The following is a 55,932-nucleotide window of genomic DNA, read 5'->3' on the forward strand; positions in this document are numbered from 1 at the left end:
CGTGGTCATGGGGAAAGCTCCTTCGGGGGTAAGGACACCCGCCTGAGGGCAACGGATGTGAGCACCTCGTCCGGCGCTACAAAAAACGGGGGAAAGTCTTCGGGGGGTGACGCCTATGGTTACTCGGCGTCTTCCGGCGGCCTGCGAGCGGAGGGCTCGGCGCCGGGGTGCGGCGACCGCCGAGCACGGGGCTCGTGGCGCCGGGTCCCTGTGTAACGACCCCGGGGGCCGGGGTCATTCCGCCGGCGGCCCATCCATCGGCACCGCCGCGGCGTGGTCGTTCGTGGGGACTGCAACGACCGGGCCCCGGCCCGCATTCCAGCCCCGGGGGGCGGGACGGTACGGCGGTGGTGCTGCGATCGTCAGGGGATGTAACGACCCCGGCCCGGCCACGATTCCGGGCCACGGGTGCACCGGGTCACAACCCACAGCGCCCATCAGCGGACAGACCGCCCACATGGCGCCCGACCTGCGGCGTCAACCCGCCCCGCACCGGGATGATCGACTCGGGTTTCCGGAGGTCGGGGCATCTGGGACGCCCCGATACCGCGACCTCAGGGAACCCGAGTCGGTCAGGTGCGGACTCGGGCAAAACGGACGAACGTCGGGGGGCGACGACCAGGCCGCCGCGTGGTGCGCAGCGCGTTGGGATCGACCTGAGCGACACCGGCTCGGGCGGGCGTTACCCTGACACCATGCAGGCCGTCTCCCCCACCGCGACCGGCGTGGCTTTTCTGGCCCGCCCGGGTCGCCCCGCTGTGGTGGCGCGGACGCTCGCCGAGCTGGCCGGCCCTACCCGAGGTGTGGTGGAGCTACCGGTACGGCTGATGTGGAACGCCGAGCGCACCTTCGACCTCGGCGACCCTGATCAACTGCTCTGGATGTACGAGAACGTGCTCCGCGAGACCACCCGGGCCGACGATCTGCGGGCGCTGATCAACGGGCGGACACTGCGTCGGGTGTGGCGGCTGCTCAACCTGCCCCGGGGCGTACGCCAGGCGTGGGAGAGCCGGCACCGCGGCCTGCGCGCGGCGTGATCGCACCCCACCTGCACGACTTCTACCGGGAGGTGGCCCGGGTGGCGCTTGCCGCCGCCGGGCCGTACCGGTTCGTGCTGGGTGGTGGGGTGGCCTGGGCGGCACACGGGCTGGTCGCCCGACCGACTGAGGACGTCGACCTCTTCGCGGACGTGGAGGGTGCCGCGGCGGCGGCGTCCGCAGGGGTGCGCGGGGCGCTGGAGCGGGCCGGGTTCACCGTCACCGACGCCGACCCGGACAGCGAGCTCGCCGATCTGTTCGACGGGTACGGCCAGGACATGAAGGACTTCGTGGTGAGCCGCGACGGACGGGAGATCCGGCTCAGCCTGGCCCGGTTGGACCGCCAGCAGAGCCCGGTCGTGATGGACCTCGGCCCGGTGATGGACGTGCGCGACCTGGTAGCCAACAAGATCGCGGCGTTGGTCAACCGGCGGGAGGTCCGCGACTTCATCGACGTGGCCGCGGCCCTCGACCACTACGACGTGACCGAACTGTTGGTGCTGGCACGGCAGGTCGACCCCGCGCTCGACCCCGACGACGTGCGCGCCGCCGGCCGTTACCTGGACCGGCTCTCCGACAGGCGCTTCGGCCGGTACGGTCTGGGCGCCGCCGACGTCGCCGCGATCCGGCAACGCTTCGCCGCCTGGCCCCGCTGACCACAGGCCCGCGCGACAGGCACCGTGAGCCGCGCGAGTACGGGCCGCGCCTACCACTGACCCGGAACAGGCGGCGCCGGGTGGGCAGCACGGCGGGCGCCCACCCGGCGACTGCTCACTTGGTCGGTCGACCGCCGGTGACCCCCAGGATCTCGCCCGTCACGTAGCTGGACTCCTGCGAGGCGAAGAAGACGTACGCCGGAGCCAGCTCCGCCGGCTGGCCGGGCCGGCCCTCCGGGGTGTCGGTGCCGAACTGCTTCACCTTCTCCTGGGGCATGGTGGCCGGGATCAGTGGCGTCCACACCGGGCCGGGGGCCACCGCGTTGACCCGGATGCCCTGCTCGGCGAGGTCGGCGGCAAGAGCCTTGGTGAAGTTGGCGATCCCCGCCTTGGTGGTGGCGTAGTCAAGCAACTGCGGCGACGGGTCGAACGCCTGGATCGACGCCGTGTTGATGATCGCCGCCCCCTCGGCCAGGTGCGGGATGGCGGCCTTGCAGAGCCAGAACATCGCGTACAGGTTGGTCTTGAGCACCCGGTCGAACTGCTCGGTGCTGATCCCGAGGATCCCCTTGTCCTGCGACATCTGGTACGCCGCGTTGTTCACCAGGATGTCGATGCCACCCAGGTCGCGGACCGCCCGATCGACCAACTCCTGGCAGTGCGCCTCGTCGGTGATGTCGCCACGGACGGCTATGCCGCGCCGGCCGGCGTCCTCGACCAGCCGGATGGTCTCCCGGGCGTCGGCGTCCTCCTCCTCACTCAGGTAGGAGATGAGCACGTCGGCGCCCTCCCGCGCGTAGGCGATGGCGATGGCCCGGCCGATCCCCGAGTCACCACCGGTGATCAGCGCCCGCTTGCCGGTCAGCCTGCCGCTGCCCCGGTACGACTCCTCGCCGTGGTCCGGCTTCGGCGTCATCTGACCGGTCGAGCCGGGCGCTGACTGCTGCTGGGCGGGCTGACCGGACTGCTGGCCGTACTGGCTGGTCGGGTCCTGCTGGGTGTGCTGGTCCTCGCTCACTGAGACTCCTCGCTGCGCGCGGGAAGCGGGCCGCTCCCGCGAATGCCGTCCCTGACCGCCCTACCCCGCACCGGCCTGCGGAAACCGCTGCTCTGCTCGGGGCTGGCGTGGCGGGAGTGACAGCTGCTGGTTATGGTGCGCAAGGCGCTCACGAGGCGCGTCCATCCCCATGGAAAGGCACGTCATGACCTCTCCCTCCGGCCCGTCGCGCCGCCAGGTGCTCGTCGCCGCCGCAGCGGCGGCGACCGCCCCGCTGATCGCCGCCGCGCCCGCGCAGGCGGCCGGCAAGGCACGCCCGCGCACCTGGGACCTCACCCTCCTGGGCACGTCGGACACCCACGGCAACGTCTACAACTGGGACTACTACCGCGACGCCGAGTACGACGACAGCAAGCAGAACGACATCGGCGTGGCGAAGCTGGCCACCCTGATCAACCAGATCCGTCGGGAACGGCGCGGGAAGGCGACGCTGGTGCTCGACGCCGGCGACACGATCCAGGGCACGCCGCTGGCCACGTACTACGCCAAGCAGGAGCCGATCACCGCCACCGGGGAGAAGCACCCGATGGCGCGGGCGATGAACGTCATCGACTACGACGCGGTGACGCTCGGCAACCACGAGTTCAACTACGGTCTGCCGCTGCTGGACCTGTGGATCCGCCAGCTCGGCTTCCCGGCGCTCGCCGCGAACGCGATAAACGCCAAGACCGGCAAGCCGGCCTTCCTGCCGTACGTCATCAAGAAGGTCTCCCTCGGTCTCGGCGCGCCGACCCTGCGGGTCGGCATCCTGGGGCTCACCAACCCCGGCGTGGCCATCTGGGACAAGGGCAACGTCGAGGGCAAGCTGCGCTTCGACGACATGGTCGCGACCGCCGCGAAGTGGGTGCCGATCATGCGGGCCCGCGGCGCGGACCTGGTGCTGATCTCCGCGCACGGCGGTGACAGCGGCACCTCCAGCTACGGCCCGGAGCTGCCGAACGAGAACCCGGTGGCGCTGCTCGCCCAGCAGGTGCCGGGGATCGACGCGATCCTCTTCGGTCACGCGCACAACGAGGTGGCCGAGCGGTTCGTCACCAACGAGCAGACCGGGACGCAGGTGCTGCTCTCCGAGCCGTCGAAGTGGGGCCAGCGGCTCACCCGGATGGACTTCACCCTCACCCGGGAGCGTGGCCGCTGGGCGATCACCAAGAAGGCCGCCAGCATGCTGAACACCAACACTGTGGTCGAGGACCCGAAGGTGCTCGCCGCGGTGCGGGCCCAGCACCAGAAGACCATCGCGTACGTGAACCAGGTGGTGGCCCAGGCCACCGTCGAGATGTCCACTGTCGAGTCCCGGTACAAGGACACTCCCATCCTGGACTTCATCAACCACGTCCAGGCCGAGACCGTCACGAAGGCGCTGGCCGGCACGCAGTACGCCGACCTGCCGGTGCTGTCGCAGGCCTCGCCGTTCAGCCGTACCGCGGTCTTCCCCGCCGGGGACGTCAAGATCCGTGACGTGGCCGGGTTGTACGTGTTCGACAACACCCTCGAAGCGGTGGTGCTCAGCGGCGCCGAGGTGCGCGCGTACCTGGAGTACTCGGCGAAGTACTTCCGGGCCCTCGCCCCGGGAGCCCCGGTCGACCCGGAGCAGATCAGCGACCCGTCGGTGCCGGACTACAACTACGACGCGCTCTCCGGCCTGGACTACGACATCGACATCGCCAAGCCGGTGGGCCAGCGGATCACCCGGCTGGTGCTGCCCGGCACCGACACCCCCGTCGCGGACGACGCGCAGTTCGTGGTGGCGGTGAACAACTACCGGCGCAGCGGTGGCGGCAACTTCCCCGGCATCGTGAAGACCCAGGTCTACAACGCGCAGCAGGAGATCCGTCAGCTGCTCATCGACTGGGCGCAGGCCAAGGGGACGATCGACCCGGCCGACTTCTTCCAGCCCAACTGGCGACTGGTACGCGAGGGCGTGCCGGTCTTCTGATCGCCGAAAGCGGGCGGGCCGTGGGTGCTGACACCCGCGGCCCGCCCGCGCGTCTCAGCCCTGCACGTTCCAGCGGACCGGGTCTTCGGCCTTTTCCGGCCGGTCCCGCCCCGGATCGGTCTCGGTCAGCTCGACCCGATCCTCCGGGCGGACCGCAGGCGGCAACTCCCCGAAGCGCGCGTGCCGCAGGAACGCGTACTCGTCGTCGGTGAACGGCTGCTCGGTCATCGGCACCTCCTGGTACTCCCCCGTCATTGTCTGGCGCGAGAGGTGCTGTGTGCCAGAGGGACGTCACACCGCGTAGAGCATCCTAGGATCCTGGGTGAGCAGTGGTGGGCTGTTGACGCCGATCGGGTAGCCGGTCGAGCACCGCGAGGGCCGCCCGGATCGGCCGCCGTCGCAGCATCTCGGCGAAGCTCGCCCGGCCCTGACAGAACTGGACGAACATCCGCCAACCCAGCGGGGTCGCCAACAGCGCGTGGAACACCTCCGGACGCCGGGTGAACACGTCGAGCAGCCGGAACCCCGCCCGCATCTCCGGCACCAGGCGCTCGGCGACCGCCCGTTCGTACCCGGCCAGCTCTCCACTGGCGACCGCCGCACCGGCCAGCTCACCCGAGCGCAACGCGAAGCTGATGCCCTCCCGGCTCCACGGCTCCAACAGCCCCGCCGCGTCCCCCACGACAAGTACCCGGCCGTTACGCAACGGCGAATCCTCCGCGCGGCACCGGGTCAGGTGCCCGGAGTCGTGCTCCGCCGGCAACCCGGTAAGCCCCAGCCGGTCGACGAACTGCCGCAGGTACTGCCGGGTGCCCTCCCCCGCGCCCCTTGCGGCGATCACCCCGACGGTCAATCTGTCGTTTTTGGGAAAGACCCAGGCGTACGAGCCCGGCATCGCGCCCCAGTCCAGCAGCAGCCGCCCCCGCCACCGCTCCTGCTCCGCCGGCGGTACCGCGATCTCCAACTCCAGACCCAGGTCCACCTGCCGGTACCGCACCCCCACCTGCCGGGCGGTCACCCCCGACGAGCCATCCGCCCCGATCACCGTCCGGGCCGCGATCGTCGTACCGTCGGCCAGCCGCAGGCGTACCCCCTCGGGGTCCTGCTCGATCGCGCGGACCGCGACCCGCTCGCGCAGCTGCGCGCCGGCGGCGACCGCCGCCGCGCGCAACCGGTCGTCGAACTCCTCGCGGCGCACCATCGTCACCACGGCGCTGTCGTTGCGGCGGGTGAACTCCCGACGGCCGTCCCGGGTGAACGTGACCCGGTCCACCCGGTCCTGCGCGGGCACCTCGATGCGACTGTGCACTGCCGCCAGCGAGGTGCCGATCAGGCCACCACCGCAGGTCTTGTACCGCGGGTGCGCGGCCCGCTCGACAACCAGGGTGGAGACACCCGCGCGGGCAGCGGCGTAGGCCGCCGACAACCCGGCGGGGCCGGCGCCGACGACAACGAGATCCCAAACGATCACGAAAGCAGCCTAGGGGATGGCCACGGCCCCGCCGAGCCGCGCAACGCGCACCGTCGCGGTGCCTGCGCACCGCCCGATCGGGTGCGCATCTTCGGTCGGCCAGGGGGTAACCGGCGCACGGCCGCCGCCGGACGACGGCGGACGAACGAAGGAGGAACCATGCAGCAGGTGCAACTGTCGGAGGCCGAGCAACGGGTGTACCAGGCGGTAACCACTCTCGAGGCGCGTGGACAGGTCCCGTATCCGGATCTGATCGCCCAGGAGTCCGGGCTCACCGAGGAGCAGGTGGGCACCCCACTGCACCTGCTCACCGAGAAGGGTCTGCTGCACCGCGAGGACTCGCCGATGGCGGGTCTCGACTTCGGCCCCCGGTTCTGCGCCCGTCAGATGGCGTGACCCGCGGCACGCGCCGGGACGCTTCGCCCCCCGGTGACCGGGGTAGGGGTCAGCGATGGGCGATCACCTGTCCACGGGGGGCACCATGAGTGCGGCGCAACCGCCGCAGCCGGTGGACGCCGCCGCGAACCGGAGACGCTGGCAGGCCGTCGGCGTCGGGCTGGTCGCCGCGTTCATGACGTTGCTCGACGTCAGCATCGTCAACGTCGCGGTGCCGTCCATCGACCGGGCGCTGCACGCCTCGTCGAGTGACCTCCAGTGGATCCTCTCCGGGTACGCGCTCACCTTCGGCCTGGCGCTGGTGCCCGCGGGTCGCTTCGGTGACGCCCGTGGCCGCCGCAACGCGTTCGTCTTCGGCATCGCACTGTTCACACTGACCAGTGCGCTTGCCGGCCTCGCCACCTCGCCGACCTGGTTGGTGATCGCCCGCCTGCTCCAGGGCGCCGCCGCCGGCGTCGTCAACCCGCAGGTCATCGGCCTGATCCAGCAGCTCTTCCGAGGACCCGAACGGGCCCGCCCGTTCGGGTTGCTCGGCGCCACGATCGGTATCTCCACAGCGGTCGGGCCGCTGCTCGGCGGGCTGCTCATCGCCGTCGGCGGCGAGGAGCACGGGTGGCGGTGGGTCTTCTTCGTCAACGTGCCGGTGGGTGTGCTCGCGGTGATCCTCGGCTGGCGTCTGCTGCCCGGCCGCCCCGCCGGTCAACCCGGTTGGCGACAGCTCGACCCCTTCGGTGTCCTGCTGCTCGGCGTCGGCGTGGTCCTCGTGCTGCTTCCGCTCGTGCAGGAGCAGCAGTGGCGGACCCCCTGGAAGTGGGCGCTCATTCCGGCCGGGCTCGCGGTGCTCGTCGCCTTCGGGCTCTGGGAGCGGCGATACGCCCGCCACCACCAACCGCTGTTCGACCTTCGCCTGTTCAACCTCCAGTCGTACACCCTGGGGTCGCTCATCGCGCTCGTCTACTTCGGCGGCTTCACCGCGATCTTCTTCATCTTCACGCTGTTCCTCCAGATGGGGCTCGGCTACAGCGCGCTCGTCGCGGGCCTGGCCATCACCCCGTTCGCCCTGGGTTCGGCCGCCGCCGCCGTGCTCGGTGGCCGCATCGTCAACCGCGTCGGTCGGCCACTTGTCGCCATCGGTCTGCTCACCGTCGTGGTCGGGTTGGTCGCGACTGTTGTCGCGTTGCACCTGGCCCCGCACGCCCCGGCCCCCTGGGTGACGGCCGGCCCGTTGCTCGTCGCCGGCATCGGCAGCGGGCTGGTGATCGCACCCAACCAGACGATCACCCTCGGCGACGTCCCGGTGGCGCTGTCGGGCAGTGGCGCGGGCATGCTCCAGACCGGTCAGCGGATCGGGGCGGCCGCCGGCATCGCCGCCGTCGGTTCGATGTTCTTCTCGTCGCTGGCGGCCAGCCACGGCAACTGGACCACGTCCTTCGAACGGTCGCTCCTGCTGGCCACCGGCATCATCGCGCTCGCGCTGGTCTGCGCACTTGTCGACATCCTCCGCACGCGCCAGCACAAGACCTGACCACACCAGGGGTACGCCGCTGGCCGGCACCCCGTGTTGTGGGGTGCCGGCCAGCGGTCGGGTTGTGCGGTGGGGGTCAGCTGTTCCAGTGCTGGCCGACCAGGTCGGTGGCCTGCTGCTCCCACTGGGCGTACGCGTCCGGGTACGCCGAGACCTGCACGGTCTGCGCGGCGTCGGTCAGCGGCATGTCCTGCCACCGGTCAACCTGCTTCAGACCCTTGAGGAACGCGGTCGTCGAGTACTCGGGGTCGGTGATCTGCTCCGGCGTACCCCAACCCGAACTCGGGCGCTGCTGGAACAGGCCCAACGAGTCGTGGTCGTTCCTGTCACCCAGGTGACCGAGGTTCTCCAGCTTCGACTCCTGCAGGCTCGTCGCGATCGAGATCACCGCGGCCCGCTCCGGCAGACCCGCCTTCTTCGTCGCGGCGATGATCGCCTTGACGTTCGCGGTCTGCTCACCGTTGAGGGAGATGTGGGACTGGTCGCCCTGCGGCTTCGGCGCGCTGGTCTGCACCGCCACAGCGGCGGGCTTGGCGTCGACCGGGTTCGCGTGGGCGGCGATCGGACCGGCGAACACACCACCGGCGAACGCCAGACCAGCAACAGACAACACGCTCTTACGGAAGATCGTGGTCATGGGGAAAGCTCCTTCGGGGGTAAGGACACCCGCCTGAGGGCAACGGATGTGAGCACCTCGTCCGGCGCTGCAAAAAAGGGGGAAAGTCATCGGGGTCGGCGGCCCGCGAGCGGGGGGCTCGCGGCGCCAGGTCCCTGTGTAACGACCGGGGGGCCGGGGTCATTCCGGGGGCGGCCCATCCATCGGCACCGCCGCGGCGTGGTCGTTCGTGGGGACTGTAACGACCGGGCCTCGGCCCGCATTCCAGCCCCGGGGGCGGGGCGGTGGTGCTGCGATCGTCAGGGTGTGTAACGACCCCGGCCCGGCCACGATTCCGGGCCACGGGTGCGACAGGTCACCGGCCAAACGCCTCGAACCCGACAAACGGCCCCGGCCGGCCGGGGCGGCGACGCCGCAGGGCCGCCCCGCCTCTCACCCGGTCAGCCGGGAGCGGACCTTCGCCGCGCAGGCGTCCAGGACGGTCTGGGCATCCAACCCGAGGCTCTCGATGGCCACCAACGCCGTGAAGGCGACATCCGCCAACTCCGCCGCGACGTCCGCCCGGGTGTGGGTGACACCTTTGCGAGGATTCTGCCCGAGCAGACCGATCCAAGCCGCCGACGCCTCCCCCGCCTCCTCGGTCAGCTTCAGGATGCGGCAGGTCAGTTCGGTCTGCCCGGTCCCATTCGCCGTGTCCAACCAGTTACGCGACGCCCGGGCCGCCTCCCAGATCAACTCGTCCACGCCGACAAGTCAACCCGACCGACCCGGTCGCGCTGGCAACCGGGTACGCCCACCCGGAGTCGGTTGACCGGCCGGTCAGCGCAGCCATTGACACCCGTCGACGGCGGCCCTAGGTTCAGGGCGCTACCGGCCGGTAGGCAACCGTCCCGCCTGGTCGCCCCCGGGGGCGACATCCGTCCGATGGGGAGCATCGATGCTGTCCGCACCCGTTCGTACCCTCCGCCGGCTGCTCGCCGCCAGCGTGACGCTTACCCTGGCGGTCGGGCTGGCCGGTGCCGCGCCGGCCGGCGCCACCGGTCGCGACCCGAGCGGCGGCCAACCGCTGCCCGGGTACACCATCGAGAACCCGCCGTTGGCCCCACTGGTCGTGGGCGGCCGGCAGACGACGGTACGGCAGGGCGTGTACCGCCACGCCGGCTACATCATGGAGGTCCCCGCCCGGTGGAACGGGGACCTGGTGCTGTGGGCGCACGGCTACCGGGGCCAGGGCACGGTCCTCACACCGGAGCAACCGGCCTTCGGGCTGCGCGAACGTCTCCTGACACAGGGGTACGCCTGGGCATCGTCGTCGTACGACCGCAACGGCTTCGACATCCGCTCCGGGGTGCTGAGCACCAAGGACCTCGCCGACCACTTCGGGCGGACCGTCCGCCGGCCGCACCACACCTACCTGGCCGGGGTGTCGATGGGCGGGTACGTCATCGGTCGCTCGCTCGAGCAGTACCCCGGCTACTACGACGGGACGCTGCCGATGTGCGGGGTGCTCGGTGACCAGACGCTGCTCGACTTCTACCTGGACTACAACCTGGTCGCGCAGGCGCTCGCCGAGGTGCCGGCCTATCCCACCCCGGCCGACTACCTGACAAACGCCGTACCCCGCATCCAGGTGGCGCTCGGCCTGGCGGGGCTGACCCCCACCGGACCGGACACCACCACCGAGCGGGGCCGGCAACTGCGGGCGATCACCGTGAACCGCTCGGGCGGGCCCCGTCCGGGTGCCGACGCCGCGTTCGCGGTGTGGAAGGACTTCCTCTTCTCGATCACTGTGACAAGTGGTGGCGACTCCCCCGCCGAACGGCCCGGACAGCTTTCCACGAACCTGCTGACCCGCTACACCCCGAACAGCCCGGTCGACGTCAACGCCACGGTACGGCGGGTCGCCCCGGAGAACGTCGTACAGCGGCTGCTGCCGACGTTGACCGAGGTGCCGCGGATCGCCGGTCGGCCCACCGCCCCGGTGCTCAGCCTGCACGGCCTCGGTGACCTGTTCGTTCCGTTCAGCATGGAGCAGGCGTACGCCACCGACGTGGCGCGCAACGGTCGCGGCAGGCTGGTGGTCCAGCGGGCCATCCGGGCCACGCAGCACTGCGAGTTCACCCCGGCCGAGGCCGGTGCCGGCTGGGACGACCTGATGTCCTGGGTACGCACCGGCAGGCGCCCGGCCGGCGACACCGTGACGGACCCGGCAGTGGTGGCGCGGCCCGACTACGGCTGCCGGTTCAGTGACCGCGACGCGTACGCCGCCGGGGTCGGCACCCGCCGGCTCTACCCGGCCTGCTGATCCGGGCGACGAACGCGAACCGGCCGGCCCCCGTGGAACGGGAGCCGGCCGGCTGGCTGTGCGGATGTCACCACAACTGCTGGACGATGTCCGCCGCCTGCTCCTCCCACTGCGCGTACGCGTAGGGGAAGGCGGAGACCTGGACGGTCTGCGCGGCGGCGGTCAGCGGCAGGTCCTGCCAGCCGCCAACGTTGCGCAGCGCGGTGAAGAACGCCGTGGCGGCGTACTCCGGGTCGGTGATCTGGTCGGGCGTGCCCCAACCGGACGACGGGCGCTGCTGGAACAGCCCCTGCGAGTCGTGGTCGTTGTACACGCCGAGGTGGCCGAGGTTGTAGAGCTTCGACTCCTGCAGCGAGGTGGCGACGCCGATCACCGCACCCCGGTCACCGACGCCGGTCTTCTTGGCGGCGTCGACGATCGCCCGCGCGTTCGCCAGCTGCGCGTCATCGAGCGGGATACGCGACTGCGCGCCTTCGATGCCGTGCGGGATCAGCTGGTCGCGGCTGGGCTTGCCGGCCGGCGGCTTGCCGGTGGCGGAGCCGGTGGTCAGCCCCGACTCGATCGGCTGGTCCTGCTGACGCGCCGGGCTGGCGGTCTTGGCCTTGCCGGTGGCCAGGTCGATGGCGGCCACGGCACCCTGGTGGGGGCCGGAGGTGACCGGGGCGGCCGCCGCTGTCGGCGCGAGTGCCAGACCGCCGAGGGCGGCCACACCCACAACGCTCAGCGCGGTCTTGCGGTACGAGTCCTTCGCGATGGCGGGGAGCCATCGAGTGAAGGCGACCTTCACGATGGTTGCCCTCTCGATCGTGCGGAGCGCTCCGGGGTGAACGCTCCTCGGGAGATGACCGCGGGAAGGGGTTTCGACTCCGGCGGTATGGGGGACACAACCGGGTTCACCTGTCGGGCATTCCGGAATGCCCGTACGCCGGCCAGCTGCGGTCCCGGTCACCTCCGAAAATCGGACACCGGGCGCGGTATTGGCGACAGTGGCACAGACCGGTGCGGCGTGCCGTGGCGGACCAGCACGTGCCAGAGCTGCTTGAGGTGCTGGAGGGTGTCCGCGATCGGGCCGCGGTCCGCCCACCGCTGCGGCTCGATCACCACCGACGCGGCCGCCCGGCCGACAAGCGCCGCGTCCACCGGATCACCAGCCTGGGCGAACTCCCGGTGCACGCGGGCTGCCAGCACCGGGATCGCCGGGCCCCGGAACTCCGCGTCGACTTGATCGACGGCCAGCACGAAGCCGGGGTGCCAGCGCACCGGGAAACCGTGGCGCTCGGCGATCGACACAAGCGTGGCACCGGTCGGGGTGCCGGCGAAGGACGGGTCCAGCACCAACTCCTCGACGTCGTGCGCGAGGTCGAGCGAGCCGTGGACCTGGGCCTCCACATAGTCGTCGAGCGCCCGACCGACCGGGCCCGGGGTGGTCGGCGGGTGCCCCAACGCTCGCACCAGCGTGGCCACGTCCGTCCCGGCACGCCCCAGGCAGTCACCGGTGGCGGCGGCCTGGGCCAGCAGCCCGGCGAGCACCGCCTCGAACGCGTCGGCCGTGCCCACCACCTCCGGGCTCAGGTGGCTGTCACCGAGACAGAAGGTCGCCCGGCTCAGCACCGCCTGCCGCAGCCGAAGGTGACAGGAGCCGAAGCGGGGGCAGGCGCCGTCGGCGTAGCCGAGCAGGTTCAGGCCGCCGTACACCGGCCGCTGCGCCGGCGTCACCCCGGGCCGCTGGTACGCGCCGTCGAACATCCGGTGTTCCCACCGGTCCCGGTCACCACCGGGGTACGCGGTGAGCCCACCGTTGGAGATCCCGGTGACGAACTGGCTGCGGTACACCCCGTCCTCGGCGAGGGCGTCGGCGACGCTCCGACCGTCGGCACCCAGCCGGTCGGGGTGGAAGTTGACGGTGAGCCGCCCGGTCCGGATGGCCGCCAACAGGCGTTCCGGGGGCTGGCCGATGTCGGCGGCGGCGAGGTGCCGGGCAATCGCGACAAGCGCGCCAGCACGCTCGGCCATCGCCAGCGACCGCACGTGGGCGACGGCGGCGGCCTGCGTCGAAGTGAGCGTGGCGACGCGCCGGCCGCCCCGCTCAGAGGTCCCCGTCGAGTCCTTCGCCATCGTCGTGCGTCCCGGTGCGCGGCCCCTGGGGAATGGTGAGGTGCGGGTCGTCCGGGTGGGAGTTGGGCGACTGCCAGGGCGTGCGGGCAGGCGGATCGGCGGCCATGTGCGGGATCCTAGCGCCACGACCGGACTAGGCTGGGACCGTCCAGAGGGGAGCGACGGTGGCCGAAGTGACGAGCGGTGACGCGTACCTGCTGCGCCCGGTCGGGCGGGTCGCCTCGCCGCTTACCGACGCGGCGAGCGCGCCGCGGCAGGGCGACGAGGGTGCGCCGCCGGCGTGGTTGATCTTCGACGCGTCTGTCGAGCGGGCCCTGCGCGACCTGCGGGTCGGCGCGGAGCTGCTGGTGCTTACCTGGCTGGACCGCGCCCGTCGGGACGTGCTGGCGGTGCACCCGCGCGGCGACGGGAGCCGGCCGGAGACCGGGGTGTTCACCACCCGCTCCCCGCACCGACCCAACCCGATCGGGCTGCACCGGGTGCGGGTGCTGACGGTGGCCGGCCTGCGGGTCCAGGTGGCTGACCTGGAGGCCCTGGACGGGACCCCGGTCCTGGATGTCAAGCCGGTGCTGGGCGCGGTCGACGACCGCTGAGCCGTCGACCGCGCGCCAGCCGGCCGTCGTGCAGGCTCAGTGGCCGCGAGCGAGCCACTCCGGCAGGTGGGGTGCCTCCGCGCCGATTGTGGTGTCGTCGCCGTGGCCGGTGTGCACGACAGTCTCCGCCGGCAGGGTGAGCAGCCGGGTCCGGATCGAGGCGACGATGGTGTCGAAGTCGCTGTACGAGCGGCCGGTCGCGCCCGGGCCGCCGGCGAAGAGCGTGTCGCCGGTGAACACCACACCCAGGTCGGGGGCGTGGAAGCTGCACGCGCCGGGGCTGTGCCCGGGGGTGTGCAGCACCCGCAGCGTGGTGCCGGCCACCTCGATGCCCTGCCCGTCGTGCAGTTCGCCGTGCGGCGGTAGCTGCGGGTGGACCAGATCCCAGAGGACCCGGTCGGCGGCGTGCAGCAGCACCGGCGCACCGCTGGCCTCGGCCAGCTCCGGCGCCACCCGGACGTGGTCGTCGTGGGCGTGGGTGGCCAGGATGGCCCGGACCCGGCGGTCGCCCACCAGGGCGAGGATCGTGGCGACGTCATGCGGCGCGTCCAGGACGACACACTCGCTGTCGTCGCCGATCACCCAGACGTTGTTGTCCACGTCGAACGTCTGCCCGTCCAGGCTGAACGTGCCGGAAGTGACCGCGTGGTCGACGCGGGCGGTCATCAGAACACCACCACCGAGCGGAGCACGTCGCCGTGGTGCATCCGGTCGAAGGCGGTCTCGACCTGGTCGAGCGTGATCTCCTCGGTGACGAACGCGTCCAGGTCGAGGCGGCCCTGCAGGTACAGCTCGGTGAGCATCGGGAAGTCCCGGCTGGGCAGGCAGTCGCCGTACCAGCTGGACTTCAGCGCACCACCGCGTCCGAAGACGTCGAGCAGCGGCAGCTCGATCCGCATCTGCGGGGTCGGTACGCCGACCAGCACCACGGTGCCGGCCAGGTCCCGGGCGTAGAACGCCTGCTTCCAGGTCTCCGGCCGGCCCACCGCGTCGATCACCACGTCGGCGCCGAAGCCACCGGTGGCGGCCCGGATCGCCTCGACCGGGTCGGTCTCGGACGCGTTCACCGTGTGCGTGGCGCCGAACCTGCGGGCCCAGTCCAGCTTGCGGCTGTCGGTGTCCACCGCGACGATCGTGGTGGCGCCGGCGAGGGCCGCACCGGCGACCGCCGCGTCCCCGACTCCCCCGCAGCCGATCACCGCGACCGAGTCACCGCGGCTGACGTTGCCGGTGTTCATCGCGGCGCCCAGGCCGGCCATCACCCCGCAGCCGAGCAGGCCCACGGCGGCCGGCCGGGCGGCCGGATCCACCTTCGTGCACTGCCCCGCGTGCACAAGGGTCTTCTCGGCGAACGCGCCGATGCCCAGCGCCGGGGCCAGCTCGGTGCCGTCGGTCAGGGTCATCCGCTGCGTGGCGTTGTGGGTGTTGAAGCAGTACCACGGGCGGCCCCGGCGGCACGCGCGGCAGACGCCGCAGACCGCACGCCAGTTGAGCACCACGAAATCACCAGGGGCGACGTCGGTGACACCGTCGCCGACCTGCTCCACGATGCCGGCCGCCTCGTGGCCGAGCAGGAACGGATAGTCGTCGTTGATGCCGCCCTCGCGGTAGTGCAGGTCGGTGTGGCAGACGCCGCAGGACTGGATCCGGACGATCGCCTCACCGGGACCGGGATCGGGCACCACGATGGTGGTGACCTCGACCGGCGCGCCCTTGCTGCGGGAGATGACTCCCCGGACTTCCTGGCTCACTTCGCCTCCTGGTGGTGTGCGGCAGGGCCGGACGCCGGGTGGGCAGGTGCGCCACGGGCTCGGCGGCGGGCCCCCGGCGAACCTACCGCGACCACCACCACCAGCCCAGCCGGCCGAACGGGTTATCGCGGGCGGTGCGGGGTACGCGGGCCGCATTCGACAACGGCACACGAGGAGTGATCATGAAGCTCGCGCACCTGCCGCTCCGGCTCAGCATCGGCGCGTACTTTCTGAACTCGGGTCTGGGCAAGCGCAACCTGGAGGGTGCCGCCGCGGAGGGCATGCACGGGATGGCGGTCGCCGCCATGCCGCAACTCGGCCAGTTGGACCCGACCCGGTTCGCGAAACTGCTGTCGTACTCGGAGATCGCGCTGGGGGCCGCGCTGCTCGCGCCGGTCGTCCCGGCCCCCCTGGTCGGGTTGGGTCTTACCGCGTTCGGCGTGGGCCTGGTGCAGCTGTACCTGAAGACGCCGGGGATGCGGGAGCCCGGTAGCGTTCGCCCGACCCAGCAGGGCTCCGGGCTCGCCAAGGACGTCTGGCTGGTCGGTGCCGGCCTGACGCTGGTGTTGGAGGGGTTGACCCACGGCCGCCGCCGCCGGTGAACCACACCTGAGGAGCGGCGGTGACCCATTCCCGTTCGGTGCGGCCGTTCTACCGGCCGATGCGGCCGCGTCGACGCGACGAGCCGCACCGCGCCGCCACCCCGCTGGAACTCTTCTTCGACCTGTGTTTCGTGGTGGCCGTCGCGCAGGCGGCCGGCAGCCTGCACCACGATGTCGCCGAGGGCCACCTCGGCCACGCCGCGACCAGCTACGCCATGGTGTTCTTCGCAATCTGGTGGTCGTGGGTGAACTTCACCTGGTTCGCCTCGGCGTACGACACCGACGACGACGTCTACCGGATCACCACCCTGGTGCAGATCTCCGGGGCGCTGATCCTGGCCGCCGGAGTGCCGCGCGCCTTCGCCGACGGTGACTTCGCCGTCATCACCTACGGGTACGTGGTGATGCGGCTGGCCGCCGTCGTGCACTGGACCCGGGCCGCCGCCGGCGACCCCCGGCACCGCCCGGCGGCCCGCCGTTACGCAATCGGGGTGACAGTGGTGCAGCTCGGCTGGCTGCTGCGGCTGGCACTACCCGCCGACTGGGGCATCGCGACGTTCGTGCTGCTGGCGCTGGCCGACGTGCTGGTGCCGGCGGTGGCCGAACGCCCCGGCATGACCCCCTGGCACCCTCGGCACATCGCCGAACGGTACGGGCTGTTCACCCTGATCGTGCTCGGTGAGACAGTCCTGGCCATCTCACTCGCGATCCAGACCGGGCTCGACGCCGGGGAGCACGACCTCTGGTCGCTCGCGGCGGCCGGCGCACTCATCGTGTTCGCGCTCTGGTGGCTCTACTTCGATCGGCCCAGCGAGGCGCCCGACCGGCTGCCCTACTCGCTGGTCTGGGGCTACGGCCACTACCTGATCTTCGCCGCGATCGCCGCGATCGGCGCCGGACTGGGGGTGTCGGTGGACGTCGAGCGGCACCTCGCGCACGTCTCGGCACGCACCGCCGGGTACGCGGTGGCCATCCCGATCACCGTCTTCCTGCTCACGGTCTGGGTGCTGCACGTACGCCAGCAGCAGCACGGCGCGGTGGTCGTCGCCTTCCCCGTCGTCGCGCTGCTGGCGCTGCTCGCGCCGCTCGGCCCGGCCCCGGTGTCCGTGCTCGCGGCGCTGCTTGTCGCCCTCGTGACGCTCACCGTGCTGCTGCGTCGCCGCGACGTCGGGCCGAGCGCCGCGGTCGCCGGTGCCGGCCCGTCCTGACCCGCCCGCCGCCAGCCCCGGGCCCGACTCCCGGTGCGGCGCCGGGCACCCGAGCCGGCGGGTAGGCAGAATTGCGGAATGCCTCCCCGCCGATGGTTGCTCGCCGATCAGCTCGGGCCGCACTTCCTCGACGGCCCCGACCAGCCGGTGTTGCTTGTGGAGATCCGGGACCTGTTCCGCCGCCGGCCCCTGCACCGGCAGAAGGCGCATCTGATCCTGTCCGCGCTGCGCCACCGTGCCGCCGAGCTGGGTGACCGGGCGCTGCTGCTGCGCACCGACACGTTCCGGCAGGCGTTGACGCAGGTCGGTGCACCACTTGAGGTGTGCCATCCGCACTCCTGGGCGGCGCTGCGCTTCGCCAGGTCGGTGCCGGGGCTTACCGTGCTGCCACCGCGCGGCTTCGTCACCAGCCACACCGACTTCGTCGCCTGGGCGGACCGCCCCCGACGCGGCCCGCTGCGGATGACCGATTTCTACCGGCACGCCCGCCGCCGCCACGAGGTGCTGACCGCCGCGACCGGGCCGGCACGCCGACCGCGGAGCGAGCAGCGGGGGGAACCTGTCGCCCCACCGCCACCCCCGCCGATCGTCGAGGACGACATCGACGCGCAGGTCCGCCGCGACCTGGACCGGTGGGCCGCCGACGGGGTGCGGTTCGTCGGCCGCGACGGTCCCCGGCGGCACCCGGCCACCCACACCGAGGCGCAGGCCCGACTCGCGCACTTCCTGACCCACCGGCTACCCGGGTACGGCCGCTACACCGGCGTGATGAGCGGCGCGGACCCGCTGCTCGCGCACTCGGCCCTCTCGTCCTCGTTCAACCTGGGGTTGCTGCACCCGGAGCCGGTGGTACGCGCCGCCGAGCAGGCGTGGCGGGCCGGCGCGGCACCGCGGACGGCGGTGGAGCCGTTCATCCGGGGGCTACTCGGCTGGCGGGAGTTCCTCTGGCAGCTGTACTGGTACTTCGAGCCGCAGTACCGGGGAGCGAACTGGCTGGCCGCGACCGAGCCGCTGCCGCGGTGGTTCGCCGAGCTGGACGCCGACGCGGTGGAGGCCCGCTGCCTGGCCGACGTTCTCACGGCCGTCCGCGATCGGGCGTGGACGCACCACACGCCCCGGCTGCTGGTGCTGGCGAACTACGCCCTGCAACGCGGCTGGCGCCCCACCGAGGTGGCGGACTGGTTCCAGCGCTGCTTCGTCGACGGCACCGAGTGGGTGATGAACGCGACGGTGATCGGCATGAGCCAGTACGCCGACCTGGCCCGGGTGGACACCCGCCCGTACGCGGTGGACGGCACCGACATCGACGAGATCAGCGACTACTGCACCGGCTGCCGCTACCTCCCGCACCGCGCGCTCGGCGACCTGGCCTGCCCGTACACCGGGGGTTTCGAGAGTTTCCTGCACCGCAACCGGGCCCGGCTGACCACCGATGCCCGGCTCGCCGCCGAGCTGAGCCGCCGCGACGAGCCGGAACACCGCGAGGCGGTGCTGGCCCAGGAGGAGAAGCGGGGCAGCACACCACCGTGACCGCGGCGATTGACCCCGGTCGTGGTGTACGCAATGATTCCCGTAAACGTCAGCTGATAGCCAGCGCTTGCGCATCTGCTGGTGATGCGAGACGGCGATCGGGCGTCAGCGTCTCACGGGGGAGTTCTCTGCCAAATGACCATGTCCAGAATCAGGTCCGCCACCACCCCGGAGTCCCAGGCGCGGGTAGCCGGGGCCGACGAACCGCACAATCCGCGACTGGCCGTCAGTCGTCGTCGCCTGCTCGCCGGCGGGTCCATAGTGGCCGCCTCGCTTGTGGGCCAGGGCCTCGTCGGCAACTCCGCACTGGGGGCGACCCGCACCGAGCTGTCGGTCGGGAAGGTCGACATCACTCCGGCGGCCGGCGCCTACCTGGCCGGTTACGGCGTGGACGTGCCCCGCAGGTCGACCGGGACCGCCGCCGCACTGTTCGCCAGGTGCACGATCCTCTGGTCCGCGGGCGTGCCGCACGTCATCGTCAGCGTCGATGTGCTCGGCTTCGCGCGCGCCCTGCACAGGTCGATCCGCAGTCAGGTGCGCGGCCTCGGCCTGGCGTCGGAGAACTTCGCGCTGACGGCGACCCACACCCACAACGGTCCCGTCCTCATCGACAAACTGGACCCGTTCATCGCGTACGGGATGGACTCGGCCCAACAGGCCCAGGTGCGTGCCGACAGCGACCGGTTGGCCGCGCGAATCGTGCGACTGGTCCGTGCCACGCTCGACGGCCCACGAACGGCGTGCAGCCTCGACTACCAGGTCACCAGCCAGCACTTCTCCTACAACCGGGAAGGGCTGTCGTACGTCGAGTCGGACGTGCCCGTGCTGACCGCCCGCACGCCGGGCGGTCAGCCCCTGGCCGTGCTGTTCAGCTACGGCTGCCACCCGGTGACAGCCGGATCCCAGACCCTGTTCGACCCGGACTACCCGGGGGACGCTGTCGCGCGGGTCGAGCGGGCGACCGGCGCCTTCGCCCAGTTCCTCCTCGGGCCGGCCGGCGACCAGAACCCCGACGGCGCGCGGGGCTGGGCCCAGCGGAGCCTGCGGGGCGCCGACCTCGCGCAGGCCGTCACGACAGCGATGCTGCGCCCGGGTCGGCCGGTCGCCGGCCCGACGACGGCCCACTACCGGGAGGTGACCCTGCCGCTCGAGGTGACACCAACCGCTGACAACCTCCGGCAGGTGCTCGCCGCCTACACGGTGCGGTCGAACAACGCCGGCCTGCCGGGTTACTACCGGCGGCACGCGCAACAGATGATCTCGCAGATCGAGGCCGGCACTGTCGCCACGTCGATCCCGGTGCCCATCCAGTCCTGGCGGTTCTCCGGCAGCCCCGACCTCCGGCTGCTGCTGGCCGGCGGCGAGATCGTGTCCGGATACGCCGTCTACTTCCGCGCGAGATACGGCACGTCGAGCCAGCTGCTGTTCGCCGGCTACGCGAACGAGGTGCCCGCGTACCTCCCGAGTGACGAACTGCTCCGGCGGGCGTCGACGTACGCCGGCGGGTCCGACAGCGACTTCCCGGGCATCGCCGGTGGCTCGATGACCGTCTACGGCTGGATGGGCCACCTCAGAGGGAAGCCGACAGCCGAATCTCCCGACGGAGCAGAGCAACTTCTCATCAGCGCGATCGACGCGGCGCTGACGGCGTAACGGCCACCGTGGGCGGTATGCCGCAGAGGCATACCGCCCGCACGGAGGTGGCCGGCGGTCACCGGCCGAGCCAGGGGGAACTACTCGTCTAGTCGGACGCCTTGGCGAAGGTCATGATCCAGTTGGTCTCCCAGGTCTGCTCGCCGTCGACGGAGAACGCCTGCTCCCAACGGGCGGTGGTGGCGCTGATGTCCGACCAGATGAACCGACACCGCACCGGACGCCCCTCGTGGTCGTCGTCGGCGTAGAAGTGGCCCACCCCGTCGACGAAGCGACCCACCATCGGCGGCTGCCCGAGCACCCCGTCGACACTGCTCATCCAGTAGATCGACCACTCCTGCCGGGCCGGGTCGAAGATCCGGACGGTGGCACCCGCGGAACCCTTGGTCGGGAAGGTGATCTCGTCGAAGTGGCCGCCGCCGCCGAAGAAGCCGTGCGCGACCGACACCCCGGGAAACTCCTCCCACTCGTCGGACCCGACAAGTCGCTCGCGCAGCCGCCGGTTCACCACGTTCCAGGTGCCGGTGAAGAAGTCGAAGTCGCCCATCAGGCGCCCACCGTCCCGTCCGCTCGCATGTCGTTGAGATAGCCGGTCAGGTCGGGAGCCTCCGGCGTCAGCATGTGCCGGATCCAGGAGGTCCGCTCGTGCTCCAGCACCGCCAACTCCCACACGCAGCCGACCTCGCGCCGACCCAGCTCGACGAAGTGGGTCGGGTCGTCGTCCGGGCAGTCCAGCGCCGGCTGCCCGGCAACCGCGATGTGCACCTGCAGCGCGTTGTCCCACACCCAGGTGAACGCCAGCAGGTATGCACCGCTGTCCGTGCCCCGGTGCAGCACCACCCACCCGGCGGGCGGGGTGCCGTCACTCACCGCGCGGGCCAGCAACGCCGGCAGCATGTCATAGGCGGCCTTCTCCACCTCCGGCTCGATCGGCCGCTCCGGCTGGTCGATGTGGTAGCGCTTGAGCTGCCAACCGTCCACCAGGACCGGCGCCAGCGTTCGTAGATCCTTGTCGCGAAATGCCATGCCGGGACGGTAGAACCGCTCCCCTGACAACTAGTGTCAGTGAAGTGCGGGCCTCTCGACTTCTCTCGCTGCTCCTGTTGCTCCAGCAGCACGGCCGCCTGACCGCCGCGCAGCTCGCCGAACGGCTGGCCGTCTCCCCCCGCACGATCTACCGGGACGTGGAGTCGCTGCACGCCGCCGGTATCCCGCTGTACGGCGAGGCCGGGCACGCCGGCGGCTACCAGCTGGTCGACGGCTGGCGGACCCGGCTGACCGGGCTCACCAGCGAGGAGGCCGACAGGCTGTTCCTGGCCGGGCTGCCCGGCCCGGCCGACGAGCTGGGCTACGGCGACGTGGTGGCCACAGTGCGGCTCAAGCTGCACGCCGCGCTCCCCGCTCCCCTACGCGACCGGGCCACCCAGCTCCAGCAACGCTTCCACCTGGACCCCGCCGGCTGGTACGCCGACGGCGACGCCTCCCCCGAGCTGGCCCGCACGGCCGAGGCGGTCTGGCGGCAGCACCGCATCGAGGTGCGCTACCGCGGGTGGAACGGCGAGGTGACCCGGGTGCTGGAGCCGTACGGTCTGGTGCTCAAGGGCGGGCGCTGGTACGTGGTGGCCAACCAGCCCGGCCGCAGCGCTCCGGCGACCTACCGGGTCAATCAGATCCTGGCGTTGACGCCGCTGTCGCAGGAGTTCGCCAGGCCTGCCGACTTCGACCTGCCGGCCTGGTGGCGGGCGCACGTGGTGGGGTTCCGGGCCCGCCTGCACCGCGACGAGGCCACCGTCCGGCTGTCCCCCACCGGTCGACAACGGCTACGCGAGATCGGCAGCGATCCCGTGGTGACCGCGGTGGACGCCAGCGCCCAACCGCCGGACGAGCACGGCTGGGTGACAGCTGTGCTGCCGATCGAGTCGCTCACCCACGCCCACGGCGACCTGCTGCGCCTGGGCGCCGACGTCGAGGTGCTGACCCCGCTCGCGCTGCGCGAACGCATCGCCGCCACCGCCGCCGGCCTCGCCGCGCTCTACCGGCGCGACTGAACGACCCACCGCTCACGGCCAGCGCAGACGGGAACGCGTGCACGCGGTGGCCGACGACTGGACGGCCCCGGTGGTCGACCCGCCGCGTGACGTAAATCCCTCAGCCTGGTCGGTGGCGCCGGTCTGGGAGACTCTGTGCTCGTGGATGCGCTCTCGGTACGGGGACTTAGCCGCAATTTCGGCGACCTGGTCGTGCTCGACGACGTGAGTTTCACGCTCCCGGCGGGCCGGATCGCCGTGGTGCTGGGCCCGAACGGCAGCGGCAAGACCACCCTGCTGCGCTGTGTGGTGGGCGCCGACCGGCCGGACGCGGGCGAGGTGCTGGTGCAGGGCCGCCGGGCCGACGAGACCGACCCGCAGGTGCGGGCGCTGGTGGCGGCCGCCCTGGACGACATCGACTTCTTCCCGGACCTGTCAGTGGTCGAGCACCTGGAGCTTGTCGCGTACGCCCACGGCGGCGACGCCGAGCCGGTCGAGGAGGTGCTCACCGAGCTGGGGCTGGATGCGGCCCGTGACCAGCTGCCGGTGACGCTGTCCAGCGGGCAGCGCCGCCGGCTCGCGCTGGCCTCGTGTTTCGTCCGGCCCCGTCGGGTGCTGATCCTGGACGAGCCGGAGCAGCGCCTGGACGTGCGCGGGCGACAGTGGCTGGCCGAGCGGTTGTTGCGGGAACGGGACGCCGGCACCGCCGTGCTGCTGGCCTCGCACGATCCGGAGCTGATCGACGCGGTGGTCGACGAGCGCATCGAGATCGGCCGGTGAGCGCGCCGCCGGTCACCATCGCCGACCGCCCGACCGGGGTGCCCACCGCCCGGCAACTGCGTGCCCACCTGCGCCGGGCCCGTAGCCGGCACCACGACCACTCCCTGTCCGACGTGCTGGGTGACGCGTACGTCATCGTCCTGTTCATCGGCATGTACGGCTGGTTCGCGATAAGCGCCAGCCGCGACCTGCTGGACTCCCCCACCGTCGGGCAGGCGGAGCCGGGGGTGCGTTGGTGGCTGGCGCTCGCCGCGCTGCTGGCCGGCGCCGGCCTGGCCTGGCGGGGTCTGCGCGCGCTCGGCCCGTTGCTGGTCACCCCGGCCACGCAGAGTTGGGCGACGAGCGCGCCGGTCGACCGGCGGGCGTGGCTGGCGCCGCGGTTCGGCATCCTGCTCGTCGGCGCCGCGGTGGGCACCGCGGCGCTCGGGTTGGCGGTGGCGGCGCTCGGCGGGGTGAGCGATCCGGCGGCGCTGGGCTGGGCGGCCGCGGCCGGCGCGGGGTGGGGCACGGCGGCGCTGGCGCTCAGCGTCGTCGCCCAGAGCAACCGGACGGGGCGGCGGTGGCCGACGGTGGTCGGCGCGGCGCCGCTGGTGGTGGCCGCCGTCCTCACCGCCGCGGTGGTGATCCTCGGTCACGTCGGTGACGGGCTGCCCCGGCCGACGGCGACGCCGACCGTCGCGCTGTTCGCCCTCGCGGTGCCGCTCGCGGGTCTGGGCACGATCCGCGCCGTGCGGGCGCTGCCCCGGGTCGACCGGGCCACGCTGACCACCGGCGCGCAGTTCGCGAACGCCGCCGCCACGGCCACGATCCTGCTCGATCCGAGCCTGCTCGCCGGCCTGGTGGAGAGCCGGCGGTGGCGCCGGATCGGCCGGGTCGGCAGCCGCCGTTTCCGACCCGGTCCGGGCTGGTGGGCGTTCCTTCAGGCCGACGTGCGCCGGTTGCGCCGCCATCCGAGCGCGCTGTTGCTCTGGGCGACGCTGATCGGCGTGCAGTACGCTGCCGCGCTCGCCCTGCCCGGGTTGGCCGGGGCCGCGCAGGTGGTGTTCGCGTACCTCGCCGCCAACCGGCTGACCGGTGGGCTGCGGTCGGTCAGCCGGTCACCCGGATTGCGCCGGGCGCTGGGCGGCAGCGATGCCCTGTTACGCGGGATCCACGTGGTGGTGCCGGCCGTCGGCGCGGGTCTGTGGTGGTTGCTGACCCTGCCGACGGTGACGCCTGGGCCGCCCTGGCTGGCGCCGACGCTGGCGCTGGGAGTGGTGGCCGCCGCGTTCCGGTCCGGCACCCGCCCGCCGATCAACTACGGTGGCGCGACTGTCAACACCCCGTTCGGAATGGTCCCGGTCGACCTGCTGCGTCAGGGGGCACGGGGGCCGGCGCTGGTCGCCGTGCTGGTCCTCGTGCAGCTGTTCCTGGGCTGAGCGGGCTCGTCCGCCCGGGGCCGGGCGCGGCGCCACCAGGCGACCCGGCCGGACCGGCGGCCCGGTTTGGCGGTGCCGGCAGCGGGTAGCCCGGCAGCCTCATGCCCGCCGCGCAGCGAGGAGCCGGTGATGGTCGGACCGATGGCGCACTCCCGGGCGCGGCCCAACCCGGCCGACGGCAAACCGCCGGTGCGTCGCGCGGCGGCCTCGGCCGGGGTGCTGTTCCTGCTTGTCGGCGCGCTCGGCTTCGTGCCGGGGATCACCAGTGGTACTGACGCTCTGCACGTCGCCGGCCACGGTTCGGGCGGGTACCTGTTCGGCGTCTTCCAGGTGTCGGTGCTGCACAACCTCGTCCACCTGGCGTTCGGGGTGGCCGGCCTGGCGCTGGGCCGGACGGTCAGCGGCGCCCGGACGTTCCTGCTCGGCGGCGGTGCCATCTACCTGGTGTTGTGGTTGTACGGGCTGGCGGTGGACCACGACACCGGGGCGAACGTCCTGCCGGTGAACGACGCCGACGACTGGTTGCACCTGGGCCTCGGCCTGGGCCTGATCGCGCTGGGTGTCGGGACCGCTCGGCACCGTCGGTGACCAGCTGTTCCGGGGCGTGACCCGGCTCGCCCGCCGTCGATTCCGTTTGATGCGGCAGGGCGGCGGGTAGTTGGCAGATCCCGACCCCAGCAGCGAATCGAGGGCGCCGATGTCGAGCCGGATCACCTGCGAGGTGCGCACCACGGCACCGGTGGCGGTCGTCCGGCTCAACGGCGCACTGGACCTGGACACCATGCGGTCGGTGCACCAGGCGCTCAACGGCGTTCTTGTCGCACAGCCGGACGCGCTGGTGGTCGACATGGCCGAGGTCGACGTCCGCGACCCGCTGGCGCTGTCGGTCTTCGCCGCGACCGCCCGGCAGGCCGAGGAGTGGCCGGCGGTGCCGGTAGTGCTCTGCTCCCCGTCGGTGGCGGCCGCGCGGTGGCTGGCCGAGTCGACCACCTGCCGGGTGGTCCCGGTCGCGCCGGACTGCGACGAGGCGACCCGGGCGGCGGGCGCGACGTCCGCGTTGCGGATGCGGGCCCGGCTGGAGCCGGTGGCCGGGGCCTGCCGGCGGGCCCGGGACCTGGTCACCGACGCGTGCGCGCGGTGGAACCTGCCCGAAGCGGCCGGACCGGCCGCGTTGGTGCTCAGCGAGTTGGTCGGCAACGTGGTCCGGCACGCCGGCACACCGATGCAGGTGACGGTGACCCTGCGCCGGCCGTATCTGCACCTCGCCGTGGTGGATGGCAGCAGCGCCCAGGCCCGGCCGGGCGGGACGGACCTGCACGCCGAGGGTGGGCGGGGCCTGCTGCTGGTCCGGGAGCTGACCCAGCGTTGGGGCAGTGTGCCGGCCGGTCCGGGCAAGGCCGTCTGGGCGATGCTGCCGGCGACCTGAGCATTCGAGGCGCTCGCGCCGGTACTGGCGATCTGACCGAAATTCCCGCTCTGGGCTGGTTACATGGTGCAAGGGTCGGGTAGGCACGCCCGTCCTTTCTGCCGTCACGACGGGGTGAGCAGCCATGCCCAAGCGGGTAACCACGGAACCCGGCCGCGATCGGGGCCCGGCGATCCTGGCACCGGCCCGCTTCGGGGGGTTCCCCGGAGCGGTACGGGCACCGGTCCCCGGCAGCTCGTTGATCAAATTTCTCGCCACCACCGATCACAAGCAGATCGGCGTGCTGTATCTGCTCACCTCCTTCGCCTTCTTCGTGCTGGCCGGCTTCGAGGCGATGGTGATGCGGGCCGAACTGGCCCGGCCGGGAATGCAGCTCCTCTCCCCGGAGCAGTACAACCAACTCTTCACCTCGCACGGCGCGGTGATGCTGCTGCTGTTCGCCACGCCCGCGGCGTTCGGGTTCGGCAACTTCATAGTGCCGATCCAGATCGGCGCGCCGGACGTGTCGTTCCCCCGGCTCAACGCGCTCGCCTACTGGCTGTACCTGTTCGGCGGGCTGATGGTGATCGGCGGCTTCCTCACCCCACAGGGGTCGGCGGACTTCGGCTGGACGGCGTACACCCCACTGAGCAGCGTGGAGAACTCCCCCGGCGTGGGCGCGAACATGTGGGTGCTCGGTCTGGTCGTCTCCGGCCTGGGCACCATCCTCGGCGCGGTCAACCTGATCACCACGATCCTCACCCTGCGCGCGCCCGGCATGACCATGTTCCGGATGCCGGTCTTCACCTGGAACATGCTCCTGACCAGCCTGCTGGTGATCCTGGTCTTCCCGCTGCTGGCCGCCGCGTTGCTGGCGCTCTCCGCCGACCGGCTGCTCAACGCGCACGTGTACGACGCCGCGACCGGCGGGCCGATGCTCTGGCAGCACCTGTTCTGGTTCTTCGGCCATCCCGAGGTGTACATCATCGCGCTGCCGTTCTTCGGCATCATCACCGAGATCATCCCGGTCTTCTCCCGCAAGCCGCTGTTCGGCTACACCGGGATCGTGCTGGCCACCGTCGCGATCACCGTGCTGTCCATGACGGTCTGGGCGCACCACATGTTCGCCACCGGCCAGGTGCTGCTGCCGTTCTTCAGCATCCTGAGTTACCTGATCGCCGTGCCGACCGGCGTGAAGTTCTTCAACTGGATCGGCACCATGTGGAAGGGCCAGCTCACCTTCGAGACGCCCATGCTCTTCGCCATCGGCTTCCTGGTCACCTTCCTGCTCGGTGGCCTCACCGGGGTGCTGCTGGCCAGTCCCCCGGTCGACTGGCACACCCACGACAGCTACTTCGTGGTGGCGCACTTCCACTACGTGGTGTTCGGCACCGTGGTCTTCGCGCTCTTCGGCGGCTACTACTTCTGGTGGCCGAAGATGACCGGGCGGCTGCTCGACGAGCGGCTCGGCAAGGCGCACTTCTGGACCATGTTCATCGGCTTCCACGGCACCTTCCTGGTGCACCACTGGCTGGGCGCCATGGGCATGCCCCGCCGGTACGCCGACTACCTGCCCACCGACGGCTTCACCACGCTGAACACCATCTCCACGATCTTCTCGTTCATCCTCGGCGCGTCCACCCTGTTCTTCATCTACAACGCCTGGAAGTCCTGGCGGTACGGGGCGATGGTGACTGTCGACGACCCGTGGGGCTTCGGCAACTCCCTGGAGTGGGCGACCAGCTGCCCGCCGCCGCTGCGCAACTTCGACCAGATGCCCCGGATCCGCTCCGAGCGTCCCGCGTTCGACCTGAAGTACGGCCCCCTCGTCGCGGATCTGGGCCGGGATCTGCCGCAGCGCACCACCAAGCCGCCGCAGCACTTCGCCGAGGAGTTGCGGATGGAGCACCACACGCCGGAGTCGCCCGCCGCCGAGGGCGCGCACGGCGCCCGGGAGGCAGTCGACTTCCAGCCGGCGCCGCGCTCCGGTGCCCGACCGGTGGACGTGCCGGAGCCCGAGGGCGTCCGCCGGCCGAGCTTCGAGCAGAGCGACGCGCCAAAGGACGCCGACGACCCACCGAAACCGCACGAGCGCTGGCGGCACCCGCACAGCGACGGCAACCCCGAAGAACGCTGACCGGCGTACGCCGAGAGGGCCGACACCCACCGGGTGTCGGCCCTGTCTCGTTCGTCCCGATCGGTGGGTGGCGCCGCGGCGCCGAGCCCGGGGCGGCGGCTCAGTCGCGGACGGGAGCCAGGCCGGCGGCGGTGAGCGAGCGACGTACCGCGGGCTGGACCCGGGTCAGTCGCAGCGGCACTCCGGTCCGCTCGGCGGCGTCCCGCCCCGCCATCAGCGCGGCGATCCCCCCGGCGTCGAAGCCACCCGCGCCGACCAGGTCGACGACCACCTCGCTGGGCTGGCCGGTGACCGCCTCCAACATGGCCCGGCGCAACTGGTCCGCCCCGTCTCGGTCGATCTCGCCGCCGACCTCGACCACCACGCGGTCGCCGTTCTGTTTCACCGAGATCCGGGTCTTGCCCGGGTCGGGTTCGGCGGCGCCGTTCTGCCAGGGCGGCGGCGCGTCGGCGAGCATCGCCTGACGCAGCCAGGTCAACGCCCGCGACAGCAGCCGCGACACGTGCATCTGCGAGATGCCGAACCGGGCGGCGATCTCGGCCTGGGTCTGGTTGCCGTAGAACCGCATCGCCAGGATCCGCCGCTCGCGCCAGGGCAGTCGGTGCAGCAGACCGCTCACCGTGACCCGGTCGTCGACCGACTCCAGGGCGTTGTCCGACTCGCCGACCAGGTCGCCGAACTCCGCGGAACTCTCCCCACCCACCGGCGCGTTGAGCGAGGCCGGACTGTAGCCGGCCGCCGACTCCAGCGCGGCGAGGATCTCCTCCTCCGGTGTCTCCAGCCGGGCCGACAGTTCGGCCACCGACGGGGCCCGGGACAACTCGCTGGTCAGCGCGGCGGTGGCCTGGCCGACCTCGAGGATCAGGTCACGCAGCCGGCGGGGCACGTGGACGCCCCACGTACGATCCCGGAAATGCCGTTTGATCTCACCCACGATGGTGATCGCGGCGTACGCCGTGAACGAGCCCCGTTCCGGGTCATACCGGTCGACGGCGTTCACCAGCCCCAACCGGGCCACCTGTTCCAGGTCCTCCAGTGGCTCGCCCCGCCCCCGGTAGCGGCGGGCCAGCCGACCCGCGAAGGGCAGCGCGAAGCGCACCAGGTCGTCGCGGGCTTCCCCGCGCCGTTCCGGCGGAAGCCCGGCGATCCGGGCCGCGTACGCGAGTGCCGCCGCGTCCAGGTCCTCCAGACCACGGTCGTTGGTTGGTGGTGCTGTGGTGGCCGTGGTCGTGCTCGTCTGTCCGAACATCCGCGCCTCCCTCAGGAAGGTCCCCCGCCCGGATCGGGAAACCGGTCGTGCGCGTGGTCGAGCCACGCACCGGGCCGGAAAAGTGGGTAAGTGACTGGGATGCCAGCGGGCGACACCACCTCTACGCAGCGCAATCTGGCCGTCGCAGCCAGCGATGTTCCCGCTCCGTAGGTACTCAATCACGGGACCCCGGGTTCGCGAGGAAGTTTCGGCGTGCTCCGCCTCAGGAGATCAGTAACCCCTGGTCGCCGCCGCTGTCGCGGAGCACGGCGAGGGCCGCTGCGGCCCCCAGCGGGGGCGGCACGGGCAGGTCGTACGGCTGGGCCCGCAGCACCTCGGTGGCCCGGCGGGTGGGCACCGCGGTGACCGGGTAGCCCCGGGCGGCGGTCCGGTCCAACGCCCGACGGCGACGCCCGAAGCCGGCCACCGCCAGCCACTGGGGCAGCCCGGCCAGCGCCGGTGAGCGCATCCCGGGCGGCTCGGGCAGCACGTCCACCGAGCTGAACGGCTCACTGCCGGCCAGCCACCACTCGGCCTCGTCGACGCTGCGCCGGGTGGCGTTCTCACACCAGTACGGCACCAGCCCCGCCCGCACCACCTGCCACGGGTCGAGCAGCCGCCCGCACTCCACCACCAACCGGTCCCCGGTCTTGCCGGCACCGCGCAACCACCGCCGGTACAGGTCGGCCACTGCCGCGCTCAGTGCCGCCGGCCGGGGCACCAGCACCCGGTGCAGCGGGTGCCGGTGCCCGGTGGACCACTCCCCCACTGCCGATTCGAAGCCCGGGTCGACGTCCTGCTCGGCGTAACCGGACGGGACGGTGACCTCCGGCGGCTCCCAGCGGGCCGCGTCGCCGCCGACGGAGCGCAGCACCTGGCGCAGCGCGTGGCTGTCCGGGTGGAAGTCGACAGGGTCCAGCCCACTGGCCGGGCAGCCGACCTGGAAGCTGTGGCCGGAACCGCGCTCCAGCACCGGCCAGGTTCGCGCGTCGCGGACCAGCACCACCGGGGCACCCGGGAGCAGCCGATCGGTCAGGAACCGCGCGTACGCGGCCGGCAGGGCCCGCCACGCGGCGGTCAGCGACACCGTGGCCCCGATCAGCGGGCCCCGGCTGGCCGGGCAGTGCACCTGGCGCAGGTGCAGGTCGGCGTTGCCGGCGATCAGCCGGGCGGCCAGTGCCGCGCCGTGCGCCAGTGCGTCCGCCGGGCGGTCCACCGCGCCGTCGGCCCAGTGCACCGTCATCTCGAAGCCGGCCGGCAACCACGGCACGCCGAGGGCCACCGCGAGGTGTGCCGCCGCACCGTGCGGCGAGCCGATCAGCACTCCGGGATAGCGCCGGCGGGGGTACTGGTCGACGAACCAGCGGGCCACCCGGGCGGCGTCCACCTCGTCGACCTGGGCCACGGTGAGGGCGACCCGGCCGGCGGCGCGGGTGACCGCGGCGCGGCGTACCGGCTCCGGGGCGCCCGGGAAGCGCGACGTCGGTCCGGTGTGCCCGAGGTCGGCGCAGTCCTCTCCGCGCAGCGCGCGGGCGGTGGCGGCGACCAGCACCCGGGCGGCGCTGCCCGCGGCCACGACCCGGTCGCCGGCCAGACCGGCGCCATCGGCCGTGAGCCCCTTGTGCACCTTGTGCACCGGCCCCACCTTGCCTCGTTCGCTCACCACGCGGGCCGGCTTCCCGTACCGATGGGGTTCAAACGGGGCATCACCCACCCGGCAGCACATTCCGCTGATCGGCGGGGTCCGACGGTCATCACCGTCGTTCGGCGACGATCGGCGGGAGCGGGCCGGCAACCCGCCTTCTCCCACCTGCCGGGACATGGACGGTGATCGACCCGGTTTTCTTGACATCGGGGTGTCCGAGTCGACGAGATAGCGCGGTTTCACCAAGGCCGAGTCGGTCTCGGCCATCACAGTGACAACACGCGACGGGCGGCCCGGGTTTTGCCAGGGCCAGGGCGGGCACTTCCGGGGCCATGCGCACCGACGACACCAGCGAGCCAGCCGCCGCCACGATCATCCCGTACGAGGACGGCCCGCTGTTGGTCCGCGGCGACTTCGAGCTGGTCACGCCGGACGGCGAGCGCATCGACGCGCGCCGGGGGACCGTGGCGTTGTGCCGGTGCGGCAAGTCGGCGCTCAAGCCGTTCTGCGACGGCACCCACAAGGCGATCAACTTCCGCGCGGGCACCGCCCGCGAGGGCTGACCGGCAGCCACGTGTAGCAGCCAGCCGGAGCTCCCACACCGCACCCGAGGGGTATGCGCCCGAGGCCCGGCGGTGCCACCGCCGGCCTCGGGCGTGAGCAGCTTCTCCGGTCAGACCAGAGCGGTGGGGTCCGGCAGGGCCACCGGGGTCGACGCGACGAGCGAGATGGTCGGTGGCACGGTCGGCGGGGCGGGTGACCGCAGCGAGCTGCGGCCGGCGGCCCAGCTGCCCAGCAGGTGCGCGGCGAACAACCGGTCCACCGCCAGCCCGGCCGCCGCCCCGAACAGCACGTCGGCGGCGAGGGCCGGTTCGACGCGGACCAGGCCACCGCACATGTCGTGGGCGGCGATCTGCTCGTGCACCGCGTCGGCCTCGACGTGCTCGTCGAAGAAGCGGGTGGCCACCTCGTCGAGGCCGAGCCGGCGCAGCCCGTTGCCGTAGCGGCGGTTCGGTAGCGAGGAGGTCATCTCGAACGCCGCCAGGTGCCCGAGCAGCGCGCCGCGCCACCGCCGGTGCAGGCCGAACAGCGACATCAGGTTGTTTGTCGCAAGGGTCACCGCGGGTGCCGCGTCCAGGTGGGCGCCGTACCCGGTGTCCAACCCCAGCCGTTCGAGGGTGCGCCGGAACAGTTCGGCGTGCATCCGGTCCAGCCGGCCGTTGCCGTACTCGTCGGTTTGGATCTCCACCAGGGCCGCCTTGGCCGGCCCGCCCAGGCGGGGCAGCGCCCAGCTGTGCGGGTCCGCCTCGCGCAGGTGGTAGACGGAGCGGTGGGTGGCGAACTCGCGGAACTGGGTGAGGTCGGCGTGGCGCTGCAGCGTCGCGGCCAGCGGCGGGCCGTCGTCGGCCGCGACCAGCTCGGCCAGACCGGCCGCCACCCCGGCGGCCGGGACCGCCGGTGCGCCGACCAGCCGGCGCAGCGCCGCCTCGAAGGGCCGTTCGGCTTCGGCGCGCAGCGCGAGCAGCGTCGGCTGCCACTCCCACGTCTCGTCCACCCCGCACCAGCCCCGGTAGTGCAGCTCGTAGCAGAGGAACAGGGTGAGCTGAAGGTCCTCATCCGTGATCGGGTCGGCCGGGTCGAAGCCCCCGCCGAGCCCGGCCGGCAGGTCGTGCGGCGGGCGGCGGAGGGCGTCGAGCAGCGCGGCGGAGACCGGGCCGCGCGACCGCGGTAGGGTCGCCGGACCGTAACGGCGGTCAGCCGACTCGGACATGACACCTCCAGGCTTGTCGGGCCGCTTCTGATGCCCTGGCCGAGAGCGGCTAAACAAGGTCATCCGCGTTCGCGCTGAGTTCCACCTGCTCCCGTACCTTGCGGGCCGGAGCGCCATCGGCGTACAGACCGCGCAGGTCGGCGAACGCCGGCTCCGGCGGCGCCAGCGACACCGCCGGGTCGACGACCGCCTCCAGTACGCAGGGGCGGTCCGCGGCGAGCGCCTCGTCCCAGGCCGCGCCGACCAGCTCCGGGCGGTCCACCCGCACCCCGTGCAGCCCCAGCAGGCGGGCCCAGCCGGCGTACGGCACGTCGGGGCGGCGGTTGGCCGGGTCGGCCGTCGGCTGCCGGCCGCCACCCATGCCGTTCTGGTCCCGGTTGTTGAGCACCAGCACCACCAGTCGCGGGTCGCGCCACCGCTGCCAGTGGTGCGACACGGTGATCAGCTCGGCCAGGCCGTTGAGTTGCATCGCCCCGTCGCCGACAAGCGCGATCACCGGCTGGTCGGGGGCGGCGAGCTTGGCGGCCACCGCGTACGGCAGCGCACAGCCCATCGAACCCAGGGTGCCGCAGAGCTGCGCGTTCACCCCGGGTGGCAGGGTGAGGTGCCGGGCGTACCAGTAGAGGACCGAGCCGACGTCGACCGCTACCGCGCCGGTGCTCGGCAGGCGGGCCGACAACTCCTGGAGTACGAGCTGCGGGTTGACCGGGTCGGCGGGCGCGGCGACCCGCTCGGCGGCGGCCTCCCGCCACCGGTCCACCGAGCTCTCCACTGTGGCCCGCCAGCGTTGTTCGGGTCGCCCCCGCAGTCGGGTCAGCAACGCCCGCAACGTCTCGGCGGCGTCGCCGACGAGCGGCACGTCGGCCGGGTAGCGGGTGCCGATCCGGCGGCCGTCGATGTCGATCTGCACCGTACGGGCCTGCTCGGGCATCGGGAAGTAGTCGGTCCACGGATCGTTGGTGCCCACCATCAGCAGGGTGTCGCAGCCGCCCATCAGCTCGGCGGCGGCCGGGGTGCCGACCTCGCCGAGCACCCCGGTGTGAAACGGCAGCCGCTCGTCGAGCACCGGCTTGCCGAGCAGTGAGCTGGCGACCCCGGCACCGAGCCGGTCGGCCACCTCGATGATCTCCGGGGCCGCGTCCCGCCCACCCTGGCCGACCAGGATCGCGACGCGTTGGCCGCCGCCGAGCAGTTGCGCGGCGGCGTCGAGGTCCACCTCGTGCGGCAGCACCCGGGCCAGCGGCTCGCCGGGGGTGGCCGAGACCACCCCGACGGCGGTGGTCTGCACGTCGGGCACCAGGGTTTCCTGCAACTCCCGGGGCAGCACGACGCAGGTCGGGCTGCGGGTCGCCGCCGCGGTACGGAACGCCTGGTCCAGCAGCGCGGCCACGTCCTCGGGGTTGCGCCCGTAGCGGACGAACTGGTTGCAGACGTCGCCGAAGAGCCGACTCAACCCGATCTCCTGGTGCGCGCCGCCGAGCGGCCCGGAGATGTCCTCCCCGACGATCGCCACCACCGGTTTGCTGTCCAGCTTGGCGTCGTACAGGCCGTTGAGCAGTTGCACGGCGCTGGGCCCCTGGGTGGCGAGGCACACCCCGATGCCGCCGGTGAACTTGGCGTGCCCGGTGGCCATGAACGAGGCCGTCTCCTCGTGTCGGGCCGGGATGAACGCCGGCTCGCCGCCGGCGCGCTCCAACGCCTCGACAATCGGGGCGATCGCCGCACCCGGGTAGCCGAAGGCGCGCGGCACCCGCCAGGCCAGCAGCCGCTCCACCACGAGATCAGCCACCCGGCGCTCAACCATCGCCGCGTCCCGGTGTGCCGGGGTCGACGTAGCGCAGCACCGCGCCGACGCCGTCGGTGAGCTCGGGTGCCTCCTCCGGGCCCAGCACGGTCAGTGCCGCGTCGGTGCCGACGAGCGCGCGGACCAGCGCGGCGTCGGCGCGTACCCGTTGCGGGTCGGCCACCGACATCGCGGCCAGCTGCTCTGCGTCGACGGCGATCTCGGTGGGCTCCGCGCCGATCCACAGCTCACCGTCGGCCGACGGGTCGTCCACAATGATCATGGTGTCGACCTGGTTGCGTTGCAGGGCCGAGACGACCGCGTCGAGACCGCCGCCGACATCCTCCTGCACGCCGAACTTGTCGAGCGCGGCGGCGATCCGCTGGTCGGCGACCTCCGCGATGGTCTGCACGGTGAGGTCGTCGAGCATCGTCTGGTCGGCGCCGCCGGCCCGGGATCCGGCGTCGGTGCGGACCACGAGGTCCTGCCACCGCTCCGGCATCTGCGCGGCGATCATTCCGGTGGCGCGCACGTCACCGGCGACCACCACGACGTCCGCGCCGACCTTCTCGGCCAGGTCCACCGTCGCGGCGGTGACGTCGCCGGCGTTCTGGTGCCAGGCCTCCATGGCGGCGCGCTGATAACGCGACTGGGACCAGCCGCCGGGCTTCGCCCGACGCAGCGGGAACTCGTCCCGGCCGGCGACATGGGCCCGCCGGGGAACCCCGCCGGCGCTGACCGCCATGGCGTCGGCGCCCATCCGGTCGGCCACCACCCGCACCCAGGCGACCTGTTCGCCGCGTTGGGCGAGCAGCGGCATCACATGTGGCAGCGGCGCGAAACTGGCCAGGTCACGCAGCGGCGGCGCGGACAGGTACTCGGAGAGCACCACCCGTCCGTGACTGGCGAAGACCGCCAGGCCGTAGTCGCCGACCATCGGGTCGTGCCCACGGATCACCCGGTCCAGCGCGGCGATGCTCGCCTCGTCGGCCCCCTGGTCGGCGAGTTGACTCTGCAAGGCGCGCCACCGCAGGTCCAGTGCGGGATGGGCGTCCTCCGTGTCGGCGGAGGCGTCCAGGTACACCGAGCACCACGGCCCGGGACGGTCGTAGAGCGGGCGCAGGAAGGACAGCTGCATGCTCGACCCCTTTCCAGCTCGGCCCCCCGCTTACCCCTGTCGCCCGCGATGTCACCTCGCGGCCGTGAGCCCGTGACGAGGTTTCATTCACGTCGTTCAACCCAGGACGTCGATACCATCTGTGCACACACGCGGACTCTCGGTGGTGGAAATGGACAGCGGACTCGACAGCCGACGGATCGTGCACCCGACGGAGCGAATCGTCACCGGGCGCCTGATCCGCCTGTTGGACGGCTACACCCGCGAGGTACGCATCGGTCAGCCGGTGCTGGTGGCGGTGCTCGCCGCGGCCGCGGTCGCCCGGCTCCCCGCCCTGCTGCTACGCGCGCTGTTCTCCTTCGGCGGTGGCGGCACCCGCCGACGGTGGAAGGAGCTGAAGCAGGGCCCGGAGTACCTGGTCACCCCGGTGCGCCTGCGCAACACCGCCGGGCAGCTCTGCGAGGTGGAGCTGCACGGGCACCTGCCGCAGAGCGCCCTGCACCCGGCGGACCAGGTGCAGCTCACCCTGCGACCGCAACGCGACCCGGAACTGCCGCCGCGCATCGAGCGGATCGTCAACCTCACCACCGGGCAGTTGCTCACCCCGCGTACCGCGACGCTCTGGTCGCACCTCGGACCGCCGCTGCTGTTGCAGGCGTTCCTGGGCGCGCTGCTGGTCGCCGGCATCACGGCCTGCTCCGCACTGACCTGACCGCGCACCGGCAGACGCCGGGAAGGGCGGCGAGTCGACCGGGCCGGGGCGACCTCGCGGTCAGCCGACCCGGGCGGGCTCGCGGGCCGGTACGCGGTCGGTGCCGAGCATGCCCCGGCGGCGGGCCCAGCGCTCGAAGATCAGGGTGGCGAAGGGCGGCACGGCGCAGGCCAGCGCCACGACGGTGGCCGGCAGGCTCCACCGGTGCAGCCGGGCCACGGCCAGCACCAGCAGGACGTACGCGACGAACAGACCGCCGTGGATCGGACCGAAGATCTGCACGCCCAGCTCGTTGCTCGGCGGGCCGTACTTGACCAGCATGCCGACCAGCAGAGCCAGCCAGGAGCAGGCCTCGGCGATCGCCGCCGCGACGAACAACCTGGTCACCTTCTCGCGCATCCGCACGCCACCACCCTTCGAGCCGCAATGCTAACGGGGCGGTCTGACCGGGCTATCAGGGCGGGCAGGTGGGTAGGAAAGGAACCTCGGGTCTTCCCCCGCCCGCCGCTGACGTGCGAGGTTAGGGGTGGCCAGCGGTGACAGGGTGGTGACCATGGGCGAGGACGTCGGCGTACGAACCTTCAGTCGTGAAGATCGGGCCCGCTATCGCGACAAGGTCCGACGCTGTCTGGACGTCTTCGCCGAGATGCTGCGCGAGTCGCGCTTCGACGTCGACCGGCCGATGACCGGCGTGGAGATCGAGCTGAACCTGGTCGACGAGGCGTCGAATCCGGCGATGCGCAACGCCGACGTGCTGGCGGCCGTCGCCGATGAGAGCTTCCAGACCGAGCTGGGCCAGTTCAACGTCGAGATCAACGTGCCGCCACGGCGGCTGACCGGCACCGGCACCGCGGACTTCGAGGAGTACGTCCGGGCCAGCCTGAACGCCGCAGAGGTGAAGGCGCGGGCGATCGGCGCGCACATGGTCATGATCGGGATTCTGCCGACGTTGCGTCCCGAGCACCTGACCGCCGCGACGCTCTCCGCCAACCCCCGCTACAAGCTGCTCAACGAGCAGATCTTCGCGGCGCGCGGCGAGGATCTGCCGATCGCGATCAGCGGCGTGGAACGCCTGGCGGTCACCGCCGACACGATCACCCCGGAGGCGGCCTGCACCAGCACCCAGTTCCACCTGCAGGTCAGCCCGGCGCAGTTCGCCGACTACTGGAACGCCGCCCAGGCCATCGCCGGCATCCAGGTCGCGGTCGGCGCGAACTCGCCGCTGTTCTTCGGCCGGGAGTTGTGGCGCGAGACCCGCATTCCGCTGTTCCAGCAGGCCACCGACACCCGGTCGGAAGAGATCAAAGCCCAGGGGGTACGCCCCCGGGTCTGGTTCGGCGAACGCTGGATCACCAGCGTGTTCGACCTGTTCGAGGAGAACGTGCGCTACTTCCCGGCGCTGCTGCCGGTCTGCGACCCGGAGGACCCGGTGCAGGCCCTGGCGGCCGGCGAGGTGCCCAATCTCGCCGAGTTGCGCCTGCACAACGGCACCGTCTACCGGTGGAACCGCCCGGTGTACGACGTGTCGCGCGGCCGACCGCACCTTCGGGTGGAGAACCGGGTGCTACCCGCCGGCCCGACGGTGGTGGACACCGTCGCCAACGGCGCGTTCTACTTCGGGCTGGTGCGGGCCCTCGCCGACTCGGACCGCCCACTGTGGTCACAGATGTCGTTCAGCGCCGCCGAGGAGAACTTCACCAACTGTGCCCGGCACGGCATCGACGCGCAGGTGTTCTGGCCGGGCCTGGGCTACCTGCCCGTCACCGAGTTGGTGCTGCGCCGGCTGCTACCCCTGGCGTACCACGGCCTGGACCGGTGGGGGCTGGACCCGGGCGAGCGCGACCGGCTGCTCGGCATCATCGAGCAGCGTTGCCTGACCAGCCGCAACGGCGCGACCTGGCAGGTGGAGACGCTGCACCGGTTGGAGGCCACCGACCACCTGGACCGGCCGGAGGCGCTGCGGGAGGTGGTCCGCCACTACGTGGACCTGATGCACAGCAACCGGCCGGTGCACGAGTGGCCGATCCCGTAGCCGCCCCGCCGGGTCAGCCGCGCGGGGTGGGCACACCGAAGAGGTCGATGATGCCGCCGGGAAGTTGGGCGAGCAGGTCGTGCCGCTCGTCGTCGTCGAGCGCCTCGGCGACGGTACGCAGCACCGCCTGGGCGTGTTGACGCACGTGGTCGGCGTTCGCGACCTGTTCGCGGTCTCCGACGTGCTTCAGGAAATCGCCCACATCCCACCGGCGGCCCTGCGGGTTGCGCGTGACGGACCCGTTCAACCGCTCCGGTAGCTGTGCCGCCAGGTTGTCGGCCTCCTGGCCGGCGAGCCGTTCACCGAGCACCGACAGGACGGCCTGCACGGACCGCACTGCCTCGTTCTCACCGAGGCCCGCTCGCTGTCGTACCGTGGCGATCATCTGCTCGTACTCCATGACCCGCTCCTTCGCTTCTCCTCGACATGCCGTCGGGCCGGCCTGCGGACGAACGGGGCGAGTTCCCAGGGCTCCCGGTCACAAACGGGGGTGACTATCGAGCCGGACGTTCGTCATCGAACGGGCAGTTCCGCGGGCGGGGGGTCGTCGCGCAGCCGGCTGTAGAGGTAGCCGTCGCGCCACTGACCGGCCCGGAACTCGCAGGCCCGGATGACGCCTTCGAACTGGAAGCCGGCCTTCTCCAGCGACCGTTGCTCGGCCACGTTCTCCGGGTGGGTGCCGGCCTGGATGCGCTGTGCCGGGGTGTGCTGGAAGAGGTAGTCGCAGAGCAACGCCTGCGCCCGCCAGCCGATGCCCCGACCGCGCCACGGCGGCAGCAGGACGATGCCGATCTCCCAGTACGACGCCCGCCCGGCAGACCGCCGGGAGGTGTAGCTGACGATGCCGGCGGCGGCCTGCTCCTGCTCGACCTCGACGACGAGCCGCCCGTCGTCGTCGCCGAGGTAGCCGTCGACGGCGAACCGCCGCGCGGGTTGCCCCGCGTCGAGGAAACCGGCCCAGTCCAGTCCGATCAGACCCGGCTCGGTGCGCAACCTCTGGAAGATCGCCAGGTCGGGCTCGGCAACCGGCCGCAGTCGGACAGTGAGCTCGGTGGAGACAGGTATCGACGTGCCTTCACTTTCCATGCCGACACGCTAGCCGCCCGGACAGCGGGAGACGCTCACGGAGTTCGCGCCGCCTGCCCGCAGAGCGACCGGCGGCGGTGGCCGACCTGGTGGTCGGCTCCTATAGAGCTGAATCGTTTACGACATCACCCATCCGGACCGATCACCACATCACCCATCCGGACCGATCACCACATCACCATCCGGCCGCTCGACCCGGCAGGGGGCACCCCGGCAGCCGGGCCGAATCGTTTGTGACATCAGCTCCAAAGGCAGTGCACGAAGCACTTCCCCCCGGGGGACCTGCCGCCCCGTCAGACCGTGAGCAGCACCTTCGTACAGTCGTCCTGTTTCTTCTGGAAGAGCTGGTAGCCCTTCGGGGCGTCGCGCAGCGGCATCCGGTGGCTGACGATGAAGCTCGGGTCGATCTCGCCACGCTGGATCCGCTCCAGCAACGGCCGAGTGTAGCGCTGGACGTGGCACTGACCGGTGCGCATGACAAGCGACCGGTTCATGAACGCGCCCATCGGAAACTTGTCGACGAAGCCGCCGTACGCGCCGACGACCGAGACCACCCCGCCCGAGCGGCAGGCCAGGATCGCCTGGCGTAGCGCGAACGGCCGCTCCGTCTCGACCCGGGCGGCCTGCTTCACCCGGTCGTAGGCGTACATCGCGGCGTTGCCGTGGTGACCCTCCAGGCCGACCGCGTCGATGCACGCGTCGGGCCCCCGACCGGCGGTCAGCTCGTTCAGGGTGTCCAGCACGTCCACCTCCTCGTAGTTGATCGTCTCGGCACCGAGGTGTTCCGCGGCGAGCCGCAGCCGGTACGGGTACCGGTCGATGACGATCACCCGTTCCGCGCCGAGCAGCCGGGCGCTGGCCGCGGCGAACAGCCCGACCGGCCCGGCGCCCCAGACGGCGATCACCTGTCCGGGTTTGATGTCGCACATCTCGGCGCCCATGTACCCGGTGGGGAACACGTCGGCGAGCATCACCGCCTGGTCGTCGCGGACGTCGTCGGGCACCTTGAGCGGGCCGACGTCGGCGAACGGCACCCGGGCGTACTCAGCCTGACCGCCGGCGTACCCGCCGAGCAGGTGGGAGTAGCCGAAGATGCCGGCCGGTGAGTGCCCCATGATCTTCTCGGCGATGCCGGCGTTCGGGTTGGAGTTCTCGCAGACCGAGTAGAGGCCGCGTTGACACGACGAGCAGTGCCCGCAGGCGATCGGGAAGGGCACCACCACCCGGTCGCCGGGCTTGAGGTTGCGCACCTGCGGGCCGACCTCGACCACCTCACCCATGAACTCGTGGCCGAGGATGTCGCCCTTGCGCATCGCGGGGATGTAGCCGTGGTAGAGGTGCAGGTCGGAGCCGCAGATCGCGGTGGTGCTGATCCGGACGATCGCGTCCCGGGCGTTCATGATCTTCGGGTCGGGTACGTCGATGACCTTGACCTTGTCGGTGCCCATCCAGGCGTTGGCTTTCATCCTCTGTCCCTTTCGGATCGGGCGGTCATCCGGCGCGACGCCGGCAGCGGCTGGGCGGGCCGCTGCATGGCCTGCTGGCGTACGGAGATGCCGTTGGGGCTGCCCTCGGAACGGACCACCTCGCCGGTTTCCAGCACCTGCTTGAACCGGCGCAGGTCGTCCCGGACCTGCTGCTCGGGCTCCTCGCCGAAGAGCTTGGCCACCGCCCGGCCGAGCGCGCCGGCCGGCGGCGCGTAGCGCAACTCGACCCGGACCTCGGTGCCCCGGTCGCCGGGTGCCGGTACGAAGCGGACCCGCCCGGCGTTCGGCACCCCGGTCCCCGCCACCGAACGCCAGGTGATCGACGTGTTCGGCCGATCCTCGATGATCTCGGCGTCCCACTCGACCCGGTGCCCGCCCGGCCCGCGGGCGGTCCAGTGCGAGCGGCGCAGGTCGTCGGCGCGCACCGACTCCAGGTGCGTCATGAACCGGGGCAGGTTCTCCAGGTCGCGCCAGAACCGGTACGCCTCGGCAGGTGACCGGTTCACGGTCACCGCGATCTCCACCCGGATCATCCGCGCCCGCGCGCGTCGCGCCCGGCTGATCCGCACGGCGGAGAGCACGTCGACGGCCGCGATACCGGCGACCGCGAGGGTGGTCAGCGCGACGCGGCGGCGGCGGTCACCGTCACGGTCGGCGAGAGCCCGCCCGAGCATGGTCAGGTCCATCGCGTCGCCGGCCACCCGGCTCCACGCCCAGCCGGCGGGGCGACGACCGCCGAGCAGTCCGGCGGCGCTGCCCAGCTCGCGCACGCCTACCGCCGGGAGCACGGCCCGCGCGGCCGGGGAGTCGTCCACCCCGGTCAGACGCGCGAGCGGGCCGGGCGCGACCAGGGCACCCACGCCCAGCGCCAGGCTCAGCAGAGCCAGCGCGCTCGGCAGCGTCGCCGGCACCGGCCCGTCCAACTCCGGTAGGAGCACAGTCTCGACACGGCTCATGTCCGTTTCCTCCGGTGCACGTCATCACCGGCGCACCGCGGAGCGCGGTGCACCTGCCCCGTGACGCTATGCGGTACTGGTGACCCATGCGCCCGATTCAGACACAAGAGCCCGTGCGCGCGGCCCGCGTGGAATGTCGCCCCATCAACAGTCAACATAACGACATTGACCGATTTGGATCAGCTACGGACCGTTAGCGTCAGCTCACCCGTCCCGCCGTCGGAAGGATCACGCCCGTGAGCCGCGCACCGCTGCGCCACCTGACCGCCACCATCGCCGTCGCAGTCCTCGTCGGGCCGACCGCCGCGCAGGCTGCCGCGCGTACCCCCGGGTCCGCGACGCCCGCGCCGGGCCAGGTCCGAACCGTGGTGCGGGACGCGGCGACCGGCGCCCCGGTCCCCCGGGCCTGCGCCGCGCTCGTCCCGGTGGACGCCGCAGCGCTGACCGCGGTCACGATGGGGGAGGACCAGGTCGGTCGGGGCGGGGGCTGCTCCGATGAACAGGGTGTCCTGGTGAGCAGCGAGGTCACCCCCGGGGCGTACCGGCTGCTGGTGCGCCCCTACGACGCGACGGTGCACGGCTGGCAGTGGGTGGGCCGGCACGGCGGCACCGGCGAGCGCGAACGGGCCCAGGTGGTCCTGGTCCACTCGGGTGCGGTGACCGACGCGCCGAACGTCCGGCTCGATCCGGCGGGCACTGTCGTCGGGGTGGTGACGGACGCGGCGACGGGCGCCCCCGTCCCCCGCGCGCGGGTGATGGTGGTGCCCTACGTGCCGGACCCGAAGTACGACGACCACGGCCCCATGACGGACGAGAACGGTCGTTACACGATCACCGGCCTGGGCCCGTACCGCTGGCCGGTGCAGTTCGCCGCGGCCGGGTTCGCGACAGTGTGGTCCGGTGGGGTGGGCAGTCGGGCGCAGGCGCGGACGGTACGGGTACGCGCCCAGCAGAGCGCCACTCTGAACCAGGCGCTGCCGGTCGGGACACCGCTCACCGGGGCGGTACGGGTCGACGAACTGCTCACCTACGCGCAGGTGATCGCGTTCGACGCCGCGACCGGGGACCTGGCCGGCGTGGCGGACGTGGGCGACGGCTATCTCCTGCGCCTGCTCCCCGGGCAGCGGGTGAGGCTGCGCTGCGACTGCTCGTACGCCCAGCCGGTGTGGCACCGCGACGCCGCCGGCTTCGACGCGGCGACCCCGGTGCGGGTCCGCCGGACGCCGACCGTCGTGGACTTCGACCTCGGCTGAACCGGCGGACCGGACCAGGCACGGTCCCGGCCACCAGGAGGAGTTAACAACCGCCCACACCGGGTACGCAGCGGCGCTGCCGCCAACGGCCGGGGAGGTGGGATGACGGCTACCAGGGCCTTCTTCGAGCGGTTGACGGCTGCCGGCCAGGACCCACGGTTCAGCAAGGTCCGCGCGAGCGTGCGCTTCGACATCCGGGACGGGGACCACCTCGATCAGTGGCTCCTCGACATCGACCACGGCCGGATGCGGGTGACCCGCAGCGGCCAGCCGGCCACCACCGTGATCATGGTTTCCGCGCAGGTCGCGGACGCGATGGCACGTGGCGAGGTGAACGGGCTGGCGGCGATCACCCGGGGCGAGATCCTCGTCGACGGCGACCTCAGCCTGGCGTTGCGGCTCGGGCGACTGTTCCCACACGAACCGGAGCCGGCGGAGCACGGCGGCCCGGACGGCGGCCGGTGACCGATGCAGGACATCCACGGCACCGTGGCGTGCATCGACGGGAACACCTTCATGGTGTCCGACACCAGTGGCGATGTGGAGTCGTCCTCCAACGCCCCGGTCGGGCTGTTCGCCGCCGACACCCGCTTCCTGTCCCGGTGGCTGCTCTTCGTCAACGGCGAGTGCATGACCGCGCTGTCGGTGGACGACAGCCAGTACTACGAGGTCACCTTCTTCGTGGTGCCGGGCGCGGCGGTCGACTACGTGGAGGCCGACCTGTCCGCCATCCGGCGCAGAAGAATCGGCCCGGACCTCACCGAGTCGGTGACGATCTTCAACTACGGCGAGCAGGAGATGGAACTCGACATCCGCCTTGAGGTGGCTGCCGACTTCGCCGACATCTTCGAGATCAAGTTCGACGTCGGTGAGAAGGTCGGCAGGTACTACACCGAGGTCGGCCCGAACGAGTTGCGCCTGGGGTACCGGCGGTCCACCTACCACCGCGAGGTGGTGGTCTCGGCCAGCGAACCCGCCGAGTACGACCCGGACGGCCTCCGGTTCACCGTCCGACTCGGCTCCGGAGAGCAGTGGTCCACCCGCCTGCAGGCGACGATGCGGGCGCTGCGTCCGGACGGCGTCGACCTGCGCTCCGCGCTGCGGGCCCAGCGCCCGGACGAGTCCACCCTGCCCAGCAGCCTGCGGGCCTGGGTCGCGGCGGCCCCCACCCTGGACACCGACAGCGCCGCGCTGCAGCAGGTGTACCACCGCAGCCTGGTGGACCTGGCGGCGCTGCGGTTCGCTCCGCTCTCGCTGAGTGGCGCGGCCGTACCCGCGGCCGGGCTGCCCTGGTTCATGACCCTGTTCGGCCGCGACAGCCTGCTGACCTGCCTGCAGACCCTGCCCGTCACCCCGTCGTTGACCCCGCCGACGCTGCGGATCCTCGCCTCGCTACAGGGTGCCCGCAGCGACGACGTGCTGGAGGAGGACCCCGGCCGGATCCTGCACGAGTTGCGCTACGGCGAGTCGGCCGCGTTCGAGGAACAGCCGCACTCCCCCTACTACGGCACTGTGGACGCCTCGCCGCTGTTCGTGGTGCTGCTCGACGAGTACGAACGGTGGAGTGGCGACACGGCGCTGGTGCGCGAGTTGGAGCAGGAGGCCCGCGCGGCCCTGGCGTGGATCGACGACTACGCGGACCTGACGTCCACCGGTTATGTCTGGTACGAGCGACGCAACCGCGCCACCGGCCTGGACAACCAGTGTTGGAAGGACTCCTGGGACAGCATCTCCTACGCCGACGGAAGGCTGCCGGGCTTTCCGAGGGCCACCTGCGAAACCCAGGGGTACGCCTACGACGCGAAGATCCGCGGGGCTCGCCTGGCCCGTACCGTCTGGGGTGACACCGACCTCGCCGACCGGTTGGAGCGCGACGCGGCGGCGCTGTACGACCGGTTCAACAGGGACTTCTGGCTCGCCGACCGCGGCTACTACGCCCTCGCACTGGACCACGACGGCACCCCGGTCGACAGCCTGTCGTCGAACATCGGGCATCTGCTGTGGAGCGGCATCGTGCCGCCGGAGCGGGCCCCGCAGCTCGTCGAGCACCTGATGGGTCGGGAGCTCTTCTCCGGTTGGGGTGTGCGGACCCTCGCCGAGGGGCAGCGCCGCTACAACCCGCTCGGCTACCACAACGGCACGGTCTGGCCGTTCGACAACTCGTTCATCGCCTGGGGTCTGCGCCGTTACGGGTTCACCAGCGAGGCGGGTCGCATCGCCGAGAGCATCCTGTCCGCGGCCACCTTCTTCGAGGGTCGACTGCCCGAGGCCTTCGGCGGTTTCGACCGCAACACCACCCGCTACCCGGTCCGGTATCCCACCGCCGGCAGCCCGCAGGCGTGGTCCAGCGGCGCGTCCGTGCTGCTCCTGCGCACCATGCTCGGCCTCAACCCGCACGAGGACCACCTGGCCGTGGACCCCGCGCTACCGTCCGCCTTCGGGCGGATCGCGCTGCTGGACATCCCCGGCCGTTGGGGCAAGGCCGACGCCTTCGCCAGGCAGCGCCCCGACCAGCACCGGTCGTAGGGTGCCGGTCAGCTGACCGTCGGCATTCCGTCCTCCGGAATCCACTGTGCCGCCGTGCCACCTCGTCGATCAGCACCCGATCACCGGCTCGCACCCGCCGGTCCGAGCACCATGACGCGGGTGGGCTCATCGATCGCGACCAGCGCCCGACTCAAACTCACCTGCGTCTCCCGGTTGCCGCGTCCCAACTGCGTCGACAGCACCCCGGCCAGCTCGGCCGTCGCACCGTCGGGCACCAGGACGACCGCCGCCCGCCAGGCACTGCGCGCCACCTCGTCGTCGGCGTCGGGGACAACGGGCGGGTTTCGCCGGTGGCCTGACGGCGGCGGTCGACTAGGGTTCGGGCATGGTCGATCGGCGCCAGGTGTTGAACTTCCGCGTCCGGGCCCAACAACTCGACCGAGACACGGGCACGCTCGCCGACACCGCCGTCCTGGACATCGGTGTGCAGAACACCGGGCCGGACGGCGCCCGCTGGGCGCTGGCGGTGCGCGGGGTCGACGTGACCGCGTTCTCGGACACGGACGTGGTCCTGCTGTGGACCGTGCGGGGCGCCCCGCACCTCTACCGCCGGGCCGACGTCGGGAAGGTCGCGGCGGCTGTCGAGCCCTTCACCGAGGCCGACGCGAGCAAGCGCATCTACGACGCGTCCCGGCCCCTGAAAGCCGTCGGCATCGACACCCTCACGGCCCTGGACGAGATCGCCACCCGGATGCGGGCCGTCGTGACCACGCCGACGGTCAAGGGTGACGTGTCCGGCCGCCTGGCCACGATGCTGCCCGAGCCCTATCTGCGGTTCTGCCGGCCGTGCGACGCCACACACCCCTACGAGATGCCGTTCCGGCTCGCCGCCGTACGGGCCGGACTGGAACTTGAGGTGGACACCTCGCCCCCGGTCCTGCGGCGCATCTCCGGGTTCCGGAAGGCGGCCGCGCCGGGTGACCGGTTCGACCTCGTCCGCGCGTACCTGCGCCTGCTCGGCCCGGCCACCCCGAAACACGTGGCCGACTACCTCGACGCCCCGGTCAAGGACGTGAAGGCGCTCTGGCCCGAGGATGTGGTCGAGGTGACCGTCGGCCGTGAGGTCCGTTCACTGCTGGCCGCCGACGAGAAGGCGTTGGAGTCGGCCGACGGCACCGGCACCCGCCTCCTCGGCCCGTACGACCTGTTCCTCCAGGCGAAGGACCGGGCGACGCTGGTGCCGGACACCGCCCACGTCAAGCAGTTGTGGCCGGTGCTGGGTCGCCCCGGCGCCGTGGTGGTCGACGGCGACGTGGTGGGCACCTGGCGTCCGCGCAAGTCCGGCAGGACGTTCACCGTCACCGTGCAGCCCTGGCAGAGGCTGTCGGGCGCGACCCGCGACGCCGTCACCGTCCAGGCCGAACGCCTCGCCGCGCACCGCGCCGTCGCCCTCACCGGCGTCGAGTTCGCCGACTAGGTGTGCCGTCCATGATGGGGGAGATTTGGCGGTTCGAGTTCGGTCCGGACGGCTCGAAGCGGTCCGTGCCGCCGTCAGCCTCGCCCGCTGTTCGACCAGTGGACCCGAGGTGTCAGCGAGGGTGTGCTGGCCCACGACGAGGGCGGCTGGCTCCGGATCGACGAGGACGAGGTGCCCTGGACCACCGGGCTCGACCCGCAAGACCCCGGTCCTGGCGCAGAATCTGCGGCCGGACCAGCATCAAGACGCAACGGGGGGCACGACATGGGTGTGTTGTCGATGGACGAGGGCCGCAGCGATCTCGTACCGCTGGTGGATCTTCGGGAGGTCGACGCGACGCAGGTGGCGGTCGTCGGCGGCAAGGCCGCGCACCTGGGCGAGCTGTCGCGGATCGACGGCATCCGCGTTGCGGCCGGGTTCTGCGTGACGACTGCCGCATTCCGGCGGGTGCTGACGCAGGCACCGTCGGTCGACGGGCTGCTCGACCGCCTGTCGCACCTGAACCCGGACGACCGGGAGGCGATCGGCGCGCTGAGCGCGGAGGTCCGCCGCAGCATCGAGGAGATTCCGATCCCGGGCGACCTGGCGTCCGAGATCACCCGCGCGCTCGTCCGGTTCGGCGACGAGGCGGCGTACGCCGTGCGGTCCAGCGCGACCGCCGAGGACACCCCCACCGCCTCCTTCGCGGGCCAGCAGGACACCTACCTGAACATCGTGGGGCCGGACGCGGTCCTGCGGCACGTCAGCCGGTGCTGGGCGTCGCTGTTCACCGAGCGGGCCGTCGTCTACCGCTTGCGCAACGGCATCGACCACCGCACGGCGCAGATGGCTGTCGTCGTACAACGGATGGTCTTTCCGGACGCGGCGGGAATCCTCTTCACGGCCGACCCGGTCTCGGGCAACCGGAAGGTCGCGACTGCCGACGCCAGCTTCGGCCTCGGCGAGGCCCTGGTGTCCGGCCTGGTCAACCCGGACGTCTTCACGGTGCGTGACGGGGAGGTCGTCACCAGGGCGGTCGCCGCCAAACACCGCGCCGTCGCCGCCGTGCCGGGCGGCGGCACGCGGGAGGTGGCGATCGACGCGCGGCGACAGGAGCAGCCGGCGCTGACCGAGGCGCAGGTCGTACGGTTGGTCCGACTCGGGCGACGGATCGAGGCTCACTTCGGCCGTCCGCAGGACATCGAGTGGTGCCTGGTCGACGACGACTTCCAGATCGTGCAGAGTCGGCCGATCACCACGCTGTTCCCCGTGCCCCCAGCCGCTGACCGGGGCAACCACGTCTACCTCTCGGTCGGGCACCAGCAGATGATGACCGACGCCATGAGGCCGCTGGGGCTGTCCATGTGGCAGTTGACGGCCATGGCACCGATGCTGGAGGCCGGTGGCCGGTTGTTCGTCGACGCCACCGGGCTGCTGACCTCGCCGGGCCGCGCCGGATTCCTGGACATGGTCGGGAAGTCCGACCCGCTGATGCGGGACGCGTTGGACACGTTGCTCGACAGCGGATTCGTCCCGGCGTCCAGCGGCGGCGGTGGTCCGGCCAGGCTGCCGTTCGGCGGCCCGTCGATCGAGTCCGACCCGGCCATCGTGACCGGGCTGATCGACCGCAGCGAGGCGTCCGTCGCCGCTCTGCGGCGTGACATCGCGACGGTGTCCGGTACGGCGCTGTTCGACTTCCTGCTGAATGCCTTCGAGGAACACAAGCGGATCCTCGGTGAGCCGCCGACCATGCAGGCGATCATGGCCGGCATGGAGGCCACCTGGTGGCTCAACGACCGGCTGTACGAGTGGCTGGGCGAGAAGAACGCCGCGGACACCCTCACCCTGTCCGCCCCGGGCAACATCACCTCGGAGATGGGGCTGGCGCTGCTCGACGTCGCCGACCAGATCCGCCCACATCCGCAGGTGGTGGCGTTCCTCGAGGACGTCGAGGACGACGGCTTCCTCGACGAGCTGCCCAGACTCCCCGGCGGGAGCACCGCGCGCGACGCCATCGAGGCATACCTCGACCGGTACGGCATGCGCTGCGTCGGAGAGATCGACATCACCCGGCCCCGGTGGAGCGAACGCCCCAGCACGCTCGTGCCGGTGATACTGGACAACGTCAGGCTCTTCGAGCCCGGTGCCGCCAGGAGGCGCTTCGAGCAGGGCCGGCAGCTGGCGCAGCGCAAGGCGCAGGAGGTGTTGACGCGCCTGCGGGCGCTGCCGGACGGGGAACAGAAGGCCGACGAGACCGAGCGGATGATCGAGCGGGTGCGGACGTTCATCGGCTACCGGGAGTACCCGAAGTACGACATCGTCAGCCGCTACTTCGTCTACAAGGAGGCCCTGCTCGCAGAGGCCGAGCGCCTCGTGCGGGCCGGTGTGCTCACCGAGCGGGAGGACGTCTTCTACCTCACGTTCCAGGAGTTCCACGAGGCCGTGCGCTCGCAGCAGGTGGACCACGAGCTGATCCGGCAGCGCCGGGACGAGTTCCGGTCGCACCAGGCGCTCCCGCCTCCCCGGGTGCTGACCTCGGACGGCGAGGCCGTCACCGGCGCGTACCGCCGCGACGACGTGCCGGCCGGCGCCCTGATCGGGCTGCCGGTGTCCACCGGGACCGTCGAAGGACGCGCCCGGGTCATCCTCGACATGGCCCAGGCTGACCTCGAAGCGGGCGACATCCTCGTCACGACCCACACGGACCCCAGCTGGACACCGCTGTTCGTCGGCATCGCCGGCCTGGTGACGGAGGTCGGCGGGTTGATGACGCACGGCGCGGTGATCGCACGGGAGTATGGCCTGCCGGCTGTCGTCAGCGTGCTGGACGCCACCCGGCTGATCCGCGACGGGCAGCGGATCCGCGTGCACGGCACCGACGGGTACGTCGAGATCCTGCCCTGACCGACGGCACCTCAGGAGGAACGGCGATGACGATCCCTGTCCGACGTCTGGCGACGGCGCTGGTCGCGGCGACGACCCTGGCGGTGGTGGCGGGGTGCGGCGGCGACGACGCACCGGAGGCGCTCCCCACAGCGAGCCCGGAGGCGACGCTCAGCCCGTCCCTTACCCCGTCTCCGTCGCCGGACGTCGGGCAGGACTTCCAGCGGCTGGAGAAGAGGTTCGGGGCGCGGTTGGGGGTCTACGCCGTCGACACGGGCACCGGCCGCACCGTCGAACACCGGGCCGACGAGCGGTTCGCGTACGCCTCGACGTGGAAGGCGCTGGCCGCCGCCGAGGTCCTGGACGACACCACCGACGCCGAACTGGACCGGGTGGTGCGGTATTCGGGAGCGGACCTGGTGGCGCACTCACCGATCACCGAGAAGCACGTCGCCGAGGGCATGAGCCTGCGCGCTCTCAGCGACGCGGCAGTGCGCTACAGCGACAACACGGCCGGGAACCTGCTGCTGCGCCACCTCGGCGGGCCGCAGGGTTTCCAGCGCAGACTACGCGCTGTCGGCGACCCGGTCACCGAACCGGCCCGTTACGAGACCATCCTCAACGAGGCGACACCCGGCGACCGGCGGGACACCAGCACGGCGCGGGCCCTGGCAGGCGACCTCCGGGCGTACACACTGGGCGATGCCCTGACGCCCGCGGACCGCGACGTCCTGCGCGGCTGGCTGCGGGGCAACACCACCGGCGCGGCGCTGGTCCGCGCCGGGGTGCCCGCCGGGTGGGTGGTCGGGGACAAGACCGGCACCGGCGGGTACGGCACCCGCAACGACATCGCCGTCATCTGGCCGCCCGATCGGGCCCCGATCGTCCTGGCCGTGCTGTCCAGCCGCGACGAGAAGGACGCCACCCCCGACGACGCACTCATCGCCGAGGCCACCCGGGTGGCCGTCGCCCGACTCTGACCTCTCGTGATCGGACGGTACGTGTTGGCGACGGCGGGGGCGGCTCGCCGGACCCGATTCGTGCGTTACCGTCAGTGGGTGGTTCCGGTGGAGGCGGTCGCGGCGCGGTACGCCCGGTGGATCACGCCCCCTCTGCCGTTGTACGGCAACGATCACGAACGGTCCGACTTCGCTCCCTGACCGGCGCTGGCAGGTGCCCGCTGGTCCCTTGATCCCTTCCATCGCAACGGGAGCGATGCCTCATGTCCTCAACCGGTATCCGGGTGGTCCTGCGTGCCCCGCAGGTGCTCTGGGTCCTGCTCGCCGCCCAGGTGGGTCGACTGCCGTCGGCCTCCGGTCCGCTCGCCCTCCTGCTGTTCGCGCGGGAGTCGTTCAGCCTTGCCGCGGCCGGTCTGCTCGTCGCCGCGTACACCGCCGGGATGGCGGTGGGTACGCCGCTGCTCGCCCGGGCGGTGGACCGCTGGCGTCAGCCACCGGTGCTGTGCCTCTCGGCGGTGCTGTCCGGCGCCGGGTTCGGCTTCGTGGCCACCGGCGCGTTCGGTGCGACAGGTGCCGCCGTGGGTGCCGCGATCGCCGGGCTCGGCACTCCCCCGCTGGAGGCGTGTCTGCGCTCGCTGTGGCCGGACCTGCTCCCTCCGGCGGCGGTGCCGGCCGCGTACGCGTTGGACGTCGCCGTACAGGAAGTGATCTTCGTGGTGGGCCCGCTCAGCACGCTGCTCGCGGTGGCGCTCGGGGGCCCGGTCGCGGGGTTGGTCGTGGCCGCGCTCCTGCAACTCGCCGGGACCATCGTGTTCGTGCGGGCTCCCGCCGTCCGCGCCTGGCGCGGCGTTGCGGCGGCACGGCACTGGGCGGGTCCGCTTCGGGTGCATCGGCTCACGGTGATGCTGGTGGGGGTGGCCGGAGCGGGGATGGCGGTCGGTGGCATCGCGGTGGCGGTCACCGCGTACGCCGAAGCAGCCGGAAACCGTCACCTGGCCGGCTGGCTGCTCGCCGCCCAGGCGACCGGCGCCCTGGTCGGGGGCCTGCTCTACACCCGTGCCCGGTCCGGTGGGGCGCGCCGTCTGCCGCTGCTCACCGCCGGGCTGACCCTCGGCTTCGTGCCGCTGCTGCTGACCCCGCCGCCGGCAGTGATGGCGGTGTTGCTGGCGATCAGCGGCCTCGCGCTGCCGCCCGCGCTGACCGCCATCTTCCTCAAGGTGGACGAGCTGGCGATGCCGGGCACCGTCGCCGAGGCGTTCGCCTGGGTCGCCACCGCGTTCACCGTCGGCAGCGCCGCCGGCTCGGCGCTCACCGGTCTGGCGGTGGCGAACGGCGTCCGTTACGGCCTGGCGCTGGCACCCGCCGCGGCGTTGCTGAGCACCCTCATCATGGTTGCCGTCGCCCGTTCGGCGCCGGCAGAACGGCCGCTTGGGACCCGGCGCGCCTCGGCGGTCTGGTGAAGTTTTGCCGCACCAGAACGCCAAGTACGGCACCGAGGTGACCTTGGCCGGCGGCTGACCGACCCCGGGCAGAGACCGCCCCCGCACCCGCCGGTGCGGGGGCCGTCTCTGACCTGAGCCCCCGCGCCGGCTGAGCGGCGGTGACGGGCCGACGCGCCACCGTCCGGGCGAGTCGATGACAGGTCCGCGCTCCGGCGTCGGTCTACTCTTCGGGTCGACGACATCCACCTGGTGAGGAGTAGGGCACATGGGCCTCGTCCACATCGAACTGTTCGCCACTCTCGACCTCGTCGGGCAGGCGCCCGGCGGTCCCGAGGAGGACCCGGAGGGGTTCCCGTTCGGCGGCTGGCAGGCGCCCCTGCTGGACGAGGTCGCCGGGGCGCAGGTCGCGGCCGCGTACGAGGGCACCGATGCGCTGCTGCTCGGCCGACGGACGTACGACATCTTCGCCGCCTACTGGCCGCACCAGGAGGGCGGCCAGGACGACGACATCGCCACGCTCTTCAACAGAGTCCCGAAGTACGTGGCCTCCCGTGGCACGCCGGACCTGTCGTGGGCCGGGTCCACCCGGATTGGCCCGGACCTGGCGGGTGCGGTGCGCGAGATCCGGGACCGGCACGAACACGTGAAGGTCGTCGGGAGCCTCAACCTGGTGCAGACCCTGCTGCGGGAGAAGCTCTTCGACCGTCTGGACCTGTGGGTGCACCCGATCGTGCTCGGCGTCGGCAAGAAGGTGTTCGACGGCGGCGAGGTGCCCACCAACCTGACGCTCCTCGAACCGCCGGTGGCAGGCGCCAAGGGCACCGTCTACCTGCGCTACGGGCTGGCCGACGGCACGCCCGGCACCGGCGACATGGCCGCACCCGATCGCGGTGCCGAGCAGGACGGCTGACGCTTCCCCGAACCCGGCGGGCCCCCGTCGAGCAGGGCGGGCACTGCCCTAGCGGGCGGCCTCGTCGGGGAGGGACCGCCCGCGAGCTGACCCGCCGGTCAGCGCGAGGACAGTATGCGTGATCCGCCTGTCGCCATCACCGGCTCATCGATCGGCCCGCGCGCGCAGGCTTCGCGTCAGGGTGGGGATCATCACCGCCGCCGGTACGAGGTGCAGCCCGACGAGGGTCGCGGCGGTGGTGGCGTTCGCCCCGGCGAGCAGTGGCGGGACCAGCGAGATCGCGGTCAGCGCCACCGCCGTCCAGAGGAACCTTTGGGCGGGGCGGGCGCTCCACCGCAGCAGGGCGGCGGCGATGACGACGCCGACGAGGGAGAAGAAGCCGGTCACCACGGCGAACCCGCCCAGCGGGATCGTCTCGCCGCCGTCGGGGATCTCGAAGTCGACGCCGAGAGCCTGGGCGAGCGCGGCGGCGAGGGTGGTGGTCACCATCGCCGCGAGGGTGGCGACGAGCCCGGTGCCGGCGAGCCCGAGGATGCGGCGGTTGGTCCGGGTGGCCGCCGGTGCTGCGTTGGTGCTGGTCATGTCACTGCTCCATCGTTCGGTTGAGGGCGGATACCGGGATCACTTCGTGCCGTCTGCCGGCAGCCGCTCGGGCAGCCCGAGTCGCGGGAACTGGTCGGCATGGAAGATGGTGATCTCGGTGATCGCCCCGCCGGTGATGCGCAGGACGTCCAGCGTCAGCGGCAGGTACGCGTTCTCCCGCTCCCGCCAGTGGTAGAAGGCGACGGCGGGCTGCCGGTTCACGGCGGTGGGGACGCCGCGCAGGCCGGTCATGGTGTCGAAGCCGTCCTGGATCCAGTCGTTCACCACCGCGTCCCGGCCGAGGTGCAGGCCCGGGGTGGGCGGCATCGAGCAGCGCACGTCGTCGCGCAGCATCGTGGTGAGGCGGCCGATGTCAGTGGCCACGCTCGCCTCGGTGAAGCGGCGCACCAGCTCGCGGGTGCCGGAGTCCTCCTCGCCGCCGGTCCAGTCCTGCCGCTCGGCGGGCAGGTGCTCCCGCATGCCGGCACGGGCCCGTTGCAGAGCGCTGTTCACCGAGTTGACGGAATCCCCGAGCAGCTCCGCGACGTCCTTCGCCGGCCAGCCGAGCACGTCCCGCAGGATCAACACGGCCCGGGGGCGCGGCGCGAGGTGCTGGACCGCCACCACGTACGCCAGCTCGATCGTCTCCCGTGCGACGGCGAGCGCCTCCGGCTCGTCCGCGCCGCCCGCGGGCAGCTCGTCGAGCAGCCGATCCGGGTACGGCTGGAGCCACCGCACCTCACCGCCGGTCGCGGGTTCCGGGCGACGCTTGGCCAACAGGTCCAGGCAGGCGTTGGTGGCGATCCGGTACAGCCAGGCCCGGAACGTCGACCGCCCCTCGAAGGTCTCCCGCCGCCGCCAGGCACGCAGCAGCGTGTCCTGCACGGCGTCCTCGGCGTCCTCGAACGACCCGAGCATCCGGTAGCAGTGCACGTGCAGTTCCCGCCGGTGCCGCGCCGCCAGCCCCGAGAACGTCAGCTCGTCGACCTCGTCCAACCCGTGCAGCCGCGTGTCCGCGCTCATCACGTCATCCTTCCGCTTCGTCATGTCCTGTCGTAGGTGTGACGGGCGCGGGCGCGAAAACTCATCACCGGCATCGGTCGCGGCGGCCTTGCGCCCGATTGCGGATGGTGCCCGGCGGCGGCACCGTCGTTGCCGTGGGGTGCCGTCAGTCCGTGGTCAGACCTCGGGTCGCCAGCTCGCTGAGCGACGGGCCGTTGTGACCGCCGAGCGCCGCGCGAGCGACCGCGGGTTGGCACAGCTCGAACGCCTCCACGAGGAACGTCGGCGAGTTTGACCGGTGGCGGATCCCGTCGACCTCCTGCCGGTCGGGGTTGAACGGCAACGTCTTCCACTGGTCGGCGGTCTCCTGCCAGTCGGACGAGATGGCCGCGGCCAGGCCGTCGAGCAGACTCTCGTAGTCTGCCGCGGTGATCCGGCGGCCCAACCCGTACCGCTCGCGCAGGGCGAGGATCTCGGCGGTGGGCGTGCCGGAGTAGCTGTCGTCCAGCCCGAGCCACCAGTGGGCGAAGTAGCTGCCCTGGTAGCCCTGGGCGAGGTAACGCGACCCGTCGTGGTGCGCCTCGATGATGAAGTTGTGTACCTGCGGGAACTGGCAGTCGAGCAGCAGGACGGTGTCCGCGCTGGCGGGCAGGGCGAGCAGGGCCTTCTTGAGATCCGCGCCCTTGCCGACGCCGTAGGCCTGGAGCGACTGGCGGACAAGCTTGCCGCCCTTGGCCTGCAACTGCTCGCGGATCTGGAACGCGGCCAGGCCGCAGTTGGCCCACCTGCGGCTCTTGTCGCGCCGTTCGATCTGCGGGTCGCCGGTCCGCCCGGTGCTCAGCACCGCCGCTCCGAGCCGGTCCAGAACGGTGTTGTCCAGGGCCTCGTCGCGCTGCCGTTGG

52 protein-coding genes and 1 pseudogene (1 of these 53 only partly in view) are annotated in these 55,932 nt (G+C 72.0%); 28 read left to right on the plus strand and 25 right to left on the minus strand.

Annotation, left to right across the window (positions count from 1 at the left end; translation table 11 throughout):
- Window positions 1-695 precede the first annotated feature (695 nt).
- Window positions 696-1,037 carry a hypothetical protein gene (locus AB0B85_RS14815; protein WP_091400038.1) on the plus strand — a complete coding sequence of 114 codons (342 nt, stop codon included), beginning with the start codon at window positions 696-698 and terminating at the stop codon, window positions 1,035-1,037.
- Window positions 1,034-1,693 carry a nucleotidyl transferase AbiEii/AbiGii toxin family protein gene (locus tag AB0B85_RS14820; RefSeq protein ID WP_357407369.1) on the plus strand — a complete coding sequence of 220 codons (660 nt, stop codon included), beginning with the start codon at window positions 1,034-1,036 and terminating at the stop codon, window positions 1,691-1,693. The genes AB0B85_RS14815 and AB0B85_RS14820 overlap by 4 nt, the downstream gene beginning before the upstream one ends.
- 115 nt (window positions 1,694-1,808) lie before the next feature.
- Here the strand turns inward: AB0B85_RS14820 and AB0B85_RS14825 are convergent, their stop codons facing one another.
- The gene (locus AB0B85_RS14825) at window positions 1,809-2,711 is read right to left on the minus strand and encodes an SDR family oxidoreductase (protein WP_357407371.1); all 903 of its coding nucleotides are present in this window, start codon (window positions 2,709-2,711) and stop codon (window positions 1,809-1,811) included.
- Between the two features lie 184 nt (window positions 2,712-2,895).
- Between AB0B85_RS14825 and AB0B85_RS14830 the strand changes: the two genes are divergently transcribed.
- Complete coding sequence (locus AB0B85_RS14830; protein WP_357407373.1) at window positions 2,896-4,686, plus strand: 5'-nucleotidase C-terminal domain-containing protein; 1,791 nt, start codon at window positions 2,896-2,898, stop codon at window positions 4,684-4,686.
- A gap of 54 nt (window positions 4,687-4,740) precedes the next feature.
- On the opposite strand, the gene AB0B85_RS14835 is transcribed toward AB0B85_RS14830, so the two are convergent.
- On the minus strand, window positions 4,741-4,914 hold the full coding sequence (locus AB0B85_RS14835) for a hypothetical protein (RefSeq protein WP_357407375.1): 174 nt from the start codon (window positions 4,912-4,914) through the stop codon (window positions 4,741-4,743).
- An 82-nt stretch (window positions 4,915-4,996) separates the two neighbouring features.
- Window positions 4,997-6,157 carry a geranylgeranyl reductase family protein gene (locus AB0B85_RS14840; RefSeq protein WP_357407377.1) on the minus strand — a complete coding sequence of 387 codons (1,161 nt, stop codon included), beginning with the start codon at window positions 6,155-6,157 and terminating at the stop codon, window positions 4,997-4,999.
- Between the two features lie 159 nt (window positions 6,158-6,316).
- Between AB0B85_RS14840 and AB0B85_RS14845 the strand changes: the two genes are divergently transcribed.
- Window positions 6,317-6,553, plus strand: a complete 237-nt coding sequence (locus tag AB0B85_RS14845) for a hypothetical protein (protein WP_357407379.1) — start codon at window positions 6,317-6,319, stop codon at window positions 6,551-6,553.
- 85 nt (window positions 6,554-6,638) lie between these two features.
- Window positions 6,639-8,078, plus strand: a complete 1,440-nt coding sequence (locus tag AB0B85_RS14850) for an MFS transporter (RefSeq protein ID WP_357407381.1) — start codon at window positions 6,639-6,641, stop codon at window positions 8,076-8,078.
- 76 nt (window positions 8,079-8,154) lie between these two features.
- On the opposite strand, the gene AB0B85_RS14855 is transcribed toward AB0B85_RS14850, so the two are convergent.
- Window positions 8,155-8,715, minus strand: a complete 561-nt coding sequence (locus tag AB0B85_RS14855; RefSeq protein WP_357407383.1) for a hypothetical protein — start codon at window positions 8,713-8,715, stop codon at window positions 8,155-8,157.
- 411 nt (window positions 8,716-9,126) lie between these two features.
- Window positions 9,127-9,438: a MazG-like family protein gene (locus AB0B85_RS14860; protein ID WP_357407385.1), complete on the minus strand. Its 312-nt coding sequence runs from the start codon at window positions 9,436-9,438 to the stop codon at window positions 9,127-9,129.
- A gap of 193 nt (window positions 9,439-9,631) precedes the next feature.
- Between AB0B85_RS14860 and AB0B85_RS14865 the strand changes: the two genes are divergently transcribed.
- A complete protein-coding gene (locus tag AB0B85_RS14865; protein ID WP_357407387.1) occupies window positions 9,632-10,999 on the plus strand; it encodes a hypothetical protein in 1,368 nt (455 codons plus the stop codon).
- Between the two features lie 67 nt (window positions 11,000-11,066).
- Here the strand turns inward: AB0B85_RS14865 and AB0B85_RS14870 are convergent, their stop codons facing one another.
- Together AB0B85_RS14870 and AB0B85_RS14875 are read right to left on the minus strand one after the other, a co-directional pair.
- Entirely contained in the window at window positions 11,067-11,786 is a 720-nt protein-coding gene (locus AB0B85_RS14870) for a hypothetical protein (protein ID WP_357407390.1), read from the minus strand.
- A 158-nt stretch (window positions 11,787-11,944) separates the two neighbouring features.
- Complete coding sequence (locus AB0B85_RS14875) at window positions 11,945-13,114, minus strand: DUF3626 domain-containing protein (protein WP_357407392.1); 1,170 nt, start codon at window positions 13,112-13,114, stop codon at window positions 11,945-11,947.
- 164 nt (window positions 13,115-13,278) lie between these two features.
- Between AB0B85_RS14875 and tsaA the strand changes: the two genes are divergently transcribed.
- Window positions 13,279-13,707 carry a tRNA (N6-threonylcarbamoyladenosine(37)-N6)-methyltransferase TrmO gene (gene tsaA / locus AB0B85_RS14880; protein WP_357407394.1) on the plus strand — a complete coding sequence of 143 codons (429 nt, stop codon included), beginning with the start codon at window positions 13,279-13,281 and terminating at the stop codon, window positions 13,705-13,707.
- 36 nt (window positions 13,708-13,743) lie between these two features.
- Here the strand turns inward: tsaA and AB0B85_RS14885 are convergent, their stop codons facing one another.
- Together AB0B85_RS14885 and AB0B85_RS14890 are read right to left on the minus strand one after the other, a co-directional pair.
- The gene (locus AB0B85_RS14885) at window positions 13,744-14,373 is read right to left on the minus strand and encodes an MBL fold metallo-hydrolase (protein ID WP_357407396.1); all 630 of its coding nucleotides are present in this window, start codon (window positions 14,371-14,373) and stop codon (window positions 13,744-13,746) included.
- Window positions 14,373-15,458: an S-(hydroxymethyl)mycothiol dehydrogenase gene (locus AB0B85_RS14890; protein WP_357407398.1), complete on the minus strand. Its 1,086-nt coding sequence runs from the start codon at window positions 15,456-15,458 to the stop codon at window positions 14,373-14,375. The genes AB0B85_RS14885 and AB0B85_RS14890 overlap by 1 nt, the downstream gene beginning before the upstream one ends.
- 182 nt (window positions 15,459-15,640) lie before the next feature.
- Here AB0B85_RS14890 and AB0B85_RS14895 point away from each other — a divergent pair, with 182 nt between their 5' ends.
- From AB0B85_RS14895 to AB0B85_RS14910, 4 genes are all read left to right on the plus strand, one after another.
- Window positions 15,641-16,060 carry a hypothetical protein gene (locus AB0B85_RS14895; RefSeq protein WP_357407400.1) on the plus strand — a complete coding sequence of 140 codons (420 nt, stop codon included), beginning with the start codon at window positions 15,641-15,643 and terminating at the stop codon, window positions 16,058-16,060.
- Window positions 16,061-16,080: 20 nt separating this feature from the next.
- On the plus strand, window positions 16,081-17,268 hold the full coding sequence (locus tag AB0B85_RS14900) for a low temperature requirement protein A (protein ID WP_357407403.1): 1,188 nt from the start codon (window positions 16,081-16,083) through the stop codon (window positions 17,266-17,268).
- Between the two features lie 78 nt (window positions 17,269-17,346).
- Complete coding sequence (locus tag AB0B85_RS14905) at window positions 17,347-18,798, plus strand: cryptochrome/photolyase family protein (RefSeq protein ID WP_357407405.1); 1,452 nt, start codon at window positions 17,347-17,349, stop codon at window positions 18,796-18,798.
- A gap of 135 nt (window positions 18,799-18,933) precedes the next feature.
- Window positions 18,934-20,451 carry a hypothetical protein gene (locus AB0B85_RS14910; protein WP_357407406.1) on the plus strand — a complete coding sequence of 506 codons (1,518 nt, stop codon included), beginning with the start codon at window positions 18,934-18,936 and terminating at the stop codon, window positions 20,449-20,451.
- 88 nt (window positions 20,452-20,539) lie between these two features.
- On the opposite strand, the gene AB0B85_RS14915 is transcribed toward AB0B85_RS14910, so the two are convergent.
- On the minus strand, window positions 20,540-20,998 hold the full coding sequence (locus AB0B85_RS14915) for a hypothetical protein (RefSeq protein WP_357407408.1): 459 nt from the start codon (window positions 20,996-20,998) through the stop codon (window positions 20,540-20,542).
- A complete protein-coding gene (locus tag AB0B85_RS14920; protein ID WP_357407410.1) occupies window positions 20,998-21,477 on the minus strand; it encodes a hypothetical protein in 480 nt (159 codons plus the stop codon). Before AB0B85_RS14920 ends, AB0B85_RS14915 begins: the two co-directional genes overlap by 1 nt.
- A gap of 44 nt (window positions 21,478-21,521) precedes the next feature.
- On the opposite strand from AB0B85_RS14920, the gene AB0B85_RS14925 reads away from it, so the two are divergent.
- The 6 genes from AB0B85_RS14925 (at window position 21,522) to ctaD (ending at window position 28,218) form a co-directional block, all read left to right on the plus strand.
- Window positions 21,522-22,499, plus strand: a complete 978-nt coding sequence (locus AB0B85_RS14925; protein WP_357407412.1) for a WYL domain-containing protein — start codon at window positions 21,522-21,524, stop codon at window positions 22,497-22,499.
- A gap of 141 nt (window positions 22,500-22,640) precedes the next feature.
- Entirely contained in the window at window positions 22,641-23,258 is a 618-nt protein-coding gene (locus AB0B85_RS14930; protein WP_357407415.1) for an ABC transporter ATP-binding protein, read from the plus strand.
- Window positions 23,255-24,676 (plus strand): DUF6297 family protein, encoded by a 1,422-nt coding sequence (locus AB0B85_RS14935; protein ID WP_357407417.1) that lies wholly within the window; start codon window positions 23,255-23,257, stop codon window positions 24,674-24,676. The genes AB0B85_RS14930 and AB0B85_RS14935 overlap by 4 nt, the downstream gene beginning before the upstream one ends.
- A 129-nt stretch (window positions 24,677-24,805) precedes the next feature.
- On the plus strand, window positions 24,806-25,264 hold the full coding sequence (locus AB0B85_RS14940; protein ID WP_357407419.1) for a DUF4383 domain-containing protein: 459 nt from the start codon (window positions 24,806-24,808) through the stop codon (window positions 25,262-25,264).
- Between the two features lie 109 nt (window positions 25,265-25,373).
- A complete protein-coding gene (locus AB0B85_RS14945; protein ID WP_357407421.1) occupies window positions 25,374-26,102 on the plus strand; it encodes an STAS domain-containing protein in 729 nt (242 codons plus the stop codon).
- 124 nt (window positions 26,103-26,226) lie between these two features.
- Complete coding sequence (ctaD, locus tag AB0B85_RS14950; protein WP_357407423.1) at window positions 26,227-28,218, plus strand: cytochrome c oxidase subunit I; 1,992 nt, start codon at window positions 26,227-26,229, stop codon at window positions 28,216-28,218.
- 100 nt (window positions 28,219-28,318) lie between these two features.
- On the opposite strand, the gene AB0B85_RS14955 is transcribed toward ctaD, so the two are convergent.
- Complete coding sequence (locus AB0B85_RS14955; RefSeq protein ID WP_357407425.1) at window positions 28,319-29,467, minus strand: SigB/SigF/SigG family RNA polymerase sigma factor; 1,149 nt, start codon at window positions 29,465-29,467, stop codon at window positions 28,319-28,321.
- Between the two features lie 223 nt (window positions 29,468-29,690).
- The gene (locus tag AB0B85_RS14960; protein WP_357407427.1) at window positions 29,691-31,133 is read right to left on the minus strand and encodes a hypothetical protein; all 1,443 of its coding nucleotides are present in this window, start codon (window positions 31,131-31,133) and stop codon (window positions 29,691-29,693) included.
- A 311-nt stretch (window positions 31,134-31,444) separates the two neighbouring features.
- On the opposite strand from AB0B85_RS14960, the gene AB0B85_RS14965 reads away from it, so the two are divergent.
- Complete coding sequence (locus tag AB0B85_RS14965; protein ID WP_357407429.1) at window positions 31,445-31,675, plus strand: CDGSH iron-sulfur domain-containing protein; 231 nt, start codon at window positions 31,445-31,447, stop codon at window positions 31,673-31,675.
- A 110-nt stretch (window positions 31,676-31,785) separates the two neighbouring features.
- Here AB0B85_RS14965 and AB0B85_RS14970 read toward each other — a convergent pair whose 3' ends face one another.
- Genes AB0B85_RS14970 through AB0B85_RS14980 form a run of 3 tightly spaced genes read right to left on the minus strand, consistent with a single transcriptional unit; the run spans window position 31,786 to window position 35,804 of the window.
- A complete protein-coding gene (locus AB0B85_RS14970) occupies window positions 31,786-32,883 on the minus strand; it encodes an iron-containing redox enzyme family protein (RefSeq protein ID WP_357407431.1) in 1,098 nt (365 codons plus the stop codon).
- A 49-nt stretch (window positions 32,884-32,932) separates the two neighbouring features.
- Window positions 32,933-34,672 (minus strand): thiamine pyrophosphate-binding protein, encoded by a 1,740-nt coding sequence (locus AB0B85_RS14975; protein WP_357407433.1) that lies wholly within the window; start codon window positions 34,670-34,672, stop codon window positions 32,933-32,935.
- 7 nt (window positions 34,673-34,679) lie between these two features.
- Window positions 34,680-35,804 (minus strand): Vms1/Ankzf1 family peptidyl-tRNA hydrolase, encoded by a 1,125-nt coding sequence (locus AB0B85_RS14980; protein ID WP_357407435.1) that lies wholly within the window; start codon window positions 35,802-35,804, stop codon window positions 34,680-34,682.
- Between the two features lie 142 nt (window positions 35,805-35,946).
- On the opposite strand from AB0B85_RS14980, the gene AB0B85_RS14985 reads away from it, so the two are divergent.
- Window positions 35,947-36,495, plus strand: a complete 549-nt coding sequence (locus AB0B85_RS14985; protein ID WP_357407437.1) for a hypothetical protein — start codon at window positions 35,947-35,949, stop codon at window positions 36,493-36,495.
- A 60-nt stretch (window positions 36,496-36,555) separates the two neighbouring features.
- Here the strand turns inward: AB0B85_RS14985 and AB0B85_RS14990 are convergent, their stop codons facing one another.
- Window positions 36,556-36,894 carry a DUF3817 domain-containing protein gene (locus AB0B85_RS14990; protein WP_357407648.1) on the minus strand — a complete coding sequence of 113 codons (339 nt, stop codon included), beginning with the start codon at window positions 36,892-36,894 and terminating at the stop codon, window positions 36,556-36,558.
- Window positions 36,895-37,048: 154 nt separating this feature from the next.
- Between AB0B85_RS14990 and AB0B85_RS14995 the strand changes: the two genes are divergently transcribed.
- Entirely contained in the window at window positions 37,049-38,527 is a 1,479-nt protein-coding gene (locus AB0B85_RS14995) for a glutamate--cysteine ligase (RefSeq protein ID WP_357407439.1), read from the plus strand.
- A gap of 13 nt (window positions 38,528-38,540) precedes the next feature.
- Here AB0B85_RS14995 and AB0B85_RS15000 read toward each other — a convergent pair whose 3' ends face one another.
- The 4 genes from AB0B85_RS15000 to AB0B85_RS15015 form a co-directional block, all read right to left on the minus strand.
- Window positions 38,541-38,927 (minus strand): DUF2267 domain-containing protein, encoded by a 387-nt coding sequence (locus AB0B85_RS15000; RefSeq protein ID WP_357407441.1) that lies wholly within the window; start codon window positions 38,925-38,927, stop codon window positions 38,541-38,543.
- Between the two features lie 113 nt (window positions 38,928-39,040).
- On the minus strand, window positions 39,041-39,613 hold the full coding sequence (locus tag AB0B85_RS15005; RefSeq protein WP_357407443.1) for a GNAT family protein: 573 nt from the start codon (window positions 39,611-39,613) through the stop codon (window positions 39,041-39,043).
- Window positions 39,614-39,906: 293 nt separating this feature from the next.
- Window positions 39,907-41,079 carry a zinc-dependent alcohol dehydrogenase gene (locus AB0B85_RS15010; protein WP_357407445.1) on the minus strand — a complete coding sequence of 391 codons (1,173 nt, stop codon included), beginning with the start codon at window positions 41,077-41,079 and terminating at the stop codon, window positions 39,907-39,909.
- Complete coding sequence (locus tag AB0B85_RS15015; RefSeq protein ID WP_357407447.1) at window positions 41,076-42,056, minus strand: SRPBCC family protein; 981 nt, start codon at window positions 42,054-42,056, stop codon at window positions 41,076-41,078. The genes AB0B85_RS15010 and AB0B85_RS15015 overlap by 4 nt, the downstream gene beginning before the upstream one ends.
- Before the next feature lie 236 nt (window positions 42,057-42,292).
- Here AB0B85_RS15015 and AB0B85_RS15020 point away from each other — a divergent pair, with 236 nt between their 5' ends.
- The 3 genes from AB0B85_RS15020 (at window position 42,293) to AB0B85_RS15030 (ending at window position 45,835) form a co-directional block, all read left to right on the plus strand.
- Window positions 42,293-43,309 (plus strand): carboxypeptidase regulatory-like domain-containing protein, encoded by a 1,017-nt coding sequence (locus AB0B85_RS15020; protein ID WP_357407449.1) that lies wholly within the window; start codon window positions 42,293-42,295, stop codon window positions 43,307-43,309.
- Window positions 43,310-43,411: 102 nt separating this feature from the next.
- The gene (locus AB0B85_RS15025) at window positions 43,412-43,774 is read left to right on the plus strand and encodes an SCP2 sterol-binding domain-containing protein (RefSeq protein WP_357407451.1); all 363 of its coding nucleotides are present in this window, start codon (window positions 43,412-43,414) and stop codon (window positions 43,772-43,774) included.
- A 12-nt stretch (window positions 43,775-43,786) separates the two neighbouring features.
- Complete coding sequence (locus AB0B85_RS15030) at window positions 43,787-45,835, plus strand: glycogen debranching N-terminal domain-containing protein (RefSeq protein ID WP_357407650.1); 2,049 nt, start codon at window positions 43,787-43,789, stop codon at window positions 45,833-45,835.
- Between the two features lie 125 nt (window positions 45,836-45,960).
- On the opposite strand, the pseudogene AB0B85_RS15035 reads toward AB0B85_RS15030, so the two are convergent.
- A pseudogene (locus AB0B85_RS15035) lies at window positions 45,961-46,131 on the minus strand (HEAT repeat domain-containing protein); the annotation flags it as partial.
- Window positions 46,132-46,181: 50 nt separating this feature from the next.
- Between AB0B85_RS15035 and AB0B85_RS15040 the strand changes: the two are divergent.
- The 5 genes from AB0B85_RS15040 (at window position 46,182) to AB0B85_RS15060 (ending at window position 53,446) form a co-directional block, all read left to right on the plus strand.
- Complete coding sequence (locus AB0B85_RS15040) at window positions 46,182-47,273, plus strand: crosslink repair DNA glycosylase YcaQ family protein (protein WP_357407453.1); 1,092 nt, start codon at window positions 46,182-46,184, stop codon at window positions 47,271-47,273.
- A 264-nt stretch (window positions 47,274-47,537) separates the two neighbouring features.
- Window positions 47,538-50,156, plus strand: coding sequence for a rifamycin-inactivating phosphotransferase (gene rph, locus AB0B85_RS15045; RefSeq protein WP_357407455.1), 2,619 nt, complete (start codon window positions 47,538-47,540; stop codon window positions 50,154-50,156).
- A 26-nt stretch (window positions 50,157-50,182) separates the two neighbouring features.
- A complete protein-coding gene (gene bla / locus AB0B85_RS15050) occupies window positions 50,183-51,115 on the plus strand; it encodes a class A beta-lactamase (RefSeq protein WP_357407457.1) in 933 nt (310 codons plus the stop codon).
- Window positions 51,116-51,357: 242 nt separating this feature from the next.
- Entirely contained in the window at window positions 51,358-52,554 is a 1,197-nt protein-coding gene (locus tag AB0B85_RS15055; RefSeq protein ID WP_357407459.1) for an MFS transporter, read from the plus strand.
- Between the two features lie 247 nt (window positions 52,555-52,801).
- Window positions 52,802-53,446, plus strand: a complete 645-nt coding sequence (locus AB0B85_RS15060; RefSeq protein WP_357407461.1) for a dihydrofolate reductase family protein — start codon at window positions 52,802-52,804, stop codon at window positions 53,444-53,446.
- A gap of 144 nt (window positions 53,447-53,590) precedes the next feature.
- Here the strand turns inward: AB0B85_RS15060 and AB0B85_RS15065 are convergent, their stop codons facing one another.
- The 3 genes from AB0B85_RS15065 to AB0B85_RS15075 form a co-directional block, all read right to left on the minus strand.
- A complete protein-coding gene (locus AB0B85_RS15065; RefSeq protein WP_357407463.1) occupies window positions 53,591-54,028 on the minus strand; it encodes a DUF6069 family protein in 438 nt (145 codons plus the stop codon).
- A 39-nt stretch (window positions 54,029-54,067) separates the two neighbouring features.
- Window positions 54,068-55,051, minus strand: coding sequence for an RNA polymerase subunit sigma-70 (locus tag AB0B85_RS15070; protein WP_357407465.1), 984 nt, complete (start codon window positions 55,049-55,051; stop codon window positions 54,068-54,070).
- Between the two features lie 145 nt (window positions 55,052-55,196).
- On the minus strand, window positions 55,197-55,932 hold the 3' portion of the coding sequence (locus tag AB0B85_RS15075; RefSeq protein WP_357407467.1) for a hypothetical protein. Its footprint extends 260 nt past the window's final position; 736 of the gene's 996 nt are visible here — the last part of the coding sequence; the start codon falls outside the window, past its right edge — the gene reads right to left on this strand; the stop codon is at window positions 55,197-55,199.

The sequence above is a fragment of the Micromonospora sp. NPDC049044 genome, assembly GCF_040649215.1.
Lineage (GTDB): Bacteria > Actinomycetota > Actinomycetes > Mycobacteriales > Micromonosporaceae > Micromonospora.

What these genes read in the sequence shown, in the direction of transcription:
- AB0B85_RS14895 (WP_357407400.1), top strand. Translation starts at nt 15,641, where the DNA reads ATGAAGCTCGCGCACCTGCCGCTCCGGCTCAGCATCGGCGCGTACTTT.
- AB0B85_RS15010 (WP_357407445.1), bottom strand. Translation starts at nt 41,079, where the DNA reads ATGAAAGCCAACGCCTGGATGGGCACCGACAAGGTCAAGGTCATCGAC.
- AB0B85_RS14980 (WP_357407435.1), bottom strand. Translation starts at nt 35,804, where the DNA reads ATGCAGCTGTCCTTCCTGCGCCCGCTCTACGACCGTCCCGGGCCGTGG.
- AB0B85_RS15005 (WP_357407443.1), bottom strand. Translation starts at nt 39,613, where the DNA reads ATGGAAAGTGAAGGCACGTCGATACCTGTCTCCACCGAGCTCACTGTC.
- bla (WP_357407457.1), top strand. Translation starts at nt 50,183, where the DNA reads ATGACGATCCCTGTCCGACGTCTGGCGACGGCGCTGGTCGCGGCGACG.
- AB0B85_RS15040 (WP_357407453.1), top strand. Translation starts at nt 46,182, where the DNA reads ATGGTCGATCGGCGCCAGGTGTTGAACTTCCGCGTCCGGGCCCAACAA.
- AB0B85_RS14855 (WP_357407383.1), bottom strand. Translation starts at nt 8,715, where the DNA reads ATGACCACGATCTTCCGTAAGAGCGTGTTGTCTGTTGCTGGTCTGGCG.
- AB0B85_RS14915 (WP_357407408.1), bottom strand. Translation starts at nt 20,998, where the DNA reads ATGGGCGACTTCGACTTCTTCACCGGCACCTGGAACGTGGTGAACCGG.
- AB0B85_RS14990 (WP_357407648.1), bottom strand. Translation starts at nt 36,894, where the DNA reads ATGCGCGAGAAGGTGACCAGGTTGTTCGTCGCGGCGGCGATCGCCGAG.
- AB0B85_RS14850 (WP_357407381.1), top strand. Translation starts at nt 6,639, where the DNA reads ATGAGTGCGGCGCAACCGCCGCAGCCGGTGGACGCCGCCGCGAACCGG.
- AB0B85_RS14945 (WP_357407421.1), top strand. Translation starts at nt 25,374, where the DNA reads ATGTCGAGCCGGATCACCTGCGAGGTGCGCACCACGGCACCGGTGGCG.
- AB0B85_RS14865 (WP_357407387.1), top strand. Translation starts at nt 9,632, where the DNA reads ATGCTGTCCGCACCCGTTCGTACCCTCCGCCGGCTGCTCGCCGCCAGC.
- AB0B85_RS14965 (WP_357407429.1), top strand. Translation starts at nt 31,445, where the DNA reads ATGCGCACCGACGACACCAGCGAGCCAGCCGCCGCCACGATCATCCCG.
- AB0B85_RS15065 (WP_357407463.1), bottom strand. Translation starts at nt 54,028, where the DNA reads ATGACCAGCACCAACGCAGCACCGGCGGCCACCCGGACCAACCGCCGC.
- AB0B85_RS15060 (WP_357407461.1), top strand. Translation starts at nt 52,802, where the DNA reads ATGGGCCTCGTCCACATCGAACTGTTCGCCACTCTCGACCTCGTCGGG.
- AB0B85_RS14875 (WP_357407392.1), bottom strand. Translation starts at nt 13,114, where the DNA reads ATGGCGAAGGACTCGACGGGGACCTCTGAGCGGGGCGGCCGGCGCGTC.
- AB0B85_RS15055 (WP_357407459.1), top strand. Translation starts at nt 51,358, where the DNA reads ATGTCCTCAACCGGTATCCGGGTGGTCCTGCGTGCCCCGCAGGTGCTC.
- AB0B85_RS15070 (WP_357407465.1), bottom strand. Translation starts at nt 55,051, where the DNA reads ATGAGCGCGGACACGCGGCTGCACGGGTTGGACGAGGTCGACGAGCTG.
- AB0B85_RS14885 (WP_357407396.1), bottom strand. Translation starts at nt 14,373, where the DNA reads ATGACCGCCCGCGTCGACCACGCGGTCACTTCCGGCACGTTCAGCCTG.
- AB0B85_RS14905 (WP_357407405.1), top strand. Translation starts at nt 17,347, where the DNA reads ATGCCTCCCCGCCGATGGTTGCTCGCCGATCAGCTCGGGCCGCACTTC.
- AB0B85_RS14910 (WP_357407406.1), top strand. Translation starts at nt 18,934, where the DNA reads ATGACCATGTCCAGAATCAGGTCCGCCACCACCCCGGAGTCCCAGGCG.
- AB0B85_RS15025 (WP_357407451.1), top strand. Translation starts at nt 43,412, where the DNA reads ATGACGGCTACCAGGGCCTTCTTCGAGCGGTTGACGGCTGCCGGCCAG.
- AB0B85_RS14815 (WP_091400038.1), top strand. Translation starts at nt 696, where the DNA reads ATGCAGGCCGTCTCCCCCACCGCGACCGGCGTGGCTTTTCTGGCCCGC.
- AB0B85_RS14995 (WP_357407439.1), top strand. Translation starts at nt 37,049, where the DNA reads ATGGGCGAGGACGTCGGCGTACGAACCTTCAGTCGTGAAGATCGGGCC.
- AB0B85_RS14845 (WP_357407379.1), top strand. Translation starts at nt 6,317, where the DNA reads ATGCAGCAGGTGCAACTGTCGGAGGCCGAGCAACGGGTGTACCAGGCG.
- AB0B85_RS14970 (WP_357407431.1), bottom strand. Translation starts at nt 32,883, where the DNA reads ATGTCCGAGTCGGCTGACCGCCGTTACGGTCCGGCGACCCTACCGCGG.
- AB0B85_RS14835 (WP_357407375.1), bottom strand. Translation starts at nt 4,914, where the DNA reads ATGACCGAGCAGCCGTTCACCGACGACGAGTACGCGTTCCTGCGGCAC.
- ctaD (WP_357407423.1), top strand. Translation starts at nt 26,227, where the DNA reads ATGCCCAAGCGGGTAACCACGGAACCCGGCCGCGATCGGGGCCCGGCG.
- AB0B85_RS15015 (WP_357407447.1), bottom strand. Translation starts at nt 42,056, where the DNA reads ATGAGCCGTGTCGAGACTGTGCTCCTACCGGAGTTGGACGGGCCGGTG.
- AB0B85_RS14920 (WP_357407410.1), bottom strand. Translation starts at nt 21,477, where the DNA reads ATGGCATTTCGCGACAAGGATCTACGAACGCTGGCGCCGGTCCTGGTG.
- AB0B85_RS14940 (WP_357407419.1), top strand. Translation starts at nt 24,806, where the DNA reads ATGGTCGGACCGATGGCGCACTCCCGGGCGCGGCCCAACCCGGCCGAC.
- AB0B85_RS14830 (WP_357407373.1), top strand. Translation starts at nt 2,896, where the DNA reads ATGACCTCTCCCTCCGGCCCGTCGCGCCGCCAGGTGCTCGTCGCCGCC.
- rph (WP_357407455.1), top strand. Translation starts at nt 47,538, where the DNA reads ATGGGTGTGTTGTCGATGGACGAGGGCCGCAGCGATCTCGTACCGCTG.
- AB0B85_RS14955 (WP_357407425.1), bottom strand. Translation starts at nt 29,467, where the DNA reads ATGTTCGGACAGACGAGCACGACCACGGCCACCACAGCACCACCAACC.
- AB0B85_RS15000 (WP_357407441.1), bottom strand. Translation starts at nt 38,927, where the DNA reads ATGGAGTACGAGCAGATGATCGCCACGGTACGACAGCGAGCGGGCCTC.